52 protein-coding genes (2 of these 52 running past the window's edge) are annotated in these 56,550 nt (G+C 70.0%); 20 read left to right on the top strand and 32 right to left on the bottom strand.

Going from position 1 to position 56,550, the window contains the following annotated elements; all coding sequences use genetic code 11:
* From araA to ACQRWP_RS04160, 13 genes are all read right to left on the bottom strand, one after another.
* Window positions 1-1,138, bottom strand: partial view of an L-arabinose isomerase gene (gene araA, locus ACQRWP_RS04220; protein ID WP_430500890.1) — the 5' portion only. 365 nt of this gene lie to the left of the window's left edge; only the first 1,138 of its 1,503 coding nucleotides appear in the window; the start codon lies at window positions 1,136-1,138; the stop codon falls past the left edge of the window.
* Between the two features lie 26 nt (window positions 1,139-1,164).
* On the bottom strand, window positions 1,165-2,154 hold the full coding sequence (yjfF, locus tag ACQRWP_RS04215; RefSeq protein ID WP_430500889.1) for a galactofuranose ABC transporter, permease protein YjfF: 990 nt from the start codon (window positions 2,152-2,154) through the stop codon (window positions 1,165-1,167).
* Window positions 2,151-3,221 (bottom strand): ABC transporter permease, encoded by a 1,071-nt coding sequence (locus ACQRWP_RS04210; RefSeq protein ID WP_430500888.1) that lies wholly within the window; start codon window positions 3,219-3,221, stop codon window positions 2,151-2,153. Before ACQRWP_RS04210 ends, yjfF begins: the two co-directional genes overlap by 4 nt.
* Window positions 3,218-4,759 (bottom strand): sugar ABC transporter ATP-binding protein, encoded by a 1,542-nt coding sequence (locus tag ACQRWP_RS04205; RefSeq protein ID WP_430500887.1) that lies wholly within the window; start codon window positions 4,757-4,759, stop codon window positions 3,218-3,220. Before ACQRWP_RS04205 ends, ACQRWP_RS04210 begins: the two co-directional genes overlap by 4 nt.
* A 188-nt stretch (window positions 4,760-4,947) precedes the next feature.
* Window positions 4,948-5,952, bottom strand: coding sequence for an ABC transporter substrate-binding protein (locus ACQRWP_RS04200; RefSeq protein ID WP_430500886.1), 1,005 nt, complete (start codon window positions 5,950-5,952; stop codon window positions 4,948-4,950).
* A 129-nt stretch (window positions 5,953-6,081) separates the two neighbouring features.
* Window positions 6,082-6,774: an L-ribulose-5-phosphate 4-epimerase gene (locus ACQRWP_RS04195; protein WP_238682221.1), complete on the bottom strand. Its 693-nt coding sequence runs from the start codon at window positions 6,772-6,774 to the stop codon at window positions 6,082-6,084.
* Window positions 6,771-8,453, bottom strand: a complete 1,683-nt coding sequence (araB, locus tag ACQRWP_RS04190; protein ID WP_430500885.1) for a ribulokinase — start codon at window positions 8,451-8,453, stop codon at window positions 6,771-6,773. The genes ACQRWP_RS04195 and araB overlap by 4 nt, the downstream gene beginning before the upstream one ends.
* Window positions 8,454-9,221: 768 nt before the next feature.
* A complete protein-coding gene (locus ACQRWP_RS04185) occupies window positions 9,222-10,010 on the bottom strand; it encodes an ABC transporter permease (RefSeq protein WP_430500884.1) in 789 nt (262 codons plus the stop codon).
* Window positions 10,007-10,984: an ATP-binding cassette domain-containing protein gene (locus ACQRWP_RS04180; RefSeq protein WP_430500883.1), complete on the bottom strand. Its 978-nt coding sequence runs from the start codon at window positions 10,982-10,984 to the stop codon at window positions 10,007-10,009. Before ACQRWP_RS04180 ends, ACQRWP_RS04185 begins: the two co-directional genes overlap by 4 nt.
* A 33-nt stretch (window positions 10,985-11,017) precedes the next feature.
* Window positions 11,018-11,860: a DUF4097 family beta strand repeat-containing protein gene (locus ACQRWP_RS04175; protein ID WP_430500882.1), complete on the bottom strand. Its 843-nt coding sequence runs from the start codon at window positions 11,858-11,860 to the stop codon at window positions 11,018-11,020.
* 70 nt (window positions 11,861-11,930) lie between these two features.
* A complete protein-coding gene (locus tag ACQRWP_RS04170) occupies window positions 11,931-12,455 on the bottom strand; it encodes a hypothetical protein (protein ID WP_430500881.1) in 525 nt (174 codons plus the stop codon).
* A gap of 91 nt (window positions 12,456-12,546) precedes the next feature.
* Window positions 12,547-13,695, bottom strand: a complete 1,149-nt coding sequence (locus ACQRWP_RS04165; RefSeq protein WP_430500880.1) for an FUSC family protein — start codon at window positions 13,693-13,695, stop codon at window positions 12,547-12,549.
* Window positions 13,696-13,722: 27 nt separating this feature from the next.
* Window positions 13,723-13,917 carry a hypothetical protein gene (locus ACQRWP_RS04160; RefSeq protein WP_430500879.1) on the bottom strand — a complete coding sequence of 65 codons (195 nt, stop codon included), beginning with the start codon at window positions 13,915-13,917 and terminating at the stop codon, window positions 13,723-13,725.
* A gap of 92 nt (window positions 13,918-14,009) precedes the next feature.
* On the opposite strand from ACQRWP_RS04160, the gene ACQRWP_RS04155 reads away from it, so the two are divergent.
* Entirely contained in the window at window positions 14,010-16,241 is a 2,232-nt protein-coding gene (locus ACQRWP_RS04155; protein ID WP_430500878.1) for a hypothetical protein, read from the top strand.
* A 9-nt stretch (window positions 16,242-16,250) separates the two neighbouring features.
* On the opposite strand, the gene ACQRWP_RS04150 is transcribed toward ACQRWP_RS04155, so the two are convergent.
* Complete coding sequence (locus ACQRWP_RS04150) at window positions 16,251-17,006, bottom strand: SDR family oxidoreductase (protein WP_430500877.1); 756 nt, start codon at window positions 17,004-17,006, stop codon at window positions 16,251-16,253.
* A 119-nt stretch (window positions 17,007-17,125) separates the two neighbouring features.
* On the opposite strand from ACQRWP_RS04150, the gene ACQRWP_RS04145 reads away from it, so the two are divergent.
* Together ACQRWP_RS04145 and ACQRWP_RS04140 are read left to right on the top strand one after the other, a co-directional pair.
* Window positions 17,126-17,779, top strand: coding sequence for a methyltransferase domain-containing protein (locus ACQRWP_RS04145; RefSeq protein WP_430500876.1), 654 nt, complete (start codon window positions 17,126-17,128; stop codon window positions 17,777-17,779).
* Between the two features lie 240 nt (window positions 17,780-18,019).
* On the top strand, window positions 18,020-19,243 hold the full coding sequence (locus tag ACQRWP_RS04140) for an ice-binding family protein (RefSeq protein WP_430500875.1): 1,224 nt from the start codon (window positions 18,020-18,022) through the stop codon (window positions 19,241-19,243).
* A 96-nt stretch (window positions 19,244-19,339) separates the two neighbouring features.
* Here the strand turns inward: ACQRWP_RS04140 and ACQRWP_RS04135 are convergent, their stop codons facing one another.
* Both ACQRWP_RS04135 and ACQRWP_RS04130 read right to left on the bottom strand, forming a co-directional pair.
* Window positions 19,340-19,588, bottom strand: a complete 249-nt coding sequence (locus ACQRWP_RS04135) for a hypothetical protein (RefSeq protein ID WP_430500874.1) — start codon at window positions 19,586-19,588, stop codon at window positions 19,340-19,342.
* A gap of 97 nt (window positions 19,589-19,685) precedes the next feature.
* Window positions 19,686-20,216, bottom strand: coding sequence for an adenylate kinase (locus ACQRWP_RS04130; protein ID WP_430500873.1), 531 nt, complete (start codon window positions 20,214-20,216; stop codon window positions 19,686-19,688).
* Window positions 20,217-20,387: 171 nt separating this feature from the next.
* Here ACQRWP_RS04130 and ACQRWP_RS04125 point away from each other — a divergent pair, with 171 nt between their 5' ends.
* Both ACQRWP_RS04125 and prfH read left to right on the top strand, forming a co-directional pair.
* On the top strand, window positions 20,388-21,575 hold the full coding sequence (locus ACQRWP_RS04125; protein ID WP_430500872.1) for an RNA ligase RtcB family protein: 1,188 nt from the start codon (window positions 20,388-20,390) through the stop codon (window positions 21,573-21,575).
* Window positions 21,572-22,189: a peptide chain release factor H gene (gene prfH, locus ACQRWP_RS04120; RefSeq protein ID WP_430500871.1), complete on the top strand. Its 618-nt coding sequence runs from the start codon at window positions 21,572-21,574 to the stop codon at window positions 22,187-22,189. The genes ACQRWP_RS04125 and prfH overlap by 4 nt, the downstream gene beginning before the upstream one ends.
* 16 nt (window positions 22,190-22,205) lie before the next feature.
* Here the strand turns inward: prfH and ACQRWP_RS04115 are convergent, their stop codons facing one another.
* Window positions 22,206-23,111: an alpha/beta fold hydrolase gene (locus tag ACQRWP_RS04115; RefSeq protein WP_430500870.1), complete on the bottom strand. Its 906-nt coding sequence runs from the start codon at window positions 23,109-23,111 to the stop codon at window positions 22,206-22,208.
* A gap of 189 nt (window positions 23,112-23,300) precedes the next feature.
* Between ACQRWP_RS04115 and ACQRWP_RS04110 the strand changes: the two genes are divergently transcribed.
* From ACQRWP_RS04110 to ACQRWP_RS04100, 3 genes are all read left to right on the top strand, one after another.
* Window positions 23,301-24,131 (top strand): PIG-L family deacetylase, encoded by an 831-nt coding sequence (locus ACQRWP_RS04110; protein ID WP_430500869.1) that lies wholly within the window; start codon window positions 23,301-23,303, stop codon window positions 24,129-24,131.
* A 377-nt stretch (window positions 24,132-24,508) separates the two neighbouring features.
* Window positions 24,509-25,702, top strand: coding sequence for an endo-1,4-beta-xylanase (locus ACQRWP_RS04105; RefSeq protein ID WP_430500868.1), 1,194 nt, complete (start codon window positions 24,509-24,511; stop codon window positions 25,700-25,702).
* 199 nt (window positions 25,703-25,901) lie between these two features.
* Complete coding sequence (locus tag ACQRWP_RS04100) at window positions 25,902-26,243, top strand: ArsR/SmtB family transcription factor (protein ID WP_112585316.1); 342 nt, start codon at window positions 25,902-25,904, stop codon at window positions 26,241-26,243.
* Between the two features lie 21 nt (window positions 26,244-26,264).
* Here ACQRWP_RS04100 and argS read toward each other — a convergent pair whose 3' ends face one another.
* On the bottom strand, window positions 26,265-27,983 hold the full coding sequence (argS, locus tag ACQRWP_RS04095) for an arginine--tRNA ligase (protein WP_430500867.1): 1,719 nt from the start codon (window positions 27,981-27,983) through the stop codon (window positions 26,265-26,267).
* A 346-nt stretch (window positions 27,984-28,329) separates the two neighbouring features.
* Between argS and ACQRWP_RS04090 the strand changes: the two genes are divergently transcribed.
* Together ACQRWP_RS04090 and ACQRWP_RS04085 are read left to right on the top strand one after the other, a co-directional pair.
* Window positions 28,330-29,085, top strand: coding sequence for a hypothetical protein (locus ACQRWP_RS04090; protein WP_430500866.1), 756 nt, complete (start codon window positions 28,330-28,332; stop codon window positions 29,083-29,085).
* Window positions 29,086-29,261: 176 nt separating this feature from the next.
* A complete protein-coding gene (locus ACQRWP_RS04085) occupies window positions 29,262-29,768 on the top strand; it encodes a nitroreductase/quinone reductase family protein (RefSeq protein ID WP_430500865.1) in 507 nt (168 codons plus the stop codon).
* Here ACQRWP_RS04085 and ACQRWP_RS04080 read toward each other — a convergent pair.
* Window positions 29,747-30,130: a hypothetical protein gene (locus ACQRWP_RS04080; protein ID WP_430500864.1), complete on the bottom strand. Its 384-nt coding sequence runs from the start codon at window positions 30,128-30,130 to the stop codon at window positions 29,747-29,749. The genes ACQRWP_RS04085 and ACQRWP_RS04080 overlap by 22 nt on opposite strands.
* 421 nt (window positions 30,131-30,551) lie before the next feature.
* Between ACQRWP_RS04080 and ACQRWP_RS04075 the strand changes: the two genes are divergently transcribed.
* Window positions 30,552-30,986 carry a DUF6223 family protein gene (locus ACQRWP_RS04075; RefSeq protein ID WP_430500863.1) on the top strand — a complete coding sequence of 145 codons (435 nt, stop codon included), beginning with the start codon at window positions 30,552-30,554 and terminating at the stop codon, window positions 30,984-30,986.
* A 59-nt stretch (window positions 30,987-31,045) separates the two neighbouring features.
* Here ACQRWP_RS04075 and ACQRWP_RS04070 read toward each other — a convergent pair whose 3' ends face one another.
* From ACQRWP_RS04070 to ACQRWP_RS04055, 4 genes are all read right to left on the bottom strand, one after another.
* On the bottom strand, window positions 31,046-31,708 hold the full coding sequence (locus tag ACQRWP_RS04070) for a response regulator (RefSeq protein ID WP_430500862.1): 663 nt from the start codon (window positions 31,706-31,708) through the stop codon (window positions 31,046-31,048).
* A complete protein-coding gene (locus ACQRWP_RS04065) occupies window positions 31,705-32,844 on the bottom strand; it encodes a sensor histidine kinase (protein WP_430500861.1) in 1,140 nt (379 codons plus the stop codon). Before ACQRWP_RS04065 ends, ACQRWP_RS04070 begins: the two co-directional genes overlap by 4 nt.
* Before the next feature lie 69 nt (window positions 32,845-32,913).
* Complete coding sequence (locus ACQRWP_RS04060; RefSeq protein ID WP_430500860.1) at window positions 32,914-34,887, bottom strand: ABC transporter ATP-binding protein; 1,974 nt, start codon at window positions 34,885-34,887, stop codon at window positions 32,914-32,916.
* A 155-nt stretch (window positions 34,888-35,042) separates the two neighbouring features.
* Window positions 35,043-35,534, bottom strand: a complete 492-nt coding sequence (locus ACQRWP_RS04055) for a MarR family winged helix-turn-helix transcriptional regulator (RefSeq protein WP_430500859.1) — start codon at window positions 35,532-35,534, stop codon at window positions 35,043-35,045.
* A gap of 109 nt (window positions 35,535-35,643) precedes the next feature.
* Here ACQRWP_RS04055 and ACQRWP_RS04050 point away from each other — a divergent pair, with 109 nt between their 5' ends.
* The 3 genes from ACQRWP_RS04050 to ACQRWP_RS04040 are packed head-to-tail and all read left to right on the top strand — an operon-like array spanning window position 35,644 to window position 38,457.
* On the top strand, window positions 35,644-36,693 hold the full coding sequence (locus tag ACQRWP_RS04050; protein ID WP_430500858.1) for an LLM class flavin-dependent oxidoreductase: 1,050 nt from the start codon (window positions 35,644-35,646) through the stop codon (window positions 36,691-36,693).
* On the top strand, window positions 36,686-37,714 hold the full coding sequence (locus ACQRWP_RS04045; protein ID WP_430500857.1) for an LLM class flavin-dependent oxidoreductase: 1,029 nt from the start codon (window positions 36,686-36,688) through the stop codon (window positions 37,712-37,714). The genes ACQRWP_RS04050 and ACQRWP_RS04045 overlap by 8 nt, the downstream gene beginning before the upstream one ends.
* A gap of 11 nt (window positions 37,715-37,725) precedes the next feature.
* The gene (locus ACQRWP_RS04040; RefSeq protein ID WP_430500856.1) at window positions 37,726-38,457 is read left to right on the top strand and encodes an NADPH-dependent F420 reductase; all 732 of its coding nucleotides are present in this window, start codon (window positions 37,726-37,728) and stop codon (window positions 38,455-38,457) included.
* Here ACQRWP_RS04040 and ACQRWP_RS04035 read toward each other — a convergent pair.
* Both ACQRWP_RS04035 and ACQRWP_RS04030 read right to left on the bottom strand, forming a co-directional pair.
* A complete protein-coding gene (locus ACQRWP_RS04035) occupies window positions 38,454-39,173 on the bottom strand; it encodes a tetratricopeptide repeat protein (RefSeq protein ID WP_430500855.1) in 720 nt (239 codons plus the stop codon). The two genes, ACQRWP_RS04040 and ACQRWP_RS04035, sit on opposite strands and share 4 nt — an antisense overlap.
* 44 nt (window positions 39,174-39,217) lie before the next feature.
* Complete coding sequence (locus tag ACQRWP_RS04030; protein WP_430500854.1) at window positions 39,218-39,979, bottom strand: GNAT family N-acetyltransferase; 762 nt, start codon at window positions 39,977-39,979, stop codon at window positions 39,218-39,220.
* Between the two features lie 208 nt (window positions 39,980-40,187).
* On the opposite strand from ACQRWP_RS04030, the gene ACQRWP_RS04025 reads away from it, so the two are divergent.
* From ACQRWP_RS04025 to ACQRWP_RS04000, 6 genes are all read left to right on the top strand, one after another.
* Complete coding sequence (locus tag ACQRWP_RS04025; RefSeq protein ID WP_430500853.1) at window positions 40,188-40,634, top strand: iron chaperone; 447 nt, start codon at window positions 40,188-40,190, stop codon at window positions 40,632-40,634.
* Window positions 40,635-40,814: 180 nt separating this feature from the next.
* The gene (locus ACQRWP_RS04020; RefSeq protein ID WP_430500852.1) at window positions 40,815-42,212 is read left to right on the top strand and encodes a hypothetical protein; all 1,398 of its coding nucleotides are present in this window, start codon (window positions 40,815-40,817) and stop codon (window positions 42,210-42,212) included.
* A 180-nt stretch (window positions 42,213-42,392) separates the two neighbouring features.
* A complete protein-coding gene (locus ACQRWP_RS04015) occupies window positions 42,393-42,908 on the top strand; it encodes a hypothetical protein (protein ID WP_430500851.1) in 516 nt (171 codons plus the stop codon).
* A 69-nt stretch (window positions 42,909-42,977) separates the two neighbouring features.
* Window positions 42,978-43,790, top strand: a complete 813-nt coding sequence (locus ACQRWP_RS04010; protein ID WP_430500850.1) for an inositol monophosphatase family protein — start codon at window positions 42,978-42,980, stop codon at window positions 43,788-43,790.
* Between the two features lie 100 nt (window positions 43,791-43,890).
* The gene (sodN, locus tag ACQRWP_RS04005; RefSeq protein WP_430500849.1) at window positions 43,891-44,295 is read left to right on the top strand and encodes a superoxide dismutase, Ni; all 405 of its coding nucleotides are present in this window, start codon (window positions 43,891-43,893) and stop codon (window positions 44,293-44,295) included.
* Window positions 44,296-44,356: 61 nt separating this feature from the next.
* Window positions 44,357-45,667, top strand: a complete 1,311-nt coding sequence (locus ACQRWP_RS04000; RefSeq protein WP_430500848.1) for a radical SAM protein — start codon at window positions 44,357-44,359, stop codon at window positions 45,665-45,667.
* A gap of 144 nt (window positions 45,668-45,811) precedes the next feature.
* Here ACQRWP_RS04000 and ACQRWP_RS03995 read toward each other — a convergent pair whose 3' ends face one another.
* The 7 genes from ACQRWP_RS03995 to ACQRWP_RS03965 all read right to left on the bottom strand — a co-directional run.
* Entirely contained in the window at window positions 45,812-47,365 is a 1,554-nt protein-coding gene (locus ACQRWP_RS03995) for a pectate lyase family protein (protein WP_430500847.1), read from the bottom strand.
* Between the two features lie 428 nt (window positions 47,366-47,793).
* Entirely contained in the window at window positions 47,794-48,873 is a 1,080-nt protein-coding gene (locus tag ACQRWP_RS03990; protein ID WP_430500846.1) for a hypothetical protein, read from the bottom strand.
* Between the two features lie 59 nt (window positions 48,874-48,932).
* A complete protein-coding gene (locus ACQRWP_RS03985; RefSeq protein ID WP_430500845.1) occupies window positions 48,933-49,565 on the bottom strand; it encodes a hypothetical protein in 633 nt (210 codons plus the stop codon).
* A gap of 28 nt (window positions 49,566-49,593) precedes the next feature.
* Window positions 49,594-52,014 carry a family 43 glycosylhydrolase gene (locus tag ACQRWP_RS03980; RefSeq protein WP_430500844.1) on the bottom strand — a complete coding sequence of 807 codons (2,421 nt, stop codon included), beginning with the start codon at window positions 52,012-52,014 and terminating at the stop codon, window positions 49,594-49,596.
* 204 nt (window positions 52,015-52,218) lie between these two features.
* Window positions 52,219-54,684 (bottom strand): glycoside hydrolase family 43 protein, encoded by a 2,466-nt coding sequence (locus ACQRWP_RS03975; RefSeq protein WP_430500843.1) that lies wholly within the window; start codon window positions 54,682-54,684, stop codon window positions 52,219-52,221.
* Window positions 54,685-54,881: 197 nt separating this feature from the next.
* Window positions 54,882-56,036: a serine hydrolase domain-containing protein gene (locus ACQRWP_RS03970; protein ID WP_430500842.1), complete on the bottom strand. Its 1,155-nt coding sequence runs from the start codon at window positions 56,034-56,036 to the stop codon at window positions 54,882-54,884.
* A gap of 3 nt (window positions 56,037-56,039) precedes the next feature.
* A protein-coding gene (locus ACQRWP_RS03965) for a carbohydrate ABC transporter permease (RefSeq protein WP_124860646.1) crosses the window boundary here: on the bottom strand, window positions 56,040-56,550 show its 3' portion. The gene runs 314 nt beyond the window's last position; only the last 511 of its 825 coding nucleotides appear in the window; its start codon lies beyond the right edge, outside the window; it ends in the stop codon at window positions 56,040-56,042.

The raw sequence follows: 56,550 nt of genomic DNA, 5'->3' as shown, positions 1-56,550 counted from the left end.
GCCGGACCGGGTCCTCCCGGCCACCGATGCTCAGCGGATGGATCTCCACGTTGGGCACGTCGGAGGCGATCGTCGGGCAGACCTCCAGCATGTGGGCGCCGAGCACCAACTCGCTGCCCGGGGTGAGGTCGTAGGTGTAGTCCTCCATGAACGACGTACCGCCGCTCACGCCCACCGACATCGCCTTGAGGGTGCGGACCAGGACCGAGGTCTTCCAGTCGCCCTCACCGCCGAAGCCGTAGCCGTCCGCCATCAGCCGCTGCACGGCGATGCCCGGCAGCTGACGCAGCCCCCCGAGGTCCTCGAAGTTCGTCGTGAAGGCCCGGAAACCGCCCGCGTCCAGGAAGGCACGCATGCCCAACTCCACGCGCGCGGCGTACCGCAGCGAGTCGTGCTGCTCGCCGCCGGGCAGCAGCTCGCCGGCGATGCGGTAGGTGTCCTCGTACTCCTTGACCAGGTCGTCCACCTGCGCGTCGGTGACCTCGCCGACCACCTCGACCAGGTCGTTCACGCCGTAGGTGTTGACCGAGACCCCGAACCGCAGCTCAGCCTCGACCTTGTCGCCCTCGGTCACCGCGACGTCGCGCATGTTGTCACCGAAGCGGGCCAGGCGCAGCGACCGCATCGCCGACCAGCCCAGCGCGGCGCGGGCCCACGCCCCGATCCGAGTGGTCACCCGCGGGTCGCTGACGTGCCCGGCCACCGTCTTACGGGCCACACCGAGACGCGTCTGGATGTACCCGAACTCACGGTCGCCGTGGGCGGCCTGGTTCAGGTTCATGAAGTCCATGTCGATGTCGTTCCACGGCAGCAGAACGTTGGCCTGGGTGTGCAGGTGCAGCAGCGGCGTCTGCAACGCGTCCAGACCGGAGATCCACATCTTGGCCGGCGAGAACGTGTGCATCCAGGCGATGACCCCGACGGCACCCTGAGCGGCGGCGTCCCGGCAGACCTGCAGGATCTCACCGCTGTTGGTCAGGACGGGCTTCCAGACCACGCGGGCGGGAATCTGCGGTGAGTCGTCGAGCGCGGCCGCGATCTGGCGAGACTGCTCGGCCACCTGGCGGAGCGTCTCCTCGCCGTACATGCCTTGGCTGCCGGTGAGGAACCAGATCTCGGGTTCGGTGTGTGGTGCCATGGAGTTGCCTTCCGCGAGAGGGGCGGTCACTTGTAACGGATTCCGATGAGGCGCTGAAGGAGGATGAACGCGAAGAGCAGACCGCCAATCACGATCTTGGTCCACCAGGAGTTGAGGCTCCCGTCGAAGGTGATGAGAGTCTGGATCACGCCGAGGACCAGCACGCCGAGCACCGTGCCGAAGACGTAACCCGCGCCACCGGTGAGCACCGTGCCCCCGATGACGACGGCGGCGATGACGTCCAGCTCCATCCCCACGGCGATCAGCGGCGCGCCGGAGAGGGTGTAGAAGGACAGCAGGATCCCGCCGATGGCCGAGCACAGACCACTGATCGTGTAGACGGCGATCCGGGTCCGCCCCACCGGTAGGCCCATCAGCAGTGCCGACTGCGGGTTGCCGCCGATGGCGTACACGTTGCGTCCCAGCCGGGTGTAGGCCAGCGTGTACGCCGCGATGGCGACCACCACGAAGGCGATCAGCACGCTGATCGACACGAAGTTGCCCCGGGGGTCCCCGATCCGCTCCTGCGACATCGAGGTCCAGAACCCGTCGGTGATCGGGACCGACGCGCCGGAGATGAAGGTGCACATGCCCCGGGCGAAGAACATCCCGGCGAGCGTGACGATGAACGGCTGGATCTCGAAGAAGTGGATGACGCAGCCCATCAACAGGCCGAGCGTCGGGCCGATGAGCAGGGCGATGACCAGCACCAGCGCCGCCGGCATGCCGTCCTGCAGCAGCGCGGCCGACACCATCGCCGTCATGGCGACGACCGAACCGACCGACAGGTCGATGCCACCGGTGAGGATCACGAAGGTCATGCCCACCGCGACGACGAGCAGGAAGCTGTTGTCGATGAAGACGTTGAAGATGACCTGGACGTTGGAGAACGCCGTGTACTGCGAGACGCCGATGGCGTACATCACCAGCAGCAGGGCGAGCGTCGCCAGGACCGGTATCTGCTTCCTCGGCAGCCGGAACCGGGTACGACCGGCGGTAAGCGTTCCAGTGGTCATGCCGGCACCTGCTCCTTCGGCTTGTCGGCGATGGTGGCGGGCGGCGGGGTGTTGCGCCTACGTCGGCTGAACCGGGCCCGGAAGGCCGGCGCCTGGATGAGGCAGACGGCGATGACGACGACCGCTTTGAACAGCAGCGAGGTCTGCGGTGAGATGTCCATGGCGTACACCGAGGTGGTCAATGTCTGGATGATCAGCGCGCCGATGATCGTGCCGCTGAGGAAGAACCGGCCGCCCGCGAGGGACGTACCGCCGATGACGACCGCGAGGATCGCGTCCAGCTCGACCCAGAGGCCGGCGGCGTTGCCGTCGGCGCTGGAGACGTTGGCCGTCATCATGAAGCCGGCGACCGCGGCACACGCGGCGCTGATCACGTACGCCAGGAAGATGACCCGGCCGGACCGGATGCCGGCGAGCCGGCTGGCCATGGCGTTGCCGCCCACCGACTCGATGATCATGCCGAGCGCCGTGCGACGGGTGAACGCGGCGACCAGCAGGGCCGCGGCGAGCGCGATGAAGATGGCCAGCGGCAGAGTCAACGCGTGGCCCAGGCCGATCGCCCGGTACGGCTCCGAGTTGATGGTGATGATCTGGCCCTCGGTGATCAGCTGGGCGAGACCCCGGCCGGCGACCATCAGGATCAGGGTGGCGATGATCGGTTGGATGCCGATCACGGCCACCAGCACCCCGTTCCAGGCGCCGAGCACGAGCGAGACGCCCATCGCCATCGCGAGGGCGGTCACCACCACGCCAAGGCTGTTCTGGTCGGGCTGCTTGCTGATGTACATGCAGGCGATCGCGCCGCTGATCGCGCAGAGCGAGCCCACCGACAGGTCGATGCCACCGGTGGAGATGACCAGGGTCATGCCCAGCGCGACGAGGATCAGCGGTGCGCTCAGCCGCAGGATGTCGATCGGCGTGCCGTAGAGGTGCCCGTCCTTGAGCTCGATGGACAGGAACCCGGGCCGGTAGATCGTGTTCGCCGCGAGCATGACGAACAGCACGGCGGCGGGCCAGAACAGCCGGTGACCGATCATCGTCCGATAGCGACTCATGGTGTCGTTCATCGGTCTGCCTCCTCCCGGTGGGATCCGCTGGCGATGGTCTGCATGATGCGGTCGGCGTCCAGGCTCTCGTCGTTGGCGAGCTGCGCGACCATCTGCCGGTCCCGCATCACGGCCACCTTGTGGCTGAGGCGCAGCACCTCCTCCAGCTCGGCGGAGATGAACAACACCGCCATGCCCCCGTCGGACAGCTGCGTCACGAGCTTCTGGATCTCGGTCTTCGCGCCGATGTCGATGCCCCGGGTCGGCTCGTCGAGGATCAGCAGTCGTGGCTCGGTGATCAGCCACCGGGCCAGCAGCACCTTCTGCTGGTTGCCGCCGGAGAGGTTGCGTACCGGCACCTCCGGGTCGGCGGGCCGGATGTTGAGGGCCTTGACGTACTTGTCGACCAGCTCGTCCTGGCGGCGACGCGGAATGGGCCGCAGCCAGCCGCGGGCCGCCTGCATGGCGAGGATCATGTTCTCGCGGACCGACAGGTCCGCGACGATCCCCTCGGCCCGGCGGTTCTCCGAACAGAAGCCCACGCCGTGGTCGATGGCCTGCGCGGGGGTGCGCAGGCTGCTCGCCGTACCGTCGATCGCCACCTGGCCGCCGTCGGTCCGGTCGGCCCCGAACAACAGCCGCGCGACCTCGGTACGCCCCGAGCCCAGCAGGCCGGCCAGGCCCACCACCTCGCCGGCGTGGATGGTGAGGCTGAACGGCTCGACCGCACCCGCCCGACCGAAGTTCGACACCGCCACCAGGGGGGTGCCCTCCTCCAGCGCGGTCAGGTCCCGCCGGGAGTGCTCCTCGATGCCCTCCAGGACGTCGAGCTCCTTGCCGATCATCTTCTCGACCAGGGAGAGCTGGGGCAGCTCGGTGGTGAGGTACTCGCCGACGAGTCCGCCGTTGCGCAGCACGGTGATCCGGTCGGCGATCTCGTAGACCTGGTCGAGGAAGTGGGTCACGAACAGAATCGCGATGCCCTCGTCGCGCAGTTGCCGCATGATGCGGAACAGCTGCGCCACCTCGCTGGCGTCGAGGCTGGACGTCGGTTCGTCCAGGATCAGCACCCGGGCCTTGATGTCGATCGCGCGGGCGATGGCGACCATCTGCTGGATCGCCAGCGAGTACGAGCCGAGAGGCGCGCTGACGTCGAGGTCGAGGTCGAGGCGGGCCAGCAGGGCTCGGGCGCGGCGGCGGACCTCACCCCAGCGGACGGCGCCGAAGACCCGAGGCTCACGGCCGATGAAGATGTTCTCCGCCACCGAGAGGTTGGTGCAGAGGTTGACTTCCTGGAAAACGGTGCTCACACCGGCGGCGGTCGCCTGCATCGGCCCGGTGAACGACACGGGCTCGCCATCGAGGGTGATCGCGCCCTCGTCGGTGTCGTAGACGCCGGTGAGCACCTTGATGAGGGTCGACTTGCCGGCGCCGTTCTCGCCCATCAGGGCGTGCACCTCGCCGGGGAAGAGCCGGAAGTTGACGTCGTGGAGTGCGCGCACCCCGGGGAAGGATTTGCTGATCCCGGTCATCGTCAGGACCGGACGGCTATCCGTCATCCCATCAGACCTCTTCTGGGTTCTCGACACGGAAGGGCCGCTACGCTCCCGCCACGCCCGCCCGGTCGTCCCTGGGGGTCGCTCGGGCGGGCGTGGTACGGGGGTCGTCGCGGGCCAAGCCCGGTCCGTTTCGGGTAGGGAGGCGACGCGGCGGGGCCGCCACGCGAACGCGGCGACCCCGTCGTCGATCAGTACTTACGGTTGGGCAGAGCTTCCTTGGCCTGCGCCTGGGTGAAGGTGGTCTCCTCGGTCTCGATCCGAGCAGGCACCTCCTGGCCGGCCTTGACCTTCTTGGCCAGGTCCATCAGCTGCGGGCCGAGCAGCGGGCTGCACTCCGCGATGAAGTTGAACTTCCCGTCGGCGAGAGCCTGCATGCCGTCCTTGACGGCGTCGATCGTGATGATGGTGATGTCCTTGCCGGGGACCTTGCCGGCAGCGGTGATCGCCTCGATCGCGCCGAGGCCCATGTCGTCGTTGTGCGCGAACAACACGTCGATCTGCTTGTTGGCCTTGAGGAACTGCTCCATGACCTGCTTACCGCCGGCCCGGGTGAAGTCGCCCGTCTGAGAGGCGATGACCTTCAGGTTCGGGTTGGCGGCGATCGCCTCACCGAAGCCCTTCTTGCGATCGTTCGCCGGCGCCGCGCCGGTGCTGCCCTGAAGCTCGACGATGTTCACCGGGCCCGAGGCGGTCTTCTTCTGCTCGACCAGCCACTCGCCCGCGAGCCGGCCCTCCTTCACGAAGTCCGAGCCGAGGAAGGTCTTGTACAGCGACTTGTCGGCCGAGTCCACCGAGCGGTCGGTCAGGATGACCGGGATGCCGGCGTCCTTGGCCTCCTTGAGCACGGTGTCCCACCCGGACTCCACCACCGGCGAGAAGGCGATCACGTCGACCTTCTGCTGGATGTAGTTGCGGATCGCCTTGATCTGGTTTTCCTGCTTCTGCTGCGCGTCGTCGAACTTCAGCTCGATCCCGGCCGCCGTGGCGGCCTCCTTGATCGAGATGGTGTTCGCGGTACGCCACCCGCTCTCCGCACCGACCTGCGAGAAGCCCATCGTGATCTTGCCGTCGTCCTTGGTGCCGCCGCCGCCGGTGTCGCTATTGCCGCAGGCCGCCACGCCGCCGACCAGCAGCACGCTGGCGAGGACCGCGGCAGCGCGCCACGGAGCGGACTGCGTTCGCATCTTTCCCATCGAATCTCCTTGGCTGGATGTGGTGGGTAACCGCGCCAACCGCCGAGGTGCGAAAAAGCGGCGTACGCGGGTGGTGCGTGCTGGTGCGTCGTGGTGCAGACCGACGGGTCTCGGATTATCGGTGCAGGGTCAGGAACCCGCCGGTGCGACTGGTTGTTGACCGTAGACGTTCTGGTAACGGTCATAAAGAGCATCGATGTCTGCCTGGGCCATCGGGACCGGCTGCCCAAGGGTGTGGGCAAGGTGCGCGGTACGGGCCACGTCCTCGCACATGACCGCCGCCTTGACCGCCGCGCGGGCGTCGCGGCCGATGGTGAACACGCCGTGGTTGCGCATCAGCACCGCGGGCGAGCGGTGCCCGGCGAGCGTGGCGACGATGCCCTTGCCGATGTCGTCACCGCCGATCAGCGCGAACGGACCGATGGGGATCTCCCCACCAAACTCGTCGGCCTGTGCGGTGAGGTGGCAGGGGATCGACTCCCCACAGGCGGCCCAGGCGGTCGCGTACGAGCTGTGCGTGTGCACGACCCCACCGACCTCGGGCATGGCCCGGTAGACGTAGGCGTGGGCGGCGGTGTCGCTGGACGGGGCGAAGTCGCCCTCGACGAGAACACCGTCGAGGTCGCACACCACCATCGTGGCCGCGGTGAGGTCGTCGTAGCTCACCCCACTCGGCTTGATCACCATCAGGTCCTGGCCGGGGACCCGCGCGGAGACGTTGCCGGACGTCCAGGCGACCAGGTTGTACCGGGTCAGTTCGGCGTGCAGGCGGGCGACGGTCTCGCGCAGCTCGCCGATCTGTCGGGTCACCTCGGCGTTCACGCCACCACCTCCAGCGGGGCCTCGTGGGTGGTAGCGGCGGTCTCGACCGCCGCGTTGCGAATCGCCCGCAGGCGGAGCATGACGTCGTTGCCGCCACGACCGAAGTGGTCGTGCAGCGCCCGGTACTCGGCGTAGAGGGCGTCGTAGGCGCGGGCCCGCTCGGGGTCCGGGCGGTAGACGGCCTCGTGCACCCGGCCCATCGCCTGCGACGCCTCGTGGATCGAGGGGAACTCACCGGCGGCGACGGCGGCGTGGATCGCCGAGCCCAGCGCCGGCCCCTGCGCCGAGGCGATGATGTTCAGCGGTCGCCTGGTCACGTCGGCGTAGATCTGCATCAGCAGCGCGTTGTTGGTGAGACCACCGGCGATCACCAGGTCGTTCACCGGGACTCCGGCGTCGACGAACGCCTCGATGATCATCCGGGTGCCGTACGCGGTGGACTCCAGCAGGGCCCGGTAGATGTCCGCTGGCCGGGTGGCCAGGGTCATGCCGACGATCATCCCGCTGAGGTCGTGGTTGACCAGCAGGGAACGGTTGCCGTTCCACCAGTCCAACGCGATCAGGCCGTGCGCGCCGACAGGCTGACTCGCGGCCAGCTCGGTGAGGCGTTCGTGCGAGTCGATGCCGGCCGGGGCGGCGTGGTCGACGAACCAGCCGAAGATGTCACCGACACCGCTCTGCCCAGCCTCGTAACCCCACGCGCCGGGGCTGATGCCACCGTCCACCACACCGCACATGCCGGCCACCTCGGCGACCTCCGCGCCGTTGACGACGTGGCAGGTCGAGGTGCCCATGATGGCGACCAGCCGACCGGGCTGCACCGCCTGCGCGGACGCCGCGGTGACGTGCGCGTCGACGTTGCCGACGGCCACCGCGATCCCCTCCGGGAGGCCGGTCCAGGCGGCGGCCTGGGCGGTGAGCGCGCCGGCCCGGGCCCCGAGGGGCAGCAACGGGCCGTCCAGCTTGGCCACGAAGTCGCCGAAGTTGGGGTTGAGCGCGGTCAGGAAGCCCTCGGAGGGGTAGTGACCGTCCTGAAGGATGCCCTTGTATCCGGCCGTGCAGACGTTGCGGGTCTCGGTGCCGCAGAGCTGCCAGACGATCCAGTCGGCCGCCTCGATGAAGCGCTCGGCCCGGTCGTAGACCTCCGGGTCCTCCTCCAGGATCTGAAGGCCCTTGGCGTACTGCCACTCGGCGGAGATCTTGCCGCCGTACCGGCCGATCCATGGCTCGGCCCGCTCGTGGGCCAGCGCGTTGATCCGGTCGGCGTGCGGCTGCGCGGCGTGGTGCTTCCACAGCTTGACCCAGGCGTGCGGTCGGTCGCGCAGCTCGGGGGTCTCGCACAGCGGGGTGCCGTCGGCGAGCGTCGGCAGCACGGTGCAGGCGGTGAAGTCGATGCCGATGCCGACCACCGCCGCCGGGTCCACCCCCGCGGCGGACACCGCTGCGGGGACGGCGTACCGCAGCACGTCGCGGTAGTCCTGTGGGTTCTGCAGGGCCCAGTCCGGGGGCAGCGTTCGACCTCCCGGAAGCGCCGTGCTGATCACGCCATCGCCGTACTCGTGCACCGCGGTCCCCAACTCGGCACCATCGCCGACACGGACCACCAGAGCTCGCCCGGACAGGGTGCCGTAGTCGACACCGACGACGTAGCGGTCGTCAGCTCCGTCCACACGGTTCATGTTCACCTCCACCGTTAACGGGGATAGTGTTAACGCTCACATCCAGGCTCGTCAAGACATCTACCCGCAACAGCTCCGTAACGGAACGCGGAAGGCGGACCGACTCGGGAGGGTAGATAGCGGACCGGTGCAAACCGCGCGATTCCGGCGTCAACTGCGGCAGCCATCTGACGATTGGGGCCGGCGTCCGGTACGAGCACCGCCGGGAGACCCGTCCACAGGCGGCGCGACAGGTCCAGCGCGCCGGACACCGCAGGACCGACCGTCCGATAGCGACCACTTCTCCCCCGGCGATGATGGCAGCGATAACATTCCCGGGGGCGTCGCGGTCGCGTGCTCGGATCCGTCCGACAGCCATCGACGACCATGCGGGGCTCATGGCCGAACGCTCCGGAGGGCGCCCACCCGGCGCGAAGCCGGACGGCAGCCCGGTGTTATCGATAACATTCAACGTCTCGGTGTGCCCGCGCCGCCCGGTCGGCCCGCGCGCCCAACGGCGCGTCGGCGGCCTCGGAAGCAAGATCCACTCGTGCTCCTTGAAGTCGCGGGGTAGGCGGCGGCGTGATCGGCCGACTTCACCAAAGCCGAGTCGATCACGCACTCGCGCCGGCAATCCGCCGCCCTTTCACGCGCTCGCGCCGCCGACCCGCCGCCCGACCACGCACTCGCGCCGCCGGTCGCACGACGCCACGAGCCGGCGGCCCGACCCTCCTGGGCCGAGCCGCCGGCTCTCCGCCTGCGATGGCGAGACCGAGCGCGCCGGACGGATCAGGCCGTCCGGTTGCGGTTGTACAGGGCCTTCGCCCAGAGGAAGCAGCCCACGCTGATCACGGCGCACCAGACGACCGCGATGATCCCGTTGGTGCCGATCCCGGTGCCCAGCAGCAGGCCGCGAAGGGTCTCCATGACGGGCGTGAAGGGCTGGTAGTCCGCGAACAAGCGCACGGCGGTCGGCATGGAGTCGGTGGGGACGAACCCGCTGCCGAGGAACGGCAGGAGGATCAGCGGCATGGGCAGGTTGCTGGCCGTCTCGACACTGTCACTGACCAGACCCAGGGCGACGGACAGCCAGGTCAGCGCAAAGGTGATCATGGCGAGGACGCCGATCGCCGCGAACCACTCGACCGCGTTGGCCGTGGGCCGGAACCCGACCAGCAGCGCCACGACGGTGACGGCCACGAGGCTGAGCATGGTCTGGACGAGGCTGCCCAGCACGTGTCCCGTCAGGACCGACGGTCGGAAGATCGACATCGTGCGGAACCGGGCGATGATCCCCTCGGTCATGTCCATCGCGACCGAGATGGCGGTGCCCTGCGCGGCGCTGACCACGGTGATGAGCAGGATGCCGGGGGTGACGTAGTTGGCGTACTGGGAGCGGTCACCGGACGGGCCGAGGCCGGCGCCGAGCGTGCCGCCGAAGACGTAGACGAAGAGCAGCAGGATGATGATCGGGATACCGATGAGCAGGAACGTCATCGACGGGTACCGCCGCATGTGCAGCAGGTTGCGCCGCAGCATGGTGCTCGAGTCGCGGACGGCGAGGGAGAGGGTGCTCATCGCGCGGGAGCCCTTTCGTGGTCGGGTCGGCTGGCCCGGGTGTCGGGCTGACCGGTGAGGGTGAGGAAGACGTCGTCGAGGTCGGGGGTGTGCACAGAGAGCGCCGCCACGCTGATCGAGGCGCGGTCGAGTTGGTCGAGCAGGGATCGCAGCGACCCGACCCCGCCGTCACTCGGCACCTGGAGGGTGAGCGCCGCATCGTCCCGGGTGGCAGCCTCGAACGTCCGGGCCGCCACGTCGAGCCCCTCCTGGTCGGCGAACTGCAACACGACGTGGCCGCCCGGGATGAGCCGCTTGAGCTCGCGCGGCGTGCCCTCGGCGATCAACCGGCCGTGGTCGAGGAACGCCACCCGGTCGGCGAGCTGATCGGCCTCCTCCAGGTACTGCGTGGTGAGCAGGATGGTCACGCCCTCGGCGGCGAGTGTGCGGATGATGTGCCACATGGCCCGGCGGCTGCGCGGGTCGAGGCCGGTGGTCGGCTCGTCGAGGAAGATGACGCGGGGCTCGCCGACCAGGGTCATCGCTAGGTCGAGCCGGCGGCGCATGCCGCCGGAGTACGTCGACACCGGCTTGGCCGCCGCGTCGGTCAGGTCGAACTGGTCGAGCAGGTCGGCGATCCGCCGCCGACCGGCGACCTTGTCCAGGTGGCACAGGTCGGCCATCAGGGTCAGGTTCTCCCGGCCGGTGAGCAGGTTGTCGACGGCGGAGAACTGGCCGGTGACGCCGATCAGCGCGCGTACCGCGTCGGGTTCCCGGGTCAGGTCGTGGCCGAAGACGCGGGCGTTACCGCCGTCGGCGTTGATCAGGGTGGAGAGGATCTGCACGGTGGTGGTCTTGCCGGCGCCGTTCGGACCGAGCAACGCGAAGATGGTGCCCTCGGTGATCATCAGGTCGATGCCGTCCAGCACGACCTTGTCGCCGTAGGACTTGCGCAGGTCGGTGGCGACGATCGCGGGGTTCATGGAGCTGGTCATGGTCTCCTCATTTGTGGTCGGCGGGGCGGTGGGTCAGGCGCGGCGGATCATGATGTCGCCGTAGGAGGTGTTCGCTCGGACCTCGACCGTCTCGTCGGTCTGCGCCGGGCTGTCGGTCGACTCCAGCGCGTTGTGCACGCGACCGTGCTTGGAACTGACGTCGAGCCAGGCGGCGGTCCCGCGACGGATGCCGACCTCGATCGCGCCGTAGGAGGTCTGTGCGTCGACCGCGCCGCGGGTGACCTCACCCAGCCGGAGGTTGCCGTAGGCGGTGCGCGCCGTCACCGAGGCCTGCGAGGCGTCCACGGTGATGTCGCCGTAGGCCGTGTTGATCCGGACGTCGCCACCGCTGCGGCCGATCCAGCAGTCGCCGGACGAGTTCTTGATCTCGGCGGTGCCGTCGACCGCGCCGATGCGCACCTTGCCGGACGAGGCCTTCACCCGGGCGGAGCCCAACACACGCTCTACCGCGACCTCGCCGTGGCTACTGTCGATCTCCAACGGCCCGGTCTCGTCGAGTCGGATGCCGCTGCCGGTCTTGATCCGACACTCACCGAGCCGACCCTCGCAGCGGAACGCCGCCCACGCCGCCTCGGCGTACACCCGCGACCCGGTCGGCACCTCGATCTGGACGTCGACCGACGGCCCGGGGCCGAACCCGTAGCGGCGCCAACTCTTCGGCACCCGGATCACCAGTCGCCCGGCGGCGAACTCGACGGTGCTCTGTTCGGCGGCGCTCACGTCGGCCTTGCTCGACGGGTCGCGGGGCCGCACCGTCACCACCGTGTCGGTGCGGTCGCTCGCGGCGATCCAGGCATCGCCGATCGGCAGCTCGATCTGGACGGAAATCGGTTCTGGTGTTTCGAAAACAGGCATGGTGGTCTCCCGAAAGGTGGTCGGCGATGGTCGCCGCTGGTCGGCGGCGTGGTGGAAGGGGTACGGGAAGTTAGCGGGCCCAGCCGGTGAAGTGCTGGCCGGAGCGCGGCTCCGGCCGGTGGGGTGGACGACGTTCCGTATCGCCCGCCCCGATGGCACCGGCGACGGCGCGCACCAGCCAGGCGTTGACCGACAGCCCGGCGCGGCCGGCGGCGTCCTCGACGCTGGCCTTCAGGTGGTCGGGGAGCCGCAGGTTGATCCGCGAGGTGCCGCCCTCGTCACCGTCGGGCGCGGACACCGGCACCGACAGCGGTGGCGGGCCGCTGGGCTCGCTCACCACCTCGACCGACAGGCTGGCCGGCGTCACCACGAAGTCGGGCTCGCGCCCCCGCAACCGAACGTGCACCGAGCCCGGTGCGAGGTCACGGGTGATCTCGTCGGCCGCGTCCGACAGCGCTTCGAGCAGAGTGAGACGGGTGGCCGCCTCCAACTGCGCGAAGAGTCGTTCGGCCAGCGCCCGGGCCTCCGGGTCCACGCCCTCCGCGGCCACGGCGAACTCGTTACGCAGGTTCTCGACGTATGACCTCAGCTCCATGGCACCATCATGGCACCACTTTGGCTCAGAGTGCAACAGCCATGGCTCAGGAAGGTGCCGTCAGGTGGCTCCGCCGGGGGTGAGCTGACTCTCAGAGGTCGCCGAAACCCCTCCGGACCAGGTGATTCGCTTCCTCCTGGCTCAGCCCGGAGGCGACCAGGAGGTCACTGACGGTCGTCCGGACCTGTGCCACCACCACCGCACCGGAGAAGCCGACGCCGTCCCGATAGGCGTGCCCGGCCGTCAGAACCGCCCGCAGCGCCTGCTCCCGGGCCCGGTTCGGCTCGGCGCCGGCGGCGAACTGCCGCTTCAGCAGGCGGACTGCCTCGGCGAGATCAGCCACCGCCGTCGGCAACGACTCCGGCACCGGCTCGCCGTCCTCGATGAGCGTCACCGATCGTCGGATCAGGGTGCCGCTGTTGCGCATCGCCCGGTCGATCGGCTCCGCCGCCTGCGCGTAGCGGCCCACCGGCCCGTGCCGTTGATGCCAGTACACCGGTGACAGGGTGCTCGCCTCCCGGGCGCCCTGGGTCGCCTCGACGAACGCCTTCAACCGGCCCGCGCTCTGCCGCAGCTCACCCCGGGCGGTACGGGCCCGAGTGGCGTCCCGCTCGGACAGCGCCTCGGCGGTGGCGTCGAGCTGGGACGCGAGGAGATCCAACGCCGGCCGCGCGGCCCGGTTGAGCACCCGCAGCGGGTTCAGCGGCAGCAACACGGCGGTGACCAGCAGCGCCACCCCTCCCCCGATGAGCGCGTCCACGAACCGGGGGATCTCCAGATCCCGAACGGCCGGGCTGAGCGTGGCGATGAGCACCGCCGTCGCCCCGGCCTGGATCACCACCGCCGCGCTACCCGCGAGGAACAGCGCGACGACGATCGCCAGCACGACGATCAGGGCGAGCTGCCACCACCCGGTGCCGATCACCAGGAGCAGCGCGTCGCCGATCAGCACCCCGACCGTGACACCGATGATCAGCTCGACGGTGCGACGCAAGCGCTGGCCGACGGACGCGGCCAGAGTCGAGACGGCGGAGATCGGTGCGAAAACCGGCTGCGACACCTGCAACAGCGAGTGCGCCACGAACCAGGACAGCCCCGCCGCCAGGCCGGCCTGTAGGGCCAGGCCGCCGATGGTTCGTACCCGACGGACCCGCTCGCGCAACGCGGCCACCACGCGGTCCCACCACCGGCCGAGGGTCGACGGGCCCGCGTCCGCTCCGCGCCGACCGGCAGCGACCATGGCGGCACCTACCCCGCCACGACCGGATCAATCCTCGCCGGCACGGCCCGGCCGTCCCCAGCGCGAGGCGAGCGCCTTCTCGGCGTACGCCCAGAGCCGGTCGGCCGCCACCGTCTCCCGGTCGACGCTGGCGGGTGACCGCCGGTCGGGCCCTGCCCGGGCGGTAGCACCCCGGCCGGGATTGAGGGCGTCCGGATCGGGTAGGCGCGGCTCTGCCGTCACCGTGGTCGGCGGCCCGGCGCGTGACGTCGGGGCCGGATCTCGGGACAAGGGATGCGAGACGCCTCGGGGGGACGTCGGATGGATCAGCGCGGTTGAGCGGGCCGGACGACTCCGGTGACGTGGTGGAGCTACGGGTGCACGGAGTCTCCGGCGCGAGCGCCGCACAGGTGCTGGGCCTGGGGCAGACCGGGCAGGTCGCCGGCGACCGCAGTGGGGGGTTCTACCGGGTGCGCCACCGGTGCCCGGACAGCACCGGCGTGCCCGGGGTGACGCTTGAGGCGTACCGCTGGGGTGACCTGCCCTCCGGCACCGTGGCCCGCACCCTGGCGGTGGTCTTCCTGCTCCCCTTCATGCTGGTCAACGTCGCGATCTGGATGCGCCCGGCGAACCCGAGGTCCGAGGCGACGGTCAAGTCCCTGTGTCGGGTGCTGGCGCTCACCCTCACCGTGTTGTACGTGCTCGCCATCGCCGGCGTCGCCCTGGACCTCGTCGGCTGGAAATGTCTGGCGTCGCCCGACTGCCTGTCCGGACGCAGTTGGTTGTCCTGGTTGAGTGGACGGCCGGTCGGACTGCGACTGGCGGTGCTCGCGTTGGTCCCGGCCGCCGCGATCGGCCTGATCTGGCGGGTCAGCTGCCGACCGGAGCGGACGTTCGAGGCGTTTCGCGCACCCGATGAGGACATCTCCGCGTCCCGACTCGGCACCCTCGGTCAGTGGGACGCCGAGCCCCTGGTGGGCCGGTTGCGCGCCATCCATGTCGCGGTGGCCTTCGCGACGCTGGACCTCGCCCTGCTCCTGGCCCGCGGCGCGAGTGGCGCTTCGGCGGCCACGATCGCGCTGACGGCGGTCACGGGGGTGATCCTGACGGGCTGCGTGGGGCTGCTCTGCACGCCGCCCCTGATCGACCGGGCCCCCGGCGACAAACGCCTCGACCGGGTCACCCGCACCCTCCGGACCGCTGCCATCATCCTGACCGTGGTCGTCGTGGCGCACGTGCTGACCAGTTCGCAACCCTGGCCTGAGGAGCGGGAACTCCCCGGCTACGACTCGACGCTGACTGGCCTGTTCGTGGCCCAGACGGCGCTGCTGACCGCGCTGGGCGTGGTGCTGCTCTGGCAGCAGTGCCGGGAGCGCAGCGGCATCCCGCTGTTCGGGCTGGGCGCTCTCGTGGTCGCCGCCACCGGGATCAGCATGGCGGTGGCGTACTCGGCCGAACTGGTCGGCCGGGTGGCGGATTTCCTGGATCGCGACGTGCCAACCGCGGAGGGCATCGCTGCCGGCCCACCCCGGGCCTACACCTGGGCAATCTACGGCTTCTTCCGCGCGGTGCTGATCACCGCGATCGTCGCCGGCCTCGTCATCCTGGTCTCCCGTCGCGGTCGACGGCGGGCCGCCGCGGCGATCGTCGCGCGCGACTTCCCGAACCCGCCGGCCGAGGCAGGGCCCCGACTGCGGCAGGTCCGAGACGCGATAGCCCGGGCTCGCTTCACCGAGAAACTGGTGCCGTTGGCCGTGGTCTACGGCTGCCTCGCCGGACTCGGCACGGCCACCACCACGATCGGCCTGCTCGGGCAGGTCCCGGGCGACGTCATCGAGCGGAACATCGGATTGCCGGCGGACGCGGTCACGTTCGCCATCGTCTTCGCCGGCTGGGTGGTCGCGGCGATCATCCTCGGCCTGATCATCGGCGGCATCTTCGCGTACCGGACCGAGCCGTACCGCCGGCACATCGGTGTCCTCTGGGACCTTGGCACGTTCTGGCCCCGGGCCGCCCACCCGTTCGCGCCGCCCTGCTACTCCGAGCGGGCAGTGCCGGAGCTGGTCCGCCGGATCACCTACCTCGTCGAGCGCGGCGACGCGGTGCTGCTCACCGGGCACAGCCACGGCTCGGTCCTGCTCGCCGCCACGGTGCTCCGGCTGCCGCCGCAGGTCGGCGACCGGGTCGCCCTGCTCACCCACGGATCCCCGCTGCGCCGCCTCTACGCACGACTCTTCCCCGCCTACGTCGACGACGCGGCACTGTACGAGATCGGCCGGCGGGTGGGTTGGCGCTGGGTGAACCTGTGGCGCGACACGGACCCCATCGGTGGCTGGATCTTCTCGCCGCATCCCGCACCCGGGCCGGCCACCCCCGGTGACCCGGCTGCCGCTGTGGATCGTCGGCAGCGTGATCCCGATGACGTGGTGACACCCCCCGGGGACAGCGTCGCCCCACCCATCCACGGGCACTGGCCGGGTGAGTCGGACGAGCCGTTCACCGGGGTGGTACGGGAGTTGGTGCAGCGCCTCGGCGGGCGGGCCGGCCCGCCCGGGACGTCGAGGTAGCGGGCCGGCTCAGTGTCCCCGGCCCGCCCGGGTGCGCCAGTCGTCCAGGCCGGTGCCGGCGAGGCGGGCACCGTCGGCCGGGACGAGGGAGCGTTCGGCCAGCTTGGCGCCGAAGTACCGGGCGTCGGGGTCGGCCACCACCGAACGACGGTCCTGTTGGTCGGCGAGGAGGGATCGGCCCAGTTCGTCGAGGCGGAACTGCTCCGGGCCGGCGACCTCGACCACGGAGTTCGTCGGCGCGCCGAGCGCGACCTCGGCCACCGCGGCCGCGACGTCGTCCGCGGCCATCGGCTGAATGAGCACCGGCGCGAGGTGCACGGTGTCGCCGTCCGTGGCGGTGTCGATGATGCCCTGGAGGAACTCGAAGAACTGGGTGGCGTGCACCACCGAGTACGGGAGTCCGGACGCGACGATGAGCTTCTCCTGGGCAACCTTCGCGCGCATGTACCCGCTGTCCGGGATCCGGTCGCACCCCACGATGGAGAGCGCCACGTAGTGGTTCACCCCGGCGTCCGACGCGGCAGCGAGGAGCGTCCGGGTCGAGGTCTCGAAGAACTGCAGTACGGCGGCGTCCTCGAACGACGGCGAGTTCGACACGTCGACGACGACCTCGGCGTCGGTGAGCGCATCGGCCACTCCCTCGCCGGTCAGGGTGTTCACGCCGGTCTTCGGCGATGCCGGCACCGCCTCGTGGCCCTGGGCGCCAAGGCGGTCCACGAGCTTGGAACCGATGAGGCCGCTGCCCCCGATGACAACGATCTTCATGATCGAACCACGTCCTGTCTGCACTGGGTTGAATCGTGCTGCCAACCAGTAAGACGGAAAGCGTGCGCGGATGCAGGACAATCGCCGGAGAACAGTTCAACGGAGATCAGGAGGTCGATGTGGCCACGGTGTCCCACCCGGTGTTCGCTCGGGTGTACGAGCGGCTCAGCGTCGCCATGGACCGCGCCGGCACGGCGGCGTTCCGGCGGGACCTGGTCGCCGGCCTGTCCGGCCGGGTGATCGAGATCGGTGCGGGCAACGGGCGAATGTTCGCCCACTACCCGCCGGGGGTGACTCAGGTCCTCGCGGTCGAGCCGGAACGGCGTCTCCGTGCCGCTGCCGAGCGCGCTGCGGCGACCGCGCCGGTTCCGGTCACTGTCGTCGACGGTCTGGCCGAGGCGCTGCCCGCCGGGGACGGCGAGTTCGACGCGGCGGTGGTCGCGTTGGTGTTGTGCACCGTGCCCGATCAGGCGAGCGCGTTGGCCGAGATCAGCCGGGTGCTGCGCCCCGGTGGCCAGGTGCGGTTCTTCGAGCACGTGGCCGCCGAGGAGGCCACCGGTCTGCACCGCACCCAACGACTCGTCGACGCCACACTGTGGCCGAAGCTGTTCGCCGGTTGCCACACCAACCGCGACACCGTCGCCGCCATCGGCGCGGCCGGCTTCGAGGTGGAGGAGCTGCGCACGTTCCGTTTCCCGGCCACCAGCAACAGCCCGTCCTCCCCCTGCGTCCTCGGCCGCGCGATCAGGCCGGTCCCGGCGGTCCGGCGATAGGCCGAGGTTCGCTCGACCGCCTGGCCGCACCCGCCCGCCCGCCGTGGGAGCGGCGAACAAGAACGCGAAGGTCCGTCCGATTCAGATAGATACACTTCGGCTATTGTTCCGTTTTGCCCTCATTTGAACACCCGGCGTGATGTGGTGGTCAGCGCGCTTATCGGCGCCATACAAGCCGTATCACGCAGGACGCCACTCGCTGGACGTCTCCTGCGAGTAGTACCCACGGAGGGGTGTTCTGTGACAGCTAAACCCAAACATTGGCTACGGCGGCGGGTGGTACTGCCGTCGCTCGCGGCTGGTGCGGCCGCCACAGTGGCAGCCAGCCTGCTGCTCTTCAGCTCGACCGCCGCAAACGCGCAGGAAGCACCGGTCAACCTGGGGACGGCGGCCGACTTCTCGGTCCTGGCGGGGGCGGAGCCCACCAACACCGGCCCCAGCTTCCTGGCCCAGAGCCTCGGGCGGTTCCCCGGAAACACCGCCTCCGGCTTCGGAACGGCAACCATCGGCGGCGAGGTGCACCTCGGTGACGCGGTCGCACTCCAGGCCCAGAGCGACCTGACCATCGCCTTCAACGACGCCGCCGGCCGGACCCCGTTCACCAACCTCCCGGCGGAGTTGGGTGGTAACACGCTCAACGAAGGGGTCTACCGGATCGGGGCGGCCCAACTGACCGGAGCGTTGACGCTCAACGGCCAGGGCGACCCGTCGTCCGTGTTCATCTTCCAGGTCGACTCGTCGCTGACGACGGCGTCGAACAGCAGCGTCGTCCTGACCAACGGGGCTTCGGCCTGCAACGTGTTCTGGAAGATCGGGAGCTCGGCGACGATCGGCACCGGCACCACCTTCGTGGGCACCATCATGGCTCAGGCCGCGATCACGATGGCCACGGGCGCGACCCTCCAGGGCCGCGCGCTGGCGCGCACCGCCGCCGTCACCCTCGACACCAACGTCATCACCGCGCCGATCTGCGCCGGGCCGACGGGCCCGCCCGGGCCCACCGGCCCACCCGGGCCCACCGGCCCACCCGGCCCGTCCGGCCCGCCCGGCCCGTCCGGCCCGCCCGGCAGCCCCGGCGCACCCGGCAGTCCAGGAGCACCCGGTAGCCCCGGCGCACCCGGCAGCCCGGGAGCACCCGGTAGCCCCGGCGCCCCCGGCAGTCCAGGGGCACCTGGTAGCCCGGGAGCACCTGGCGCACCCGGTAGCCCCGGCGCCCCCGGAGCACCCGGTAGCCCCGGCGCACCTGGTCCGTCCGGACCTCCCGGAGCACCCGGAGCACCTGGCAGCCCTGGCGCACCTGGCAGCCCTGGCGCTCCCGGTAAACCTGGTGGCGGCGGCAAGCACCCCATCCTGCCGGTCACCGGCAGCGGTGCGGTCCCGGCCATGACCGGCGTCGGAAGTGTGATGGTCGTGCTGGGCGCGGTCGCGTTCTTCCTGGCCAGGCGTCGACGCCTGGAGTCCTGATCGGTGGCCCGGCCGGTGTGATCCCGGCCGGGCCACGTCACGTCGTCGGCCCCCCTCCCACCGGGAGCGGGCCGACGACGTATTCGCCATGGACGGTCAGCCGGTGAGCCCCAGCTGGCGCCTGGCTTCGTCCTCCCGCTCGTGGGACAGGTAGAGCAGGATCTGTGGCCGGGGGTCGCCGAGGTGTACCACGTAGGTCTGCGCGAACTGCGCGCCGCCGGCCTCGCCCCGGGGCGGCGCGAAGTCCAACGTCCACCTGGTCGGCACGAGGACGTAGCCCGGTGCGAGATCGAGAACGTCCAGGACCGTCACCTGGGCTCCGGTCAGACCAAATTGCTCGGTCATCGCCGTGTGGCGTTCGTCGAGAGCGGCCCGGTACCCGGCCGTCGTTGGTGACGGCCGCCGCCCCGCCCGGGTCAGTTCGGCGGGTGTTCGCGCGGCCTCACCGGCGGGGCAGCCCGGCCAGCCAGACGTCCAGCTCCGCTGGGGAGCGCAGTAACACCACGGGCGGCGCGGACGGGTCGGCCTGCCAGGCCCGCATCCGCCGTCGGGCCCGGCCGAACGCGGTGACGTGCCACACCAGGATCGAGTCCGGGGACAGCACACTGCTCAGCGACTCGCGGTTGCCGTTGCAGATCACCTCGCCGGTGACCACCCGGCGGACGGTGCGGCGGAGCAACCGCCCGAACGAACGCCATCGTGGATAGTCTAGGCCGACGACCAGGTCGGCGCGGGCCATCGGGACGTCCCGCCAGCCGTGGTACGCCCCGTCGATGATCCAGCGGTCCCGTCGGCAGATCTCCTCGATCCGGCTGCGCTGCTGGGCGACCGGCACCTCGACCCAGCCCGGTTGCCAGAGCAGATCGTCCACCGGATACCAGGGCAGTCCGAGGTGTTCGGCCAATCGCGCCGCGAGGGTGGACTTGCCGGAGCCGTACACCCCGTAGACCAGGATGCGACGCGGTGCGCTCATCGCGGCAGCGTACGTCGTGAAGGAAATCAGTTGTCGTGCCTGGCGCGCCTCGGCCAGAGTGTCGTCCATGACGTACTGACGGACTCCACCCCCTGCTCCGCGCCACCGGTGACGCCTCCCGGGGGCCGTGACGCCGTCCGCTTTCACGTTCGCAGCCAGAGATGAGCCTCCTTGTCCCAGCACCACCTCCCTCGGGAGCCCCTGCCCCCGTCCGCCCCGGCCACCGTCACGGTGTTCGCCTCACCCGCGAGCTGGATCGAGTCCGATGCGCTCGCACAGTGCCAACAGGTCGCCGCCCTGGACGGCATGCGGCACGTCGCCGCGATGCCGGACCTGCATCCCGGCAAGGGCGCGCCCATCGGCGCGGCCATGGCGTCGACAGTGCTGTACCCGTTCCTGGTGGGCTCCGACATCGGCTGCGGCATCGCCGTGTTTCCGATCAAGCTCAAGCGGGCCGTACCGGAACGGCTCGCCGCCCGGTTCCCCGACCTCGACCAGGCCCTCGACCCGGTACGCGACGCCGACGACCCCGCCTGGGCCGCCGTCGACTGTGACGTTCCGGCCGGTCACCTGGACGGTCTCGGGACGGTGGGCCGGGGCAACCACTTCGTGGAGCTGGCCCGCGTCGACACCGTCTTCGACGTACGGCACGCGGGCCGGCTCGGGCTCGACGCGGGCGATCTGGTGCTCATCGTGCACAGCGGTTCCCGTGGTCTGGGCGAGCGGATCCTGCGGGCGCACACCGAGGTCCACGGCGCCGGGGCGGCGCCCGACCCCGGCGCCTACCTGGGCATGCACGACGACGCGGTGCGTTGGGGTTCGCTCAACCGCCGGGTGCTGGCCGCCCGGGTGGCGCACGCGTTGGGGGCCGAGCCCACCGCGCCGATCGTCGACCAGTGCCACAACCTGGTCGAGGTCCGGGACGGGGTCTACCTGCACCGCAAGGGCGCGGCGCCGGGTGACGGGCGCGATGTTCTGGTCGCCGGTACCCGGGGAACGGCGTCCTACCTGGTGGCCGCGCACGCCGGACCGGAGGCAAACCATTCGGTGGCCCACGGCGCTGGCCGCAAGATGTCGCGCGCCGACGCCCTGCGGCGGGGCCGGGCCAAGCACACGGTCGAGGAGCTACGCCGTACCCCGGTGGGGTCGCTGGTGGTGTGCGGTGACCGGCAGTTGCTCTTCGAGGAGGCGCCCACGGCGTACAAGCGCATCGAGCAGGTGATCGCCGACCTGGTCGAGCATCAGCTGGCCACGCCGGTGGTCAGCACGACGCCCCTGGTCACCTACAAGACGCCCGACCTCGGGTCCGCCGCACGGTCGGACCGGCGGGGCCAGCGCAGCCGGCGAGGCCGGTCGTGACCGCGTCCCTGCTGCTGTCGGCCGGGCGTGGGCCGCGGGAGTGCGCCTGGGCACTGAGTCAACTGCTGCACCGGCTGCGCGGCGAGGGTGTCCGCCGAGGTCTGACGATCCAGCAGGTTGAGGCGGTGCCCGGTGACCGCGCCGGCACCTACCGGTCGGTGCTGATCCGGATCTCCGGCGTCGACGCCGAGGCGTTCGCGGCCTCGTGGACCGGGACGCTGTGCTGGCAGGCCCCCAGCCCGTACCGGTCGGGCGTTGGCCGGAAGAACTGGTACGTCACCGCCCAGCCGCCCGAACGTGACGCCCGGCCGACGACGTTCCGCGAGGCGGACGTCGACATCGTCGCCTGCCGTACCGGTGGGCCGGGTGGTCAGCACCGGAACAAGGCCAGCACGGCGGTACGCGCAACGCACCGCCCCTCGGGCCTGGTGGTCGTGGTGGACGAGGAGCGGCAGTTCAGCCTCAACCGCCGGATCGCCCTGGACCTGCTGCGTCAACGCATCGAGCAGGGCGACGAGGCGGCGCGACGTGCCGTCACCACCGCCCGGTGGCGCATCCACGACGAGCTGGTTCGCGGCGATCCGGTGCGGGTGGAACGTCCGACGCCCCGGTGACCGGGAGGCCAGCGACTCAGACCTCCAGCACCGCGTCCGCGAATGCCTGCGGCGCCTCCTGCGGCAGGTTGTGCCCGACGCCGCCCCCGACGGTCCGGTGCTCGTACGGGCCGGTGAACTGCTTGGCGTAGACGGTGGGCTCGACATGGGGCGCGCCGTTGGCGTCGCCTTCCATGGAGATGCTGGGCACGGTGATCTTCGGTTGCGTGGCCAGGCGCTTCTCAATCTCGTCGTACTGTGCCTCGCCGTCGGCGAGGGCCATCCGCCACCGATAGTTGTGGATCACGATGTCGACGTGATCGGGGTTGTCGAACGATGCCGCGCTGCGGTCGTACGTCGCGTCGTCGAACGTCCACTTGGGCGACGCGGTGTGCCAGATCATCTTGTTGAAGGCGCGCCGGTTCTTGTCGTAACCTTCCCGCCCTCGCTCGGTGGCGAAGTAGTACTGGTACCACCACGCCAACTCCGCCTTCGGCGGCAACGGCGCCTTACCGGACTCCTGGCTGGCGATCAGGTAACCGCTGACCGAGACCAGCCCCCGGCAGCGTTCGGGCCACAGCGCGGCGACGACATCGGCGGTCCGCGCGCCCCAGTCGAATCCGGCGAGCTTCGCGGTGTCGATCTTCAGGGCGTCCATCAGGGCGATGAGGTCGAGCCCCATGGCCGCCGGTTCGCCGTTTCGCCTGGTGTCGTCGGAGAGGAACCGGGTAGTGCCGTAGCCCCGCAGATAGGGGACGACGACCCGCTGACCGGCGGCGGTGAGCAGCGGCACGACGTCGGCGAAGCTGTGGATGTCGTAGGGCCACCCGTGCAGGAGGATCACCGCGTCGCCGTCGGGCGGCCCGGCGTCCACGTATCCGACGTTCAGCACTCCGGCCTCGACCTGTCGCAGGTCAGTGAACCCGCCAGCGGCCCTTGCCATCGACTTCTCCCCGCGTCCGAACCTGCTCGGATGTGCTGATCACGCCCGAATCTAACGACCCGCCCGGGGCCTGAGCACCGTTCACACAAGGACCGCTCGACGGATGCCGAACTGGGTAGGATGCCCGCTCCCGTGGACGTTCCCGGTGGAGGTCGTGGGGCCGTAGCCGGATGACCGTAGGGTGATGGCATGGCTGAGCGACCTCTGACCCTGATGGCGGTGCACGCCCACCCCGACGACGAGGCGACGAGCACCGGCGGCGTCCTTGCCCGCTATGCCGCCGAGGGGGTCACCACCGTGCTCGTGACCTGCACCGACGGGCGATGTGGGGACGGCCCGGGTGGGGTCAAGCCGGGTGAGGCGGGGCACGACCCGGCCGCCGTGGTGGCGATGCGCCAGGCCGAGCTGGAGGCCAGCTGCGCCACGCTGAACGTCACTCACCTGGAGACCCTCGGCTACGCCGACTCCGGGATGATGGGCTGGCCGACAAACGACCTGCCCGGCGCGTTCTGGACGACACCGGTGGCGGAGGCGGCGGCCCGGCTCGCGGAGCTGATTCGGCAGTACCGGCCGGACGTGGTCGTCACGTACGACGAGAACGGTTTCTACGGCCACCCGGACCACATCCAGGCTCATCGGATCACCATGGCGGCGGTCGAGCAGACGGACGTCCCGGCGAAGGTCTACTGGACCACGGTGCCGCGTACGGCGTTCGCGGAGTTCGGTCGGATCATGAAGGAGCTCGGCGTCGAGTGGGCCGAGCCGGACGCGGCGGAGGAGCCGGGGCCGCAACTCGGCCTGCCCGACGACGAGATCACCACCTGGGTGGACACGAGCAAGTACGGCGCGCAGAAGTTCGACGCGCTGGCCACTCACGCCAGTCAGACCGAGAACATCTTCTTCCTGCAACTGGGCCAGGAGCGGTTCACCGAGCTGATGGGCGTGGAGACCTTCGTGCGGGTCCGGGACCGGACGGGCGCGCCGACCCCCGAGGACGACCTCTTCGCCGGTCTGCGCTGACCGGTCCTCGTCAACGTCACCGGGCATCGTCGGCCACCGCGTCGACGATGCCCGGGCGGTGTGCGCCGCCACGACGTCACCGCGGGATGTGCCGTGCCGCCGCACCCCTGCGCACACGCCGCAGCGGCCGCTCGTCGGCCTCCGAAAGTTTCGACCTCTAGCCACTCGGCGCCACGCAGGTCATGTGATGAATTTCCGGAAGTTTTCAGCGTTGACGGCCAGACATAGATCGGCTTAACGTTTCGAGCGGGTTTCCGGTTTCCGGCCGGAACTACCGGCGTCGCCCTACCAGCTCGCGTCTCCACCCGGTCAACACCGGACCCTCACCTCCTAGATCGACATCTATCTATTGATCGTCTGGAAGGGCAGGCAGGCACATGAAATTAAGACAGTGGTCGACCGTCGGCCTGGTCGCCGTCGCGACCATCGCCACGCTGAACACGGTGCCGGCGACCGCGAGTCGGCCGTACGACCCCACGACACAGAGCCTCGGCACCCTCGGCCTGCGCCACGGCCTGCACGTCGGCACCGCGGTGAACATGGATGCCCTCAACGACGCCAACGACCCGCAGTACCGCAAGCTTGTCTCCTCCGAGTTCGCCTCGGTCACCGCCGAGAACGTGATGAAGTGGGAGAGCCTGGAGCCGACCCGCGGCACCTACAACTGGGGGCCGGCCGACCAGTTCGTCGAGTTCGCCAAGCGCAACCGGCAGAGCGTGCGCGGTCACGTGCTGGTCTGGCACAACCAGCTGCCCGCCTGGTTGACCAGCGGCGTCGCCGACGGCTCCATCAGCAAGCAGGAGCTGCGCGAGCTGCTGCGCAAGCACATCACCACCGTCGTCAACCGCTACAAGGGCAAGATCTGGCAGTGGGACGTGGTCAACGAGGCGGTCAGCGACCCGTGGGACACCCCGTCGACCCTGCACTACAAGGGCTTCTGGGCGCAGAACCTCGGGCCCGGCTACATCGCTGACGCGTTCCGCTGGGCGCGGGCCGCCGACCCCAAGGCCCTGCTGTTCTACAACGACTACAACATCGAGGCGTTCGGCTCGGGCAACCCGGCGGACGACAAGACCCAGTTCGTGTACGACATGACCAAGAGCCTGCGTGCCCAGGGTGTCCCGATCGACGGCGTCGGCTCCCAGGGCCACCTTGGCACCCAGTACGGCAACTTCGACACCCTCCAGGTGACCGCCGCGCTGAAGAAGTTCAGCGGACTCGGCGTCGCGACCGCGTTCACCGAGGTCGACGTCCGCAGCCAGCTGACGGAGGGCGTCCAGGCGGGCAACTCGGAGGAGATCAACCCCCGGCTACAGGCGTCGGCCGCGAACTTCAGCGTGCTGATGAAGGCGTGCCTCGCCGTGCGGAGCTGCCTGTCGTACACCGTCTGGGGTTTCAGTGACAAACATTCGTGGGTGCCGGGCTGGTTCGACGACCCGCCGGAGGGCCTGGCCACCATCTACGACGAGAACTACCAGCCCAAGCGGGCGTACCAGGAGTTGAAGTCCGACCTGATCTTCGCGGGGCCGCCGTACGTCCTGCCCCGCATCGCACCCAGACCCCGCCGCTGACGCCCACCTCGACCTAGGGCCGTGTGGAGCTTCCCGAAGCTCCACACGGCCCTTGTGCCACCACGGACGTCGGCGATCGACTCACGTTCGGTGGTTCCGATGCGCCATCCGGACGCCATCGGAGGGCTGGTGCCGGATCTGCCGGTTTATTGATGGTGTTGGTGTCACTATGGCAGGCGTGGGAACTGCGAAAACTGCCATGCCTGCGATCTCGCCGCTCACCGGCGATCCCATCAAGCGGGCCGATGCCGAGCGGCTAGCGGGGGTGCTTAAGGCCTTCGCCGATCCGGCGCGACTCCGGTTGCTCAGCCTGATCCAGTCCGCGCCGGAAGGTGAGGCGTCCGTGAGTGACCTCACCGCGGCGCTCAATCTCTCCCAGCCGACAGTGAGTCATCACCTTCGGATCCTCACCGAGGCCGGCCTACTCGAACGCGACAAGCGCGGGGTCTGGGCGTACTACCGCCTGGTGCCCGCCGCGATCGCGCAGATCGCCGACCTGTTGACGCCGCCCCGGAAGCGGGCGACGAAGAGGGCCCGCTGACCGGGCCGGGAGGCCGGCTCGTCACATCCGCTCCACAGTGCGGATGCCGAGCAGGTGCAGCCCCTGCCGCAGGGTCCGGGCGGTCAGCTCGGCCAGCAGCAGCCGGCTGTCCCGCAGCTCGTCGGGGGCACGCAACACCGGGCAGCGCTCGTAGAACGCGTTGAACGCGGTCGCGAGTCGGTGCAGGTAACCGGCGAGCTGGTGAAACTCGAGACTCCGCTCCAGCTCGCCGACCACCCCGGCGAAGCCGAGCAGCTCGACCGCGAGCGCGCGCTCTGCCGGCTGCGCCACCACGATGGGCGCGTCCGGCCGCACGGCGGTCCCGGCCCGCCGCAGCACCGACCGGATCCGGGCGTACGCGTACTGGAGGTAGGGCGCGGTGTTGCCGTCCAGCGCCAGCATCCGCTCCCAGTCCAGGACATAGTCCTTGGTCCGGTCGACGGACAGGTCGGCGTACTTGATCGCACCGATGCCCACCGCCCGGCCGATCTCGTCGGCGGCCCCGGCGTCGAGTTCCGGGTTCCTGCTCCGGGCCAGGTCGGTGGCGCGGGCGACCGCCTCCTCCAACAGCCCGACGAGCTTCACCGACCCACCGGCCCGGCTGCGCAGCATCCGCCCGTCGGCACCGAGGATGGACCCGAAGCCCAGGTGCTCGGCCCGGGCCGGCGGGCAGAGCCAACCGGCCGCCTGGGCGACGGCGAACACCATCGCGAAGTGCTGCCGCTGCGGTAGGCCCACGACGTACAGCAGCCGGGTCGCGCCCAACTCGCCGACGCGCTGCCGCAGCGCGGCCAGGTCGGTGGCCGGATAGCCGTACCCGCCGTCGCTCTTGCGCACGATCAGCGGCAACGGCTCGCCGTCCCGACCGGCGAACCCGGGTGGAAAGACGCACTCGGCCCCACCGCTGGGCAGCAGCAACCCCAGCCGATCCAGGTCGTCGACAACGTCCGCGAGCAGGTCGTTGTAGGCGCTCTCACCCCGAAAGTCGGCCCCGGACAACGTCACGTCGAGCAGGTCGTACACGGTCAGGAAGTACCGTTCGGACTGCGTCACCAGCAGCCGCCACAGCCGCCGGGTCCGCTCGTCGCCGCCCTGCAACGCGACCACCCGCAGCCGCGACCGTTCCTGGAACGCCTCGTCGGCTTCGAACTTCACCCGGGCCGCCCGGTAGAAGGTGTCCAGGTCCCCCATCGACAGGTTCTGCGCGGCTTCGGCCTCACCGAGGTCGACCAGATGCTCGATCAACATGCCGAACGGTGTCCCCCAGTCACCCAGGTGGTTGACCCGCACCACCCGGTGCCCGAGCCAGTCCAGCAGCCGCACCGCCGCGTCGCCGATGACCGTGGAGCGGAGATGCCCGACGTGCATCTCCTTCGCCACGTTGGGCGCCGAGTAGTCGACCACCACGGTCTGCGGCGTCGCCGTCGACGGCACGCCGAGTCGGGCGTCGCCGGCCAGCCCGGCGACCAGGTCGGCCAGGGCCCGGTCGGCAACCGTCAGGTTGAGGAAACCCGGCCCGGAGACCTCCGCCGACACCCCGACGTCGTCGAGCACCGCGTGCGCCAGCACCGCCGCGGCGATGTCGCGCGGCGGGCGGCCGAGCCGCCGGGCCAACGCCAGCGCCGCGTCGGACTGGAAGTCCGCACGGGGAGACCGCCGCACGAGCGGGTCGACCGGGCCGCCGGCCACCGCCGCGAACGCCGGCGTCAGCCGGTCGGACAACAACTTTTCAAGATCCATGAGTACGCCGATCTCGCTCGGACCCGCGCTGTCACGCGAGCCGTTGACGGGAAGATACGGGCGGACCGAGGACGACCAGCGAACGACCGGCGGCTCGATCCGCCGGTCGCGGGAAACAGGTCAGCGCGGGCGGGCGACGGATCGCCGGCGTCGCCCCGCACCGACCTGGACGTCACACGACAGTCCGGTGCACTGAGCGATCACGCTGGTCATGCGGGGCAGCCTAGCGGCCCGACCAACGCGACGACACAGAAATTCTCGTGGTCCGGTCGATGCCCGAGGAGCCTCGTGGTCGTTTCGGTCGACGCGGCACAGGGAACTGCCTCGGGACAGACAAGGGGTGATCATGAGCCGATACACACCACTGCCGATGGCCCGTACGCGACGCGCGCTCGCACTGCTCGGCACCGTCGCACTGGCCGCTGCCTGCACCGCCACCGAGGATCCGCCCGGCTCGGCCCCGGCGACCACCGCACCGGCCACCGCGTCGGCGTCAGCGCCCGCGACCGACCCACCGTCCCCGAGCGCGAGCACCCAGGTGACCATCCCGACCTCGGCCTTCGTCGAGTTGCCCGCCGAGCTGCGGAAGTCTCCGCGACGGACGACGCCCGTCGAGGAGGCCCTGCCGAAGCTGTGCGGCAACGAGTTCGGCACCGGCGGCCGGCAGGTCACCGCGAGCGCCGCGATGACCGTCACCTACCAGAAGGCCGGCGAGCCCTCCAGCAACGTGCCGCAGGGGATGATCCACCAGACCATCTTCACCTTCGACGGCGACGGCGCCTCGGGTTACCTGGGCCGTCTCCGCACCGCGGTGCAGGCGTGCCCCTCGTACGACCAGTCCGGAAACCGCGTCACCGTCAAGAGCAAGGCGCTGCCCGGGGTCGGCGACGAGGCGTTGCTGCTGACCCGGACCTGGCCCGAGACGAGCCTGAACGGCGAACGCACCGGCGGCACCGCGTCCAGCCAGATCGCGGTGGCCCGCGTCGACAGCACGGTGACGGTCTTCGACGACGAGGGGTGGGAGGGCACCAGCGGCAACCCCGCCATCCTGGACCGGGTAGTCCGCGACGGCGTACGCACCATCGACGCCTGGCAGCGGTAGCTCACCCGCTCGCCCCGGCTTCCACCGATCGGTTCGATCCTCGGTCGAATCATGGACAACAGGACGCGAGCTGCGCTCGCGCCGGGAGACTTGGGACTCTCGGTCCACAATGGCGGCTGTCGACGGCATGCGGCAGCCTGCCGGGCCATCAGCGTTGGTCGGTGGAGGAGGTCGTCATGTCAGATGGTCAGGCAACGAAGGCGCCGTGGCTTCCGCCGCGGTGGTTCATCCGACTGGCCTGGTCGGTGCACCGGGGCCTGTACCGGGTCACCGGCAGCCGGGTCGGGCTGTGGCGACCGCGCGAGCACCGCTGGGGCACGCTGCGGCTGACCACTACCGGTCGCCGCACCGGTCAGCAGCGCAGCGTCATCATCGCGTACTTCGAGGATGGCCCGAACCTGGTCGGGGTGGCGATGAACGGGTGGGGCGAAGGCGCCCCCGCCTGGTGGCTCAACCTCCAGGCCCGCCCGGACGCGTCGGTCGAGCTGGCCGACGGGCGGCGGCTGGTGCGCGGTCGCGCCGCCACCGGCGACGAGCGGTCGCGACTGTGGCCACGCTGGCGCGAGGCTGACAAGAACTTCGACGCCCACGCCGCGCGGAGATCGTCGGAAACCACAGTGGTGGTGCTGGAACCCAGATCGGATGGCTCCCCAACGCCAGCTCAAGGGCCGAACGCGAGGTAGAGACCCAGGCCGAAGTTCACGATCAGGACGATCGCGCCGACGACGGCGAACCAGCGCTGCCAGGCCGTCCACCGGACCGTCCTCTGGGACTCGACGAGGCCCGCCTCCTCCACCCGCACCGCTGCGATCCTCTCCCGCTCACTGGCGTCGCGGCGGTCTGCGGTCACATTGGCGCTGAACAGGGTGACGTTGCCACGGAGTTCCTCGGTGAGAGACCGGAGCGCCTGGGCCATCGAATCGATCGAGCCATTGATCTTTCGCAGGTGCTCATCGTGCCCCTGTAGACGCTGCTCGATCCGGCCCGCGTCCAGACCGCGGGCATAGGCCGCCGCCTTTTCCTCGGTGTTCTCCGGGCTTGTCATTGCGACCTCATCGGCCGCGAGGACACGGCCCCGATCCCGCAATCGGGCGGCGCCACCATGGCCGCCAGCTGACCAGGCCGGCGTCGGGGCGTGGTGCTCGTGAGACTCATGAACGCCACCTCCTACTGACCCCGCACCAACCGGTCCGATACATCAGTCGTACCACTCGCAGGCCCCGAACGCCACTGTCCGAATCCGACAAAACCGCAGGTCAGAGGCGCATTCGTGGCCAGCACGCACGTCAGTGACAGGTGCCGGACCGTGGCCTGGAGAAGCCCGGGGAGGCAACTGCGGCGGTACGCCACCCCGAGCGCCTACATCCCGGGTGGTAGGCCCCTTGGCAACTCCGGCATGACGACTCACGAGCATTCCGGTACATACGCTGCCGCCTGTACCCGCCGCGCGACCGAGGGGATCCACGATGTCCGTCCGTCACCTGCTTGCCACCGCCGTAGCTGCCCCGCTCGGAGGGATCGAGCTAGCCGCACCGGTAGCCGCGCACGTCTCGGCCCAGCCGACCGCCGCCACTGCTCTCTCCATGAGTTCCGGGCGCTTCGGTGCCAGTGTGGCCGTCCTGCTGGGGCTGGTCGGAGCGGTCATCGGAGGACTGGCCCTGGCCCGCCCCGCCAGTCGCCTCGGTACCGGCGCGGGAAGCCTCGGAGCCGTCCTGGCCCTGGCGACAGGGCTGATCAGCATGGCGCTCGGCGGGCTGGTGGTGGCCACTTCCGACAGTGGTATCGGTACGGGCAACGGACGAGGCGGCGCTTTTGTGGCCCTGGCGGTCGGGGTGGTCGGCGTGGTCCTCGGCGGGCTGGCCCTGGTCCGCGCCCGGCGCACCGCTCGGCTGACCGCCTGACCGATCAGGACGCAGGGCGGCGCCCCGTTGATGGCTCCGCCGGCCAGCCCGAGCTGTGGTCAGGAACGGGCAAGCCAGCCAGGAACAGTCAGGCCGGACTCGTAGGCGAGGATCACCAACTGGGCTCGGTCCCGGGCACGTACCTTGGTCATGATCCGGCTGACATGTGTCTTGGCGGTCGCCGGGCTCAGCACCAACCGCGTCGCGATCTCGTCGTTGGAGAGGCCGGCGGCGACCAGCGTCAGCACTTCACGCTCCCGCTCGGTGAGCGCGCTCAGTCGCGGCCCAGGGTCGGGATGCTTGGCCCGGGCCGCGAACTCGGCGATCAACCGTCGGGTGATCGACGGCGCTATCAACGCGTCACCCCGGGCCACCACCCGCACTCCGTGGATCAACTCCGCTGGCTCGGTGTCCTTGACCAGGAAGCCGCTGGCACCGGCCCGCAGCGCGCCGTAGACGTAATCGTCCAGGTCGAACGTGGTCAGAATGATGACGCGAGCATCGGAGTTCGCGACGATCTCACCAGTGGCGGCCAGGCCATCGAGCCCGGGCATCCGGATGTCCATGAGCACGACATCCGGTCGCAGTTGCCGGGCTAGCCGCACCGCCTCGAATCCATCGGCAGCTTCGCCGACCACCTCGAGGCCGTCTTCACCGTCGAGAATGGACCGGAAGCCGGCCCGTACCAGGGTCTGGTCGTCGACGAGTAGCAGCCGGATCACACCTGCTCCTCCGCCGGTGCCGGGTCGGGCCGCATCGGCAGACGGGCACAGACCCGGAAGCCCCCATTCGGCTGCGAGCCCGTGGTCAGCGAACCGCCGAGCGCCCGCGCCCGCTCCCGCATTCCGAGGATCCCGCTGCCCGGCGAACCCGGCTGGCCGGTGCCGTCGTCCTCGACCTCCACGAGCACGTCGTCGTGATCGGGCCGGACCCGGACCACCGCGGCCGTGGCACTCGCGTGACGCGCCACGTTGGTGAGCGCCTCCTGGACGATCCGATACACCGCCAGATCGACCTCCGGCGGTAGCGACCGTGTCTCGGCCAACTCGGTGCGGATCTCCAGCTCCGGCCGGGCGGCCGTCCTGATCAGGTCGCCGAGGCGGTTCAGACCGGGTGCGGGCACGACCGCCGGGGCAGCCTCCTGCCGCAGTGCGCCCAGCGTCGCGCGCAACTCACTCAACGTCTCCTTGCTGGTCTGTTTTATCGCGGTGAGGGCCTGCTCGGACCGGACCGGGTCGGGTCGGTGCAACGCGGCGCTGGCCTGCACGTTGATCAACGACAGGTGGTGGCCGAGCACGTCGTGCAACTCCCGGGCAATGCGCAACCGCTCCTCGGTGGCCCGTCGCCGGGCCTCCTCCTCCATCCGCTGCTCGGCGACGACCGCTCGGGCCTGTGCCTCGGCGAGGTAGGCGCGGCGGTTGCGGGTCACGCCGACGATGACCGCGACGAGCCAACCGGCGTGCAGCAGCGTCGCCCCGTTCATGGTGTTCGGGGACCGGTTGTAGCTGTCGGCCACGGCGAAGGCGATCACCGAGGCGAGACCGAGCCCGATGGCGACCGCGAGAAACCCCTCGTCGACGACGGTGTAAAGCGCCACGACGAACACCAACATGATCGGGCCGGGCCGGTGCAGCAACGCCCCGTACGCGCCGATCGCGGCCAGTGCTACGACACCCACCGGCACCGGGTGGCGGCGGCGGACGTACAGCGCACCGGAGGAGAGCAGCACCGCCAGCAGCGCCGCCCATTCGGCGGCGGTGTCGATGCCGCGCGACTGCACCAGCAGGCCCATGACGGCGACCAGACCAACGGCGAGCACCAGGACCACGTCCGCCGTCCGGCCCCGCCACCCTGACATGCGCCGAAGCCTAGCCTTCCGCAGGTGAGCGGGAGAAGGTCTGACGGCCGAGGCTGGCAGCGCGGCCTTTCACTGGGCGGTCTGGGTGTGCTGGTGGCCCTCGGCCAGGTTCGCGTCGTAGCCGGCGGCCTGGAGGGCGAACAGTTCGGCGTACCGGCCGCCGGTGGCGACGAGGTCGGCGTGCGTGCCGGCCTCGACCAGCCGACCGTGGTGCAGGACGAAGATCCGGTCGGCGTGCCGGACGTTGGCGAGCCGGTGCGTGATGAGGATCGTGGTGGCACGACCTCTCCGGTCTCGAATGGTCTGGAACAGGGCGTCCTCGGCGCGGGGGTCGAGCGCGGAGGACGGCTCATCCATGATCAGCAGTTCGGCGTCACGCAGGAACCCGCGAGCCGCGGTGATGCGCTGCCACTGCCCACCGGAGAGGTCCTGGCCTCGCGCGAAGGTCCGGTCGAGCAGCGTCTCGTACCCGTGCGGAAGTCCGTTGATCATGTCGTGGGCGACCGCGCGGCCGGCGGCGGCCTCGATGCGGTCCTGCCGGGCCTCGCTGTCGACGTCGCCGATGGCGATGTTCGTGGCCGCGGTGAACGGCCACTTGTGGTATTCCTGCGTCACCACCGCGATGCGGGCCCGCAGCCCGTCGACGTCCCAGTCCGACAACGGGCGGCCGTTCCACTCGATACCGCCCTCGGTGGGGGCGCGGAGGCCGGCGATCATTGCGGCGAGGGTCGTCTTGCCCGAGCCGTTCTCCCCGACGAATGCGACAGTCTGCCCCGCGGTGATCGTCAACGTGACGCCGTCGACGGCGGGGTCGTGCCGATCGGGGTAGCGCAGGCTCACCTCGTCGACGGTCAACTCCCGCAGCCGATCCGGGTCGGCCGCGGCTACGGGTCCGGTGCTGGCCGGCAGGTAGGCGTCGGCGCGGTTCATGAAGCCGGTGTAGTCGCCGAAGTGCTGCCCCTCGGTGTAGACGTGGTCGACCTGAAAGGTGGCGATGGCCAGGGACCGTTGCGCGGACTGCACCGCGATGACGCAGGTCGCCGCGGCGGCGAGCGGGATCTGCCCGTCGAGGAGCAGCAACCCGAGCAGGGCGTAGACGGTGCCGGTCGCGAGGCCACCGACGATCGCGCCGACCGTGGTGGTCGTGGTGACCCGCCGGGCGAGGGCGAGCTGGATGTCGGTCTCCACCTGCATCACCCGGTCGTACTGGTCGAGCAGGAACCGGCGTAGCCCGTAGGAGCGCAATTCCGGGGCCGAGGCACGTTCGGCCATCAACTTGTGCAGCAGCCACAGTCGACGTCGGCGCACCGATCCGGCGGTGTACGTCTGGTAGCGCAGATGCCCGGCCCGCAACGACGCCCACGCGTTGGGCACCGTGGCGACCAGCAGCGCCAGCAGCAGCAGCGGATGGATGATGATGACGGCGGCCGCCACGGCGAGCAGCCCGGCCAGCCCGGCGAGCAGGTTCATCGACGCCTGCACCAGCCCGATCGTCGACTCGGTGCCTCGAGAGGCGCGTTCCATGTCGTCGGCGAACGCGTCGGCGTCGAACGCCTCCAACCGGACCGCTGTGGACACCTCGAACAGGCCCCGCTCCACCTCACGGCTCACCCGAGGCGTCAAGCCGTTCTGCGCGTACCCGGTGGCGATGCCCATCCCCGCGCGGAGCGCGACCGTCGCCGCCAGCACGGCCAGCGCGGGCAGTGCCGCCCGTACCTTGTCCGCGGTTGGTCCGCCGGCGAACAGCTCCACCAACACCCGCTGCGTGGCCAACAGGCCGAAGGCCGCCATCACCCCCGCGCCGACCGTGGCCGCGCCCACCACACCGGTACGGAGCCGGTCCGCGCGCCAACTGATACCGAGGGCTGTCCAGACGAGCCTGGGCAGCTCCGCGAAGACGGCGAAGACGCCGGCCTCCGCGCGCGCCCGCACCCCCGTCTCCCACCACATCTCCCGCAGCTCCGGCAGCACCGACTCCGTGCGCCCGGGGTGAGGCTTGCCGGGATTGAAGCGGTGGGTCTCTGCGGTGGCGGTCTCGCTCATGGACGTACCTCCGGCGGCGCAGCCGTCGCCTTTCCCTGCCGGGCCGGCGGGGTGGCGGCTTTCTGGAGGATTGGACCACCCGGACATAGCTCTCGGCAATCGCCCGAACACTCGCCGTCATGGATGCGATATTGCCGGGAAGGTGTCCTGGCGCGTCACCGCGCGCGCAGAACGTCGAGGTGCGCTCGCAGCGCCGCGGCGATCTCGCCCGCCGCGACGATCTGCTCCGGGGTGAGGGCGTCGACGAAGAGCTCCCGGATGGCGCGCAGGTGGGGAAAGGTGGCTCCCCTGAAGGCCTCGGCGCCGGCCGTCGTGAGCAGCACCTCCGCCCCGCGGGGAACCGTGGCGCACTCCTGGCGGCGAATCAGGCCGCGCCGCTCCATCCGCCCGAGATGGTGGGAGAGCCGGCTCCGCTCCCAACCGATGTGCAAGGCGAGTTCGGACGACCGCATGGCCTGACCCTCCGCCTCGCTGAGGGCGAGGAGCACGGAGTAGTCCCCGGTCGAGAGCGAGGAGTCGCCCTGTAGGCGGGACTCGAGCCGGGAGCCGAGCGCTGCCGTCGTCTCGATGAAGTCCCGCCAGATTCGCAGTTCGTCGGCGGTCGGGAGTTGGCGTCCGCCCCGCCGGCCGGCTGTGGCCTCCGTCATCTCACTCTCCTGGGAATTGACGCGTCAATCGCCAAGTTAGCATTATTGACACGTCAACCGGTAGGCCCGCTTCCGCGGGTCGCCGGCGGATTGCACCGAGGAGGAGACGATGGCAGCTGCAGACTTCGAGCTGGGGCTCAACTCGTTCGGGGAGGTGGCCACCGACGGCGACCGGGTCCTGAGCGACGCCGAGACCGTACGGCTACTCGTGAACGAGGCACGGCTCGCCGAGTCGGCCGGAATCGACGTGTTCAGCGTCGGTGAGCACTACCGCGAGGGCCACAACGACTCGGCGACACCCGTGTTGCTGGCGGCGGTCGCGACGGCGACCGAGCGAATTCGCCTCGGCACCTCGGTCACAGTGCTCAGCACCAACGACCCGGTACGGCTGTACCACGAGTTCTCCACCCTCGACGCCGTCTCCAACGGCCGCGCCCAGATTGTCCTCGGCCGCGCATCGGCGACCGAGTCGTTTCCGCTGTTCGGTTACGACCTGGCCGACTACGAGCGGTTGTTCGAGGAGAAGCTGGACCTCTTCCTGCGGCTTCAGCAGGACGAACCGGTCACCTGGTCCGGCACGGTACGAACCCCGTTGACCGCGCAGCGGCTGTACCCACGGATGCAGGCCGGCGGCATCCCGACCTGGATCGGCGTCGGGGGAAGCCCGAACTCGGTGATCCGCGCCGCCCGGCACGGACGTCCGCTCATGCTCGCGATCATCGGCGGGCGTCCGCAGCGCTTCGCCGGCCACGTCGACCTCTACACCAGGGCGCTCGAACAATTCGGGCATACCCTGCAGCCAATCGGGCAGCACTCACTCGGCCTTGTCGCAGACACCGACGAGGAGGCGGTGGAGACGTGGTGGCGATACTGGCAGCCGGTCGTGGCGGCCCTGGCCGCCGAACGCGGCTTCTACAAACCGGACCGCGCGCGCTACGAGGCCGAAATCGACCACGGGGCGCTCTTCGTCGGTTCACCCGAGACGGTGGCGCAGAAGATCGCCAAGGTCGCTCGCGACCTGCGACTGAGCCGCTTCGACCTGAAGTACGACATCATGCACCTGCCCCGCGAGGCACGCGCGCGCACCATCCAACTGCTGGGCAGTGAGGTCGCGCCGCGGGTCCGGGAGCTGCTGGCGAAGGAGCCCAACCATGTCTGATCTGCTGTTCGGCCTGGACACGTTCGGCGACGTACCGGAGGACGACAACGGCAAGCTCGTCTCCCACGCGGCGGCGATCCGGCAGGTCGTCGACGAAGCCGTGCTCGCCGACCAACTCGGGGTCGACGTCATCGCCCTGGGCGAGCACCACCGGCCGGAGTACTCGGTCTCCACACCGGAGACGGTGCTGGCCGGAATCGCCACCCGCACCTCGCGGATCCGGTTGGCCTCCGGCGTGACCGTGCTGAGTTCGGACGACCCGGTACGGGTGTTCCAGCGCTTCGCCACAGTGGACGCGCTGTCGAACGGCCGAGCCGAGGTCATCCTCGGTCGCGGCTCGTTCACCGAGTCGTTCCCGCTCTTCGGTTACGACCTGCGCGACTACGACACGCTGTTCGAGGAGAAGATCGACCTGTTCGTCAAGTTGCTGGACGAGAGGCCGGTCACCTGGAGCGGCACCCTGCGCGCCCCACTGGAGAACGCCGACGTGTTCCCGAAGACCGAATCGGGTCATCTGGACACCTGGGTCGGTGTGGGTGGGTCGCCGCAGTCGGTCGTCCGCACCGCCCAGTACGGGCTCCCACTCATGCTCGCCATCATCGGCGGCGCCCCCGAGCGCTTCGCGCCCTACATCGACCTGTACCGCCGGGCGGCCGACCAGCTCGGTACGACCGCGCACCCGGTCGGCATGCACTCGCCGGGCTTCATCGCCGACACCGACGAGCAGGCCAAGGAGATTTACTGGCCGCACTACCGGATCATGCGGGACCGGATCGGCAAACTGCGGGGCTGGCCACCGATCCGCCGTCAGGAGTTCGACTCCGAGGTGGAGAACGGCTCCCTCTACATCGGTTCACCGGAGACGGTGGCCCGCCGGATGGCCCGCGCGATCCGCAGCCTCGGCGTCGGCCGGTTCGACCTCATCTACTCGGCCGGAGCGCAACCCGCCAGCGCCCGGATGCGCGCCGTGGAACTCTACGGCTCGAAGGTGATCCCCATGGTCCGCGAACTGCTGGCCTGATCAGCACTCCCATGCGAGAGGACGACATGAACGACAACGACCGGAGCCGGCCCGCGACCCTCGGCATCCTCGGGGCCGGCAAGGTGGGCACGGTGCTCGCCCGGCTCGCCGTCGCCGCCGGCTACCGGGTACGGGTGGCCGGCTCCGGCGACCCGGCGAAGATCGCCCTCACCGTCGAGGTCCTCGCCCCCGGGGCCGAGGCCACCACGGCGGTCGACGCGGCGGCCGACGCCGACGTCGTCATCCTCGCCCTGCCCCTGGGCAAGTACCGCAGCGTTCCCGCCGAGGCGTTGCGCGGCAAGCTGGTCGTCGACGCCATGAACTACTGGTGGGAGATCGACGGCATCCGCGACGACCTCACCAACCCGCGTACCTCGTCGAGCGAGACCGTCCAGGCGTTCCTGTCCGGCTCGCGCGTCGTGAAGGCGTTCAACCACATGGGCTACCACGACCTGGAGGACGAGGCCCGGCCAGCGGGGGTGACCGGCCGCAAGGCCATCGCGATCGCCGGCGACGACAACGCCGACCTCACCGAGGTCGCGGCCCTGGTGGACGCGCTCGGCTTCGATCCGGTCGTCGCCGGCCCGCTGGCCGAGGGGGTACGGCTCGAACCGGGCAGCGAGTTGTTCGGCGCCAACGTGAGCGCCGACGAGGTACGCGCCATGCTCGACCGCTTCGGAGAGTCGGAGCGGGGACGGACCATCACCGCTGCCCGAGCCTCGGCCTCACCCGAGGCCGCCTAGACGCCGAAGGCCGCCCGCGGTTCGAGGTGCTGGCCCACGGCGTACTCCTGGTCGAAGTCGGTCGGGCCGAGCGCCTCGGTCGCGGCGGCGCGCATCCTGGCGAGGTCCGCCGCGTCGTCCGGGTCCGGCACCTGGCCGAGCGCCGCGAACGCGGCGTCCGCGACACCGATCATCCGGGCCGCGCGGGAGTGGTCCCCCTCGGCGGTCGCGAGCGCGGCGCCCGCAACGCAGACGTACGGCACGAAGTCGGCCCAGCCGTTGTGGAACACCCGCTCGCGGTTCTCGGCGAACAGTGTCCGGGCCGCGTCCAGGTTGCCCAGCCCCAACTCGCAGAACGCGAGGTTGTGAAATTCGGAGTTGACCGTCTTGGGTTGGCCGAGCGCCTCGTTGAGCGCGATGCTCTCCCGGTACAGGTCCCGGGCGCGGAGCAGGTCGCCGGACATCCTCGCCACGCCGGCCAGCACGTGCCGCGGTCGCTCCTCCAGGGCCCGGTCACCGGAGCGCAGCGCCACCGCGAGAGCCTCCCGGGCCCGCGCCTCTCCGCCCGGCAGGTCGCCGCCGCGAATGGCGACCCGGGCGAGGCTGTACCGGGCCTCCACCTCGCCCGCCAGGTCACCGGCCGCCTGGGCCCGCTCGATCTCGGCCTCGCTCATCCGCACCACGGCGTCGGTCTCTCCTCGGCGAAACGCCGAGCGCACGTTCTCACTGAAGGTCATGGCTCTCTCCCCCATCACTGACACCGCCCGGCCGAAATCGTTGTTCACCGCGCGTGGAACATGGTCCAGGTCTCCACGAGCGCGAAGCCCATCGACTCGTAGAGCGGCCGACCCATCACGCTGGTGTGCAGGTAGGCGGCGTCCGCGCCGGCCGCGATGCCGTCCCGCAGAACCGTCTCGGTGATCACCCGGCCCAGGCCACGACCCCGGGCGGACGGAACGACGGCGATGTTGAACACGCCGACCACCCCTGAGGTCCGCAGCCCGAGCCCGGTACCGACGGGCCAGCCGGACTCCTCGGCCAGGTAGCCGGTGATGGGGTCGGCGTCGAGCACCGCACCCCCCATCAGTGATCCGAAGAGGCCCTCGGGAACCTCGAAGCTCCGGGTGAGGGCGTCGGTGTAGAGGTCGTTCTCGGCGGCGCCGACCTGACGCACCGAGGGGCGCTCTGCCGAGGTGGCGCGGAAGGTGAGGTCGTCCGCCGCGCAGGCCAGCAGGGGCAGCTCACTGCGTTCGAGGAGGCCGTGCCGGGCCGCGAGGTCGACGACCTGGTCGCCCGCCTCCCCCCGAACGATGATCGACCAGTGCGCGGCCTGCCTGCCGACCTCGGCGGCCATCTCGTCGAGCGACCCGAGATCGGGCTCGGTGGACCTGTCGTAGGCCGCGTTGAGCGTCGCGGCGCCGGCCTGGGTCACGCCCGCGCGGGCGGTACCCCGCTCGGCGTAACCGCCCTTCGGGGTCACCCTGCACAGCGTCTCGAAGGCGTCGAAGTACGCCGCCGCCATCCGATCGGCGGTGATACTCATGACGGGACTCCCTAGACCGGTCGTTCTTCTTCGGTCGACAACCTAGCCACTGATCACGCTGACCAGCAAATCACGGGCACGAGGACCGCCACCTGCGGTCCGGCTTCGAACCGATCAGGAATCGAGAAGCCCGACAGCGCCGAGCGGCCTAGCCTTTCCCCAGGTGAACGGCAGCACGCCGACCTGGACGACGAGAGGGAGCCCGAGAATGTCCGCGAAGACCACGACCGTGTCCGACGGCTTCAGCCCCGAGGAGCGGGCCGCGATGAAGGAGCGCGCCGACGAGCTGCGCGCCGAGGGCAAGAAGGGCGCCAAGAAGGCGGACGGGCTGCAAGCGGTCCTCGACCGGATCGCGCAGATGGAGCCGGAGGACCGCGCGCTCGCCGAGCGCGTGCACGTGACGGTGACCGCCGCCGCCCCGGGCCTGACGCCAAAGACCTGGTACGGAATGCCCGCCTACGCGAACGAGGACGGCAAGATCGTCGTCTTCTTCCAGGACTCGGGCAAGTTCAACTACCGGTACTCGACACTGGGCTTCCAGGACCCGGCCAACCTCGACGACGGGGATCTCTGGCCGGTGGCGTACGCGTTGCGGCAGTGGAGCCCGGCCGTGGAGAAGAAGATCACCGAGCTGGTGCGGACGGCGATCTCCTGACCCTCCCCCACTGCGTCCGTAGCGCCGCCGCAGGGCGCACCGGAAGGCGCTCAGAACGGTGTCGCATTTATCGACATGTGAGAATGTCGGGTCAGCCGGCGCAGTCGGGTGGATTCCTGTCGGAGGGGCCGGCCATGATCCCGCTCGGAGCGACGCGGTGTCGCTCCAGACGGGGGGATCATGTCGTACCGATCAGCTTCCGCACGGGTCCGCGCCGCACTGCCGCGCCGGGTTGCCAGTGCGACCGCCGCAGTGACCATGGTCGCGGTCGGCATCGCTGGGCCGGCCGCCGCCGGTGGGGTGGCCGGGGCGGTCGATGACCCGACGCTGCCCACGTCGGCCATCTCCCTGACCGCACCCGCCTCCGCGACCGCCCTCGACCCGATCACCATCACCGGCCGGCTCACCCTCGAGGACGGCGCCGATCCGGGGGTGCAGCAGATAATGGTCAACCGCGTCGTGCCGGACGAGACCTGGACGACGCTCTTCACCACCACCGCGGTCGACGGCACCTTCACCCTCACTGACACTCCTCCGCTGAGCGGCCACCTCCGCTACGACGCCTACTGGTTCCCGACCGAGAACTACCAGTTCAGCACCGCCTCGGTGACCGTCCCGGTCGCCGCTCGCGCAGCGACGCTCACCCTCGCCGGGCCGACGAACGGCAGGGACGGCAGGCAGCTGTCGCTCGCCGGCACGCTGGGCCTCGACGGCAAGGCCCCCGCGCAGCCACAGGAGCTGGTGGTGAGCCGGATGATCTGGAACAACCGCCTCGACGGTGCTTTCCAGCAACTGTCCAACGTCACCACCGACAGCCGGGGGGCCTTCACCGTCCTCGACACGCCCACCCAGGGCGGCCGGCACGTCTACACCGTCAGCTGGCACGGCGACTCGGTGTACGCGGCGTCGTCCGCCAGTCACGAGATCACCGTGTCGTCGCCGGATTCGCACATCTCCGGGCAGGTGGTGGACCCGGCGTACCTCGGGTTGGCGTTCCGGGTCACCGGCGCCGTGACCTACGACGACGGAGCCTGCGCGGGCCCGACAGTGGTCCAGGTGAGCCGGCGGATCAACGGAGGCGCGGCGCAGCGACTGCCGAACGTCACCACCGACGCCTCCTGCGGCTTCGGCTTCGACGACACCGTGAGCAGGACCGGTCAGGTGGCCTACACCGTGACGTGGGACGGCAACTCCACCCACCGCAGGACCACCGGCACCATCACCGGCACCGTGCAGAAGCGGCCGTCCGGCATCGAGGCCACGTCGCCCGACCGCACCCTTCTGAACGGCCAGCAGGCGGTCATCGAGGGCAGGGTCACCGGCGGCAACGCGGAGTCGATCGGCGCGAACCTACGCCTGACGGTGCGGCGGATCGGCCCGGACGGCTCGTCGGTCGACCTGCCGAGAGTCACCACCGCCGAGGACGGCACCTTCTCCTACCGCGACTCGCCACCGACCATGGACGCCAGCACCTACCCGCAGTTCCAGTACGAGTTCACCTGGAGCGGCAACGCCACGTACCAGGCGAGCAGCACGAGCGTCTACTTCTACATAGTGCCGCCGGACTGCGCCTGCTGATGCGGTCGTGACCGCCGTCCGCCTGGTCAGCCGGGCGGGCGGCGGTACACCGGACTTCGACGAGTGGCAGCCCCTACCCCACCGACAGCGATCTAGGCGAGGATCGAGGGCCGGAGCCCGACGGAGGCAGGTGGTGCGCACGATGCGGTGCAAGCCGACAGCGGCGAGACGAGTTGCCCGGTGACGAGCCGGGCCGGCGAGGTGTTCGAGACGAGTCGGGCGGTGTCCGACATCCAGTCGTTGCTCGCCGCTGACCTGCCCACGGGCGGCCTACCGGTCAGTGAGGGAGACCCGGTCACCGGTGAGTGGACCGGCACCCGAGGCGAGGGCTTTCGGATCGTCCCACTCTGGGAGAGCGAAGCCCTGACGGGTGTGTACGGCGCCGAATGGAACGAGGCTGAGGATGCCGCCGAGGCGAACCTGGCCCTCGTGGCAGCGGAGTTGGACCGGAGGTGGGGCGCGCACCGCAAGGTCTCCATGCGGGTGCCGCTGTTTCGGGATCAGGCCGGTGAACCGATGCCGGCGCTGTTCCAGTCGCTCTGCGACCTGGACTGCTACGGCGACCTGACGGTCTGGGGGCCGACGGAGACCGAGGGTCGGTGGATCGCGGTCTCGGTCAACCAGAGTGACGGCGACGCCCCCATGATCATGACGGTGGTTGTCAGTCAACTACCGATCATCGAACTGTCGGACTGACCCGCCCCTGCGCCCACGGCCCGGTGCGGGGGGGTCAACGACGTTGCCCACAGCTCCTATGGTTCGGGCATGTCGATCACAGACCATGCGCTGGCCATCGAGGCGGCGGAAGCTGGAGCCGCAGTTGTGCGCTCCCGGTACGGCTCAACACTGACCCGCGTCATGAAGACCGCCGGTGACTTCGCCACCGCCGCCGACGTCGAGGCCGAGCAGGCCATCCTGGACATCCTGGGTGAGGCGCGTCCGGACGACGCCGTGGTGGCCGAGGAGAGCGGGCGCACGGGTACGGGCGACAACGGACGCACCTGGCTGGTCGACCCGTTGTGCGGCACGTTGAACTTTGCCGCGCGGACCGCGCTGGCCTCGGTCAACGTCGCCCTGCGCACCGGGTCGGACGTCACCGTGGCGGCCTCGGTGGACCCGTTCGCCGATGAGGTGTTCTGGACCGACGGCACCGCCGCGTACGTCCGGGGCGCGGGGACGGACGAGCGACTCGTCCCGTCGGCCGACTCGACGCTGGTCGACCTCAACCTCGACCCGCCCTTCCCCAACCGGGACGTCTTCCTGGCCGCCCGCATGCTCGCGGACGAGGGCTTCCTCGAACAGTTCCGGCCCCGGGTGGTCTCCACCAGCCTCGCCGTGGCCTGGGTCGCCGCCGGGCGCCGCGCCGCCTATGTGACCGATCGCCACGACCTGCGGAACAGCGTCCACTTCGCGGCCGGAATCGCGCTCTGCCAGGCGGCCGGCTGCGTCGTCACCGGGCTCGACGGCCAGCCGCTGCACACCGGTGGGGACGGTCTCGTCGCGGCCGCGGACGAGCGGACGCACGCCGCCCTGCTGACGCTCATCCGGAAACAAGGCTCGCGATCGACTCGACCTTGACATGAAGTGCGGTTGAGGTTCTAGCGTCCCTAGATGATCACGTCAGGGCCGCCGCGCCCGGACGTACGTCTGCCGAACGCCCACCGTCGAAGGGATTCCGATGTTCCTGTCCCGCCTTCTCCACCCGCGCACCGTCGCGAGCGCGCACTGCGACCTCCCCTGCGGGGTCTACGACCCGGCGCAGGCCCGCATCGAGGCCGAGTCGATCAAGGCGATCTCCGAGAAGTACCAGGCCAGCGACGACCCGGAGTTTCGCACCCGCTCGCTGCTCATCAAGGAGCAGCGGGCCGAGCTGGTGAAGCACCACCTCTGGGTGTTGTGGACCGACTACTTCAAGCAGCCGCACTTCGAGAAGTACCCCCAGCTGCACAGCCTCTTCAACGAGGCGACGAAGCTGGCAGGTGCCGGCGGCGCGAAGGGCGCCGCGGACCCGGCGGTCGCCGAGCAGCTCCTCGGCAAGATCGAGGAGATCTCGAAGATCTTCTGGGAGACCAAGCAGAGCTGATCAGCCGGCACCGGGTGGCACCGGCCACCCGGTTCGGCGTACCGCGTTCGGGAGGAACCGCATGACGTCGCGCACCGACCTCGTCGAAGAGTTGATGGGCCGTTTTCCACACGTGCCGCGGGAGGCAGTCCTCAAGGAGGACCTGCTGCGGGGCGGGCTCGCCTTCGACGACGCGGCACTGACCGACAACGAGCACGGCGACGTGAAGCCGAAGTCGTACTTCATCTTCTCCTTCGATCACCGAACACTGCCGGAGTTGGGGACGGCCGCGCTGCGCCGACCACCGGAGGAGATCGTGCTCACCGGGGGTCCGTACGAGCTGCGTCGTACCGTCGTTTCGGTTCGCACCAACCCCAGCTCGCCGTACCGCGTCGGCACCGACAGCGACGGTCGACTGCGCCTTTTCCTGGACGGACGGCCGATCGCCGATGTCGGGCTGCCCCCCATGCCGGCGTACTACCGCCACACGCTCGCCAACGGCAAGTCGGTGATGGAGGTCGCCCCGACGATCCAGTGGGGCTACCTCATCTACCTCACCGCGTTCCGGGTCTGCCAGTACTTCGGCGCCAAGGAGGAGTGCCAGTACTGCGACATCAACCACAACTGGCGGCAGCACAAGCAGGCCGGCCGACCCTACACCGGGGTCAAGCCCGTCGACGAGGTCCTCGAGGCCCTGGAGATCATCAACCGGCACGACGTCGACCGCGCGTCGCAGGCGTACACGCTGACCGGTGGCAGCATCACCTCGCAGGTCAACGGGCTGGCCGAGGCCGACTTCTACGGCCAGTACGCGCAGGCGATCGAGGAGCGGTTTCCGGGACGGTGGATCGGCAAGGTCGTGGCCCAGGCGCTGCCCCGAGCCGATGTGCAGCGGTTCCACGACTACGGAATCCGCATCTACCACCCCAACTACGAGGTGTGGGACAAGCGGCTGTTCGAGTTGTACTGCCCGGGCAAGGAGCGGTACGTCGGTCGGGAGGAATGGCACCGGCGCATCCTCGACTCCGCCGAGGTGTTCGGCCCGCGCAACGTGATCCCGAACTTCGTGGCGGGTGTCGAGATGGCCGCCCCGCACGGCTTCACGAGCGTCGACGAGGCGATCGCCTCCACCACCGAAGGGCTTGACTACTTCATGTCCCGGGGGATCACGCCCCGGTTCACCACCTGGTGCCCGGAGCCCACCACACCGCTGGGCCGGACGAACCCGCAGGGCGCGCCGCTCGAATACCACGTCCGCCTGCTGGAGGCCTACCGAGCGACAATGGACGCCCACGGCCTGTCCAGCCCGCCCGGGTACGGCCCCGCCGGGCCGGGGCGAGCGGTCTTCTCGGTCAGCTCCTTCATGGACACCCTGCCGTCCACGGACTCGTGACGGACGCGCTCGGCTGCCCGCCCGTGTCGATCCGCCGAGGAGCGGTATACCTCAGAGGTATGAATATGCCTCTGAGGTATACCGCTGAAAACCGCATCCGCCCCGACGAAGGTGACCGACGGCGATCGGCCGAGCCACACTCGTCTAGCTGGCGTACGTCTCGAACTCACCCACCCGTGGCGTACCGCTGGAGCTGTTGATCTTGAAGTTGATCTTGCTCATCGCGGCCGCCGAGAAGGTGATCGAACCGGCCCCGCTGCCGGCGGCCAGGACGGCTCCGTTGTCGTTGTTGATCAGCTGCCAGGACCCGATGGAGCCCTGGGTGCCGGACGGCTCGCGGATCACCACTCGGGACACCTGGGTCGCCGAGCCCCACTTGATCGAGATCGTGCCGGTCGACCCGGCCGGCGACCAGTAGGTGCTCAGGTTGCCGTCGCGCACGTTGCCGTAGCTGGTCCCGCTCGCCTTGCTGGAGCCGTCGGCGCCGGCGCCCAGGCTGAGGTTGGTCCCGCTGGTGGGCGGAGGCGTCGTGGGCGGAGGCGTCGTGGGCGGAGGCGTGGTCGGCGGCGGGGTGGTGGGCGGCGGGGTCTGCGGCGAGCAACTGCCGTTGGACACCTTCAGGCCGGTGTTGGCGCCGACCGTCTGACGGACGATGTCCGGCACGCAGCTCGCCCCGTCGAGGCTGTACGGGTACGGAATGCTGACCGTGGTGTTGGAGGTCGGGTTGGGGCCGGCGGGGTAGTTCTCGCTGCCGGCGCTGGACCAGGTCACGTTGTCGAAGACGTTGCCGGCGACCTGCCAGTAGCCGCGCTCGTTGGTGTAGAAGGTGCCCAGGACGTCCTTGGAGTCGCGGAAGTAGTTGTTCTCCACTTTGGCCCTGGCTCCGGCCCGGGAGTTGATACCGGACTCGTGCAGGCTCACGTAGTGGTTGTTGTAGATGTGCGCCACACCGCCGCGCAGCAGCGGCGTGCGTGAGTCGATGTTCTCGTAGAGGTTGTGGTGGTACGTGATGAAGCCGTTCGACAGGTCGCTCTCACTGGACCCGACGAGGCCGCCGCGACCGGAGTTGCGCAGGATGCTGTAGGACAGCGTCACGTACTGGGTGTTGTCCTTCATGTCGAAGAGACCGTCGTACCCCTCGGACTCCCCGCCCGAGGCCTCCAGGGTGACGTGATCGACCCACACGTTGCGGACCGTGCTCTCCATGCCGATGGCGTCCCCACCGTTGGAGGTGGGCGAGCCCGACTTCTTCACGTTCCGCACTGTCACGTTCTGGATGATGATGTTGCTGGAGTCGCGGATGTGGATGCCGAGCTGGTCGAAGACGGCGCCGCTGCCGACCCCGATGATGGTGACGTTGCTGATCTGCTTGAGCTCGATCACGCCCGCGGCGGTGTTGCAGCTCGACCCGGAAACCTTGCTGGTGTTGCCGTGGTTGATCGTGCCGGTGACCTCGATGGTGATCGGGGTGCTGCTGCTGGTCCGACCGCACAGCGCCGCGTGGATCGCCGTGCCCGTGCTGGCCCGGACCGTCTGCCCGCCCGCGCCGCCGGTGGTCCCGCCGTTCTGGGTGGCGTAGCCGGTGGCGTTGCCGACCGCCGCCGATGCCTGCGGGGTCGGCAGGGCCACCCCGGCCGCGATCACCACCGCCGCCGTGGCCAGCGCTGCCTGACGTCGCAGCACGACTGGTCGTCTCATGTCGCCTCACCTTCGCATTCGTCTCGTTCCAGGCTTCGCCTCGACGGACATCGCGACCGCACCTGCCGCAGGCATCATTCAGAAATTGGCGACAGTCAATCGCGGGGATTTCATCGAGGTCTCTGGTGCCCTGGTAGAAGCAGGGATGTGCCGTGCGAACGGGGCGCTCCCGGTGACACCGCTCGCTCGACGGGTAAATGAAACATCGATGTAACGCAATCGTAGGAAAGCGGTTTCCCTGAAGGCAATAGCTGACGCTTGCAGGTTTGTTGCAGTGCTCACGGGAGGGGTCGAGCGCGCGCGTCAGCGTGGTCCGCGCCGCGAAGTGTCCGCGCGATCTTGCAGTTTCTGTCGCGGAGATACGCGGATTTAGCCGGTTCGTCGGGACAGTAAGTGCAAGATCGTCGGCGAGTCGGCGGGTCGGCGGGTTACCGGGGGGCGTCGTCCGCGGCGGGCTCGGCAGCAGCGGGCGCGCCGCCGACGAGCACGGACTCCTGACCCTCCTGCCGGCCCTCCTGCCTCGCGCGGGCCAGCAGCCCCGCCAGCCGACGCCGCCGGTGCCGGGCCGCCGCCCGCAGCCCCAGGAGCAGGCCGGCGAGCAGAACCAGCAGTGCGAGCTGCGCCCACGGCACGACCCAGGTGGTGACGGTGGCGGAGGCCGGCCGGAGATCCGCCCCGGCCTGGCCGTCGCCGAGCAACGTCGGCGACGTGCTGACTGTCGTGCGGAGGCGCCCCAGGGCCCAGACGCCGTCGGCCCGGGTCTCCACAGTACGAGCGCCACCCGGCAGCAACTCCTCGACGGCGCTGGTGGCGTCGTGGCTGCTCCGGCCCAGGAGGTCGGACATCGCCACCTGACTCGTTCCGCTGACCCAGACGTTGCCGTCGTTCTCGACGGTGTAGCGGACCCGCACCGTGCCACCGGCGAAGGGGTTCCACGACGGGGAGTACGTCGCGCCGAGGCCCCGGACGGCCAGGGCCGCCTGCGCGGAGCCGTTCACCCGCAGCATCACCCGGAAGCCAACGCGGCTCTCGACGTTGACAGTGCCTCCGGTGCTGGTGACGGTCGCGGCGATGCCGGCCGGGTGGTCGCCCGGCGTGGCGCCTTGGGGCACCGTGATCGTGAACGGCACCACCCGCGTCTCGTTGGGGCCGACGGTGACCTTCTCCTGCACGTCGATCCAAGTGCCGCCGTCGACCGAGGGGCGGTCGGACGCCAGCATGTTGAAGCGGCCCTTGTCGGTGAGGTAGCCGTCGGCGGCCTTCAGGGAGAAGGCGACGGCGGTGCGGCTGAAGTTCCGTACCGCCAGGTGCTCCGTCACCGCCTGCCCCGGGTCGAGGCTGGCGTTGATCCATCGGCGCTGGTCCGGCCCGTTCGCGGTGGCCGGCTGGACCGTCCAGGTCAGGGCCTTCGGGTCCGGTTCCGCCGCCGCCGCGGTCGGCGCGGCCGCAACCGCGAGGGACGCGACGGCGAGGACGACGAGCGCCCGGCGCAGCGGGGTGACGGTCATGGAACGGCCCTTCGGCACGGGGCTGGGCGGGGGCCCGGTCCGGGCCCCCGCCCAGGCCACTACTCGAACAGTGAGAGCGTGAGCGTGGAGCTGTACTCGCCGGCGGCGACCTCCGCGGGGGTCCGCAGGTACAGGTCGGCGTTGACCGAGTACGAGTCGCTGGCGACGGCCTCGGAGTCGAAGGCCGAGACCAACAACTCCTGGTCGACGAGGCCGACATTGTTGCCCGGCTGGGTCGGCTCGTCCAGGCTGGTCACCACCTCCTCGCCCTCGGTGACCAGGCCGGTCTCCCCGCCGTCGAGCAGGCGCGGCTTCCAGCCGAAGTGGTCGGCGGTGATCGGCGCCTGGCCGGCGGCACCCGCGAAGTCGGTCGCGCTGCCGAGCACCGCCCAGTTGGCGCCGTCGGGCACCTCGTCGGCGACGCGGGTGTCGGTGACCGTCACCGTCGGCAGCGTGCCGACGAACTGGCGAACCAGCAGGGTCGAGCCGTCCTCGGACAGCGCGACGGCGTCGCCGGCGATCGACAGGGCGAGCACGCCCGGTTCCCTGATCTCGTCGATGTCGACGGTGACCCGCACGCTGGCGTCGTCACCGGGCTCGGCCAGTGCGGGCGACGGCAGCACCGCCGCCCCGGTCAGCACGGCGCCGACGACGCCGGCCGCGAGTGTCTGCCGCCGTTTGTATGTGTTCATGTGATCTCCGTTCTCCGCAATGAGGGGTTTATCCGCCGCAGGTGCCGGCGGGGTGTTGCACGGTGCGGACGGTCGTCACGTCCTGTCCGCCGATCGCCCCGGTCACCCGGACGGTCGCCGAACCCGCCGGCACCGACGCGGCACGGGTGTTGAAGGACTGGTAGGCGTTCGCGCCCGACGCGACGGCCGTGAACGACCGCTCGCCGTACGGCGTCTCGAGGGTGATGTCCACCGGCGCGTCATGGTCGTTTCGCGCCTGCACCGCCACGTACGCCTTGCCACCCACGCACCGCGTGGACGCGGTGAGCGTGACGGGCAGGTCGACGGTGGCCGCCGCGAAGGCCCAGTTGTCGATCTCGAAGAGGTCGACGCCGGCCGGGCCGGTGTAGGTGAAGTAGACGTCGTGCACGCCGCTGACGCCGTCGAGTTCGGCGGTCACCTCGGCCCACTGTCCGACCGGGGTGTCCACCGCTACCGTGCCGACGACGGGACCGTTGACGTCGTCCAGCCGGACCTGGACCTGCCCGCCGGCGGCGAGCGCACGCACCCGCGCCGTCAGACTCTGCGCGCCGTTGTCCCCGAAGTTCACCGAGGACAGCGCCGTCCAGTCGCCGTTGTCGACGTCGCGGACCACGAGGTTGGGTGCCGCGCCACCGAACTGGGCGGAGCTGCCGTCGACCTTCGTGGTCGCGACACCCTTGCTCCAGCCGAAGGTCTCGGCCTCGAAGACGCGGTACGGGTCGAAGTCGCGGACCTGGTCCACGCCGGCGTAGGTGCCGACGACCTGCTGGATGGTGCCGTCCGGGTTGAAGGTCAGTTCCTGGATATGCGGGCTGCGGTACCCCTGAGTGGTGTTGCCGTTGATGCGCTTGTTCAGCGTCGGGGCGTGGTAGGTGAAGTAGTACTTGCCCCCGAACTCGAACACCGACTGGTGGTTGTTGCCACCGGTGCCGGCCCCGAAGAACTGCGACTGGTTCGGGAAGAGCACCCCGGCGTAGGTCTCCTTCGGCCACGACATCGGTCCGTCGGAGATCATGTAGCCGATCTGGCCACCCCCGGGGTAACCGGGGAGCGGCTGCTGGCTACCACCGAAGTCGTTCCCGCCGAAGTGCGAGGAGTACGAGAAGTAGTACTTGCCCTGGCGCTTGAAGACGTGGCCCGCCTCGAAGGCGACCGGAGCGTCGACCACCGCGGCCGTTCCCTCGGTCGAGACCATGTCGTCGCCGAGTTCGATCGACCGGATGTTCTTCGGGTTGTTGAAGCGCTCGGCCGGCGGCATGCTCGTCGACGCGGGACCACCACCGAAGTAGAGGTACGGCTGGCCGTCGTCGTCGACGAACGGGGCCGGGTCGAACTTCCACGCGACGGCCTCGGCGCCGGGGGTACGGCCGTCGATCAACGTGCTCGTACGCTCGCTGGTCCACGGGCCGAGCGGCGACGCACCCGTGATCACGTTGCTGGAGCCGCCACCGTTGGCGTAGTAGAGGAAGAACTTCTCCACTCCGTTCACCACCTTCTTGGTGATGCCCGGAGCCCACGAGTTGGCGGTGAACGGGGCCACCCCGTTGGGGCCGGCGACCTGGATCTCACCGTGGTCGGTCCAGTTCACGAGGTCCTCCGAGGAGATCACCGTGATCTGGTTGATGTCGCCGTAGTTGATTCCCGGCGAGACGCCCGTGGTCGGGTTCGGGGCGTAGCCCTGGGTGTCGTTGGTCATGTACATGTACACCCGGCCGTCGTGCACGAGGCCGAAACCGTCAGCGCCGAACTTGTGCCCGATCAACGGGTTGTGTTCCCCGGGCAGCTTGCCGACGACCTCGATGGTCTTCGAGGCGGGCGCGGGCGGCGCGGCGCCGATCACCGACACGTCGTCGAGCTTGAAGTCCATCAGGTGCAGGGCCGGGTCGGTGGACGGTGTGCTCGTCCAGGGGGTCTCGAAGAACAGGCGCGCGGTCGACACGCTCTGCGTCGTCGGGATCGTGAACGTCCCGTTGAACTGCGCCCACTGACCCTTCGTCGCCGTCACGCTGACGAGGTTGGTGTAGGTGCCACCGCCGTAGTGCATGGTGGCGAAGAACTGCTTCGTGGCCGGTCCGCTCTCGTTCTCGTACTTGATGCGGGCCGTGAGGGTGTAGGCCTGGCCGGCCTGCACCTTGCCGCTGAGGTCCTGCATCGGGCCGGAGCCGGTGGTCGTCCGGCTGGTGACGAGCGCCGCGTTCGCGCCGGAGTAGGCGTCCGACGTGGCCGACAACTGGGCGCCGTCGGAGGCGTTTCCGTTGTTGACGAACCAGTTGGTCAGGCCGTCCTCGAACCCGCCGTTGACGACGAGGTTCGTGTCGGCGGCCTGGACCGGCGCCGCCGGGGCGACGAACCCCGTGGTCAGCATCAGGCCGACCGTCGCGAGCGCTGCGACCCGTCCTCGGGTCGCCCGTCGCATTCGTTGTTCCACGAGACATCCTCCTTCATCTCTGACGTGCGGTCATCGGTGTACGGGGGATCGGTGGGCGTGCTTTCCGTGGGTGGTCCGGACATCAGGGGTCGACTGCCGCCACCGGTCCGACCGTGGCCGGCGGCGCGGAACAGGTCGGCTGTTCCGCGCCGCCCGGCCGGTCGCCGGTGGTGCTGGCCGGCGAGTCGAGGGCTCGTGGTGGGGTTATCCGCCGCAGGCGTTGGCGGGGTGCTGGACGGAGTGGACGGTGGTCACGTCCCGGCCGGCGACCGCCCCGGTGGCCCGGACCGTCGCCGAGCCGGCCGGCACCGACGACGCGCGGGTGTTGAACGACTGGTAGACGTTCGCCCCCGGTGCGACGGCCGCGAACGACCGGTTTCCGTACGGGGTCTCCAGGGTGATGTCGACCGGCTCGTCCGAGTCGTTGCGCGCCTGCACCGCCAGGTACGTCTTGCCGCTCAGGCAACGCACCTGGGCGGTGGCGGTCACGGGCAGCGCCGCCAGCACTCCGAGTCGGGCCAACTGGTAGCTGAGCGCCCGCTCCGGTGCGTCGATCTGGTTCTGGGTGCCGAACTGGCCGGCCCGTGCCGCGGTCGCCGCCGCGAGCGCGGACCGCGTCGCGGCCCAGGCGTCGGCCGGGTAGTGGCGCGGGTCGAGCGTCTGCGCGTGGGCGACGGCCGCGTCGAGGGCGGTGGTGTCCAGTGGCCGGGCCTGCGCGGTCAGTACGTCGCTGAGCAGGTAGTCGTCGAAGTCGACGTGGCCGCCGGTCTGCTGGGTGGCGTAGTTGAACAGGCCCACCCGGTGACCCATGAAGTGCGCGAGGCTGCCATCGAGCGCCTGCGGGCCGACCCGGTTGCCCAGCCGGGTCCACTGGACCCCGTCCAGGCTGTAGTAGAACGTCGTCCACAGTTGGCCGACCGGCGAGGAGAAGTCGAGGTCCGCCTTCACGTGCACCTCGGTCGCGTCGCCCAGCGACACCGTCGTGCCGGCGACGAAGTTCTCCAGCGTCGACTGGTCGAGGTCGACCGCGAACGGCTGCGACCGGTTCACGACGCCGAGGGTGTTGACGTCACCGACGCGCTTGACCGCCACGTACGAGAATCCGCGGTTGTAGGCGGCCAGGCCCGCGACGTCGCCGTTCTTCATCCCGGAGATGTCCATCCGGGTCTGGACCGACTGTCGTGGCCCGAACGTCCGCTGCGAGAGCGTGTTGCGTGCCTCCTCGAACCACGCCAGCTCGGCCCGGTTGGACAGCTTCGTGTAGACGTACTGGCCGGTGACCACAGTGCCGGCCGTCAACCGCAGCCAGCCGTCGCGGTCGGTGAGTGACCAGTACCGGTTGTCCGGCGCGTGGTTCCACTCCCACGCCAGGTCCAGCCGTGAGCCGTTGGGGGCGATCTCCGCCGGGTCGAGCGGCGCGGGAACCGTCCACTGCTCGTCCTGGTACGCCTTGTGCGGCGCGTCGTTGGCGAAGTCGTCCGAGACGACGATGCTCTTCTGCCGCTCGAACAGCTCCTCGGCCGGGCTGAGCCGGATCGGCTTGTCGAACAGGCCGTTGACCGGCACGACCCCGTTGGTGCCGAAGGTCGGCCACCCGTTTTGCCAGGTGGCGGGGATGAGCGCCGGAATCCGGCCGATCGGGAACGTGTCCCGGAAGAACATGCCGTGCCAGTCGGTCCCGCCGCCCGCGCGGCTGATCGGCACCAGGCTGCCCTGCGCGAAGCCGTTGGAGTTGAGCACTCCGCGCGCCTCGTAGGTGTTGACCCCGCCGGCCGAGGTGTAGCGCCCGAGCAGGTCCTTCGACCGGAACATCACCACCTGGCGCCCCTGCCCGGACGGCCAGGTGATGATGACGGCGTAGTACCAGCCGTCGATGTGATAGACCTGCGCGCCCTCGAACAGCCCGCCGATGAACGGCTGACCGGCGTAGTTGTTGGCGGTGAAGATGTTCGGGTAGTCCTGCGCGATGGCCGTCAGGTCGGCGTTGAGGCGTACGGCGCTGGTGCCGCCGGAGCCGTAGAAGATGTACGGCGTGCCGTCGACGTCGAAGAAGAGCGACGGGTCGTGCAGGCCGCGGCCGAGGGCCGTGCGCTGCCACGGGCCGTTCTCGATGTCGTCGGTGCGGTAGAGGTAGGCCCCGCTGAGGTTGTTCGTGTTGAAGACGGCGTAGAACGTGCCGTCGTGGTAGCGCAGCGACGACGCCCACTGGCCCTGGCCGTACGAGTTCTGGCCGTTGCGCAGCGAGAAGGAGTCGCCGATGCTCGCCCGGTCGAAGACGTAGTTGACGATCTCCCAGTTGACGAGGTCGTACGACTTCATGATCGGCGCGCCCGGGCTCAGGTGCATGGTCGTACTGATCATGTAGTAGAGGTCGCGGCCCTCGTCGTTCTCGGCGGCTGGCACCCGCTCGACGCTGATGTCCGGCACGTCGGCGTTGAGCAGCGGCACCGAGTAGGTGCCGGCGCCGGTGTCGGTCGAGGTGTACGACGATCGGGGCGACCATTCGTCGGCGGCGTGCGCGGCGGCGGGGGTGGCCACCAGGCCCGCGCCGATGAGAAGGGCCGCCGATGCGAGCGCGCACAGTGAACGGAGGCGATCCGGGCGCACTGTGGACGCCAGTCGGGTCAACGTGTTGACGGCATGGTGAGCGGCGGCGTTCAGGCTGTTCACAGCGGATGCGCGGGCGATGTTCAGGACACGCGAGCGGACCGACACGACCAAGGCGAGCTCCAAACGCGAGAGCGGCGTGAAGGCCATCGTGTTATCGCTAACAACGCCTGTCAAGACTATCAATGAAACGTGCCCGAAGTATCCCCGTAACACCGTCCACCGGCCACAGTGGACATAGAGGCACCAGGTCGGACGCCTCAGTCGTCGAGGCAGGCCCGGACGGCGGCGGTGAGCAGATTGGCGCGCTCGTCGCCCATCCCACGCATCTGGTTGACCACGTAGCCGAACCCCACCTGATGCTCGGCGTCGGCGAAGGCCAGGTTTCCGCCCGCGCCGTCGTGGCCGAAGCTGCGCTCACCCAGCAGGGGCCGGGCCGGTGGCGAGTGCAGCAGGAAGCCGGTGCCCCAGCGCTGCCCGGTGTCCGGCGGGCCATGCCGCTGCTGACCACGCGAACGAACCACTACCGCGTCGTTCACCGACGCCGCCGTGAGCAGCTGTCCACAGTGGAGTTCCGACACACAGGCGGCGTAGAGGCGCGCGAGGCCCTCGGCGGTGCTCACCGCGCCCGCGCCGGGAACACCTCCGGCCCGGATGGCGTCGTCGTTGAAGCTGACCAGGCCGTCGGCGTCGGCGGGGAAGGCGAAAGCGCCCCCCATGGTGATGCCCCGTTCAGCGACCGGGTCCACGAACGGGTCGGGGTCCGGGGGCGGTGCCAGGCCCCAGGCGACGGTGTCGCTCTCGGCGGCCGGAAGCCCGAGCCAGGTGTGCAGGCCGAGCGGGCCCGCGACGGTGTCGGCGAAGAACGCGCCGGGCAGTTGGCCGGTGATGCGGTGGATCACCTCTCCGACCAGCCAGCCGTAGGTCATCGAGTGGTAGCCGTGCGCCGTGCCCGGCTTCCACAGCGGGGCCTGCGCCTCGATCGCCTTGATGACCGGATCCCACGCCAGCACCTCGTCGAGGGTCAGGGGTCGGTCCACCGCGGGCAGACCGGCCTGGTGCGTGAGCAGCCAGCGCACCGGGATGTCCGCCTTGCCGTGCTGTCCGAACTCCGGCCAGTAGCGCGTCACGGGAGCGTCGAGGTCGAGCCGGCCCTGCTGGGCCAGCAGGTAGGCGCAGATCGCCAGGATCCCCTTGGTGCAGGAGAAGACGACGACCGGCGTGTGCGTGTCCCAGGGCCGCCCGGTACGGGTGTCGGCCACCCCGCCGTACAGGTCGACGACCTTGCGACCCCGCACGTAGACGGTGACCGCGGCGCCGACCTCGCCCCGGGAGGTGAAGTTGTCGCGGAAGACATCGCCGACGCGCCCAAAGCGATCGTCGACGTCGCCGTGGATCTGCGGCTGTGTGACCACTGCCTACCCCTTCACTGACCCTTGGATCAAGGCCTTGATGAACTGTCGCTGGAAGATCAGGAACACGATGAGGGTCGGGGTGAGGATCAGCAGCGACCCGGCGCACAGCAGCACCAGGTCGGTGCCCCACTGGCCCTGGAACGCGCCGAGCGCCCCGGCCATTGTGCGTTTGGTGGCGTCGTCCACGAGGACGATGGCGAGCAGGAACTGGTTCCACGTCCAGAGGAACATCAGGATCGTCAGCGAGGCGATCGCCGGCCGGGCGAGCGGCACCTGGACCCGCCAGAACAACTGCCACGTGCTGCTGCCGTCCACCCGGGCCGCCTCGGACAACTCGACCGGCACGTTGGTGAAGTGCGCCCGCATCCAGAACACCGCGAACGGCATGTACAGCCCGATCAGCGGCAGGATGATGGCCCAGCGTGTGTTGAGCAGACCGAGATCCTGCATCTGGTAGTAGAGCGGCGTGACCACGGCCTCGAAGGGCAGGGTCAGACCCAGCAGGAAGAGACCG

It is taken from the genome of Micromonospora trifolii (assembly GCF_050516465.1).
Taxonomy (GTDB): Bacteria; Actinomycetota; Actinomycetes; order Mycobacteriales; family Micromonosporaceae; genus Micromonospora; species Micromonospora trifolii.
This window is presented reverse-complemented; position numbering and strand designations above follow the sequence as displayed.

Excerpts from the sequence above, each read along its gene's own strand:
- ACQRWP_RS04110 (WP_430500869.1), top strand. The coding sequence starts at position 23,301 with ATGGCTGAGCGACCTCTGACCCTGATGGCGGTGCACGCCCACCCCGAC.
- ACQRWP_RS03985 (WP_430500845.1), bottom strand. The coding sequence starts at position 49,565 with ATGAACACATACAAACGGCGGCAGACACTCGCGGCCGGCGTCGTCGGC.
- ACQRWP_RS04180 (WP_430500883.1), bottom strand. The coding sequence starts at position 10,984 with ATGACCAGCTCCATGAACCCCGCGATCGTCGCCACCGACCTGCGCAAG.
- ACQRWP_RS04210 (WP_430500888.1), bottom strand. The coding sequence starts at position 3,221 with ATGAACGACACCATGAGTCGCTATCGGACGATGATCGGTCACCGGCTG.
- ACQRWP_RS04000 (WP_430500848.1), top strand. The coding sequence starts at position 44,357 with ATGACGTCGCGCACCGACCTCGTCGAAGAGTTGATGGGCCGTTTTCCA.
- ACQRWP_RS04090 (WP_430500866.1), top strand. The coding sequence starts at position 28,330 with ATGAGCCGATACACACCACTGCCGATGGCCCGTACGCGACGCGCGCTC.
- ACQRWP_RS04105 (WP_430500868.1), top strand. The coding sequence starts at position 24,509 with ATGAAATTAAGACAGTGGTCGACCGTCGGCCTGGTCGCCGTCGCGACC.
- ACQRWP_RS04055 (WP_430500859.1), bottom strand. The coding sequence starts at position 35,534 with ATGACGGAGGCCACAGCCGGCCGGCGGGGCGGACGCCAACTCCCGACC.
- ACQRWP_RS04205 (WP_430500887.1), bottom strand. The coding sequence starts at position 4,759 with ATGACGGATAGCCGTCCGGTCCTGACGATGACCGGGATCAGCAAATCC.
- ACQRWP_RS04170 (WP_430500881.1), bottom strand. The coding sequence starts at position 12,455 with ATGGAGCTGAGGTCATACGTCGAGAACCTGCGTAACGAGTTCGCCGTG.
- ACQRWP_RS04065 (WP_430500861.1), bottom strand. The coding sequence starts at position 32,844 with ATGTCAGGGTGGCGGGGCCGGACGGCGGACGTGGTCCTGGTGCTCGCC.
- ACQRWP_RS04050 (WP_430500858.1), top strand. The coding sequence starts at position 35,644 with ATGGCAGCTGCAGACTTCGAGCTGGGGCTCAACTCGTTCGGGGAGGTG.
- ACQRWP_RS03990 (WP_430500846.1), bottom strand. The coding sequence starts at position 48,873 with ATGACCGTCACCCCGCTGCGCCGGGCGCTCGTCGTCCTCGCCGTCGCG.
- ACQRWP_RS04060 (WP_430500860.1), bottom strand. The coding sequence starts at position 34,887 with ATGAGCGAGACCGCCACCGCAGAGACCCACCGCTTCAATCCCGGCAAG.
- ACQRWP_RS04010 (WP_430500850.1), top strand. The coding sequence starts at position 42,978 with ATGTCGATCACAGACCATGCGCTGGCCATCGAGGCGGCGGAAGCTGGA.
- ACQRWP_RS04040 (WP_430500856.1), top strand. The coding sequence starts at position 37,726 with ATGCGAGAGGACGACATGAACGACAACGACCGGAGCCGGCCCGCGACC.
- araB (WP_430500885.1), bottom strand. The coding sequence starts at position 8,453 with ATGAACCGTGTGGACGGAGCTGACGACCGCTACGTCGTCGGTGTCGAC.
- ACQRWP_RS03995 (WP_430500847.1), bottom strand. The coding sequence starts at position 47,365 with ATGAGACGACCAGTCGTGCTGCGACGTCAGGCAGCGCTGGCCACGGCG.
- ACQRWP_RS04085 (WP_430500865.1), top strand. The coding sequence starts at position 29,262 with ATGTCAGATGGTCAGGCAACGAAGGCGCCGTGGCTTCCGCCGCGGTGG.
- ACQRWP_RS04020 (WP_430500852.1), top strand. The coding sequence starts at position 40,815 with ATGTCGTACCGATCAGCTTCCGCACGGGTCCGCGCCGCACTGCCGCGC.
- sodN (WP_430500849.1), top strand. The coding sequence starts at position 43,891 with ATGTTCCTGTCCCGCCTTCTCCACCCGCGCACCGTCGCGAGCGCGCAC.
- ACQRWP_RS04150 (WP_430500877.1), bottom strand. The coding sequence starts at position 17,006 with ATGAAGATCGTTGTCATCGGGGGCAGCGGCCTCATCGGTTCCAAGCTC.
- ACQRWP_RS04115 (WP_430500870.1), bottom strand. The coding sequence starts at position 23,111 with ATGGCAAGGGCCGCTGGCGGGTTCACTGACCTGCGACAGGTCGAGGCC.
- ACQRWP_RS04200 (WP_430500886.1), bottom strand. The coding sequence starts at position 5,952 with ATGGGAAAGATGCGAACGCAGTCCGCTCCGTGGCGCGCTGCCGCGGTC.
- argS (WP_430500867.1), bottom strand. The coding sequence starts at position 27,983 with ATGGATCTTGAAAAGTTGTTGTCCGACCGGCTGACGCCGGCGTTCGCG.
- ACQRWP_RS04025 (WP_430500853.1), top strand. The coding sequence starts at position 40,188 with ATGTCCGCGAAGACCACGACCGTGTCCGACGGCTTCAGCCCCGAGGAG.
- yjfF (WP_430500889.1), bottom strand. The coding sequence starts at position 2,154 with ATGACCACTGGAACGCTTACCGCCGGTCGTACCCGGTTCCGGCTGCCG.
- ACQRWP_RS04035 (WP_430500855.1), bottom strand. The coding sequence starts at position 39,173 with ATGACCTTCAGTGAGAACGTGCGCTCGGCGTTTCGCCGAGGAGAGACC.
- ACQRWP_RS04045 (WP_430500857.1), top strand. The coding sequence starts at position 36,686 with ATGTCTGATCTGCTGTTCGGCCTGGACACGTTCGGCGACGTACCGGAG.
- ACQRWP_RS04075 (WP_430500863.1), top strand. The coding sequence starts at position 30,552 with ATGTCCGTCCGTCACCTGCTTGCCACCGCCGTAGCTGCCCCGCTCGGA.
- ACQRWP_RS04185 (WP_430500884.1), bottom strand. The coding sequence starts at position 10,010 with ATGAGCACCCTCTCCCTCGCCGTCCGCGACTCGAGCACCATGCTGCGG.
- ACQRWP_RS04080 (WP_430500864.1), bottom strand. The coding sequence starts at position 30,130 with ATGACAAGCCCGGAGAACACCGAGGAAAAGGCGGCGGCCTATGCCCGC.
- ACQRWP_RS04130 (WP_430500873.1), bottom strand. The coding sequence starts at position 20,216 with ATGAGCGCACCGCGTCGCATCCTGGTCTACGGGGTGTACGGCTCCGGC.
- ACQRWP_RS04165 (WP_430500880.1), bottom strand. The coding sequence starts at position 13,695 with ATGGTCGCTGCCGGTCGGCGCGGAGCGGACGCGGGCCCGTCGACCCTC.
- ACQRWP_RS04175 (WP_430500882.1), bottom strand. The coding sequence starts at position 11,860 with ATGCCTGTTTTCGAAACACCAGAACCGATTTCCGTCCAGATCGAGCTG.
- ACQRWP_RS04135 (WP_430500874.1), bottom strand. The coding sequence starts at position 19,588 with ATGACCGAGCAATTTGGTCTGACCGGAGCCCAGGTGACGGTCCTGGAC.
- ACQRWP_RS04100 (WP_112585316.1), top strand. The coding sequence starts at position 25,902 with ATGCCTGCGATCTCGCCGCTCACCGGCGATCCCATCAAGCGGGCCGAT.
- ACQRWP_RS04030 (WP_430500854.1), bottom strand. The coding sequence starts at position 39,979 with ATGAGTATCACCGCCGATCGGATGGCGGCGGCGTACTTCGACGCCTTC.